Here is a 52,139-nt window from a genome sequence, read left to right as displayed (position 1 = left end):
GGTCCAGGCCCCTCGCCCTTCCCGATACCCATAGTGTTGCAACATCGCGATGCAACGTCAAGTTGCAAAGGGGGGGTGCGGGACCTTTCACCCGGTCGGGTCATCCGGCCCAAGGGCGGGCTACGTGTTCCCCGTGTTCACCGGTGTTCAACGGGCGGCGCTGAACACCCCTGAACGGCCGGGCGCCCCGTCCTCGGCGGGCGAGGCGGGGCGTCCAGGGCGGGGCGGTCGAGGGTGGATCAGGCGGTCGGGGCGACCCAGTACTTCGTAGCCGTGCCCCACAGGTGGCACTTGCGGCCGGTCGCGTCCTCGGCGTAGCGGGTGCCGGTCTCCGTCCAGGAGCGGGTGATGAGCAGCGGCTCGCCGGTGCACTGCTTGCGGTTGTTGGCGGGGGCGAACCCGTCGGCGGTGTCCTCGCCGTACAGGAGGAACGGGGCCTCCATGCCCTTGAGGGTGCGCCACTCCGGGCCGGCGGCCGGGGTCGGCTCCTCGACCACGGGCGCCGGGGCCTCCTCGACCGGGACCGGGATCTCCTCGACCGTGGGCGCCGGCTCCTCGACCACGGGGGCCGGGGCCTCCTGGACCACGGGGGCGGGGGCGGTCTCCTCGACCGTCGCCGCGGCCGGGGTGTTCCAGTTGCGGGCGGCGGTGCGGTTGTCGATCACCCGCTGGACCTCCTTGCGGCGGCGCAGGACCCGCGTGGCGGCCAGTACGGCGGCCATGTCCACGGCGCCGGCCTCGGCGGGGGCGTCCTCCTGGATGGGGGTGCCGGTGAAGTCCACGCGGATCGGGGCGGCTTCCCCTCGGACCCACACCCGCTCGCCCGCGCTGTCCCGGGCGACGATCACGGCCACCTTGTTGACCGTGAACCGGGCCTGGGCCGCGTTCCAGCGAGGCATGCGGCGCATCTTGGTCACGGTCTCCAGGACGGCGCCGGCGTCCAGGGTCAGGACCCGGTCGTCGTTGTCTTGGCCGTTGGCGTGGAGTGCCTCCACGGCGGCGGTGTACGCGGTCACCCGGACCGGCTCCCCGTCTGCGGGCCGGACGTCGTCCACCTCCGGGGCGTCCTCCACCTGGGCCGGCTCCTCGGCCTGGACGACCTCGGCGGCGGCGGGCTGGTTGTCGTCCACCTGCGGGGCGTCCTCCTCGACGGCCGGCTCCTCGACCTGCGGGGCCTCCTCGACGACCGGCTCCTCGGTCACCTGGGCGGCGGGGGCCTCCTCGACGGGGGCCGGTGCCTCGGGGGTCTCCGCGTCCACGGTCACGGCCAGGGTCTTGACGCACCTCTTGCATTCCTTGGCCATCTTGAGGGCCTCGGCGCCGGTCAGGGTGCGCTCCACCTCAAGGCCACACAGGGTGTCCATGTTGTATTCCTCTACGTTGACGTAGTGGACGGTGCGGCCCTTGCCGACCTGGGCCGGGGCGACGGTGCCGGTGGTGATGGCGGCGGCGGTGGCGGTGTTGGTCATGGTGTCCTCCGTGGTCCGGGGGGCTTCCCGCCCCTCTCGATATGCATAGTGTTGCAACATGAGGTTGCAAAGTCAAGTGGCAATGGACCCGCCCGTCCACGATCACCCGGTCGGGTCATCGGGCCCCTGGCCGCAACGACCGGACGCCCCGGTCCTCGTGCGAGGCGGGGCGTCCTGGGCCTGTAGGGGCAGGGGTCAGCGCGTGGCGGCCGGTGCCGGCGCGGCGTCGTGGACGTGTTCCGCGCCCAGGCCGTACGTCTCGGCGTGGCGCATGGCGCGCTCCAGGTGGTGGAACCGGGGGCACGTGTCGGCGTCCCGTCCGATGGCCACGGCGTACCGGGCGGACGGCGCCCCCAGCGTCTCCCGTACGGCGGCGGCGGCCTCGAAGGTCACCCGGGCCAGCGGGCCACGGACCCCGGTGCGGTAGACGCGCGTACCGGTGGCCTGTCCCTCCTCGGCCAGCCGGTCGGCGGCGGCCTCCACCTCTTCCCGGGTGGCGCCGGTCTCCTCGGCCAGGTCGGCCACGCTCGGGGGCCAGGCCTCCACGATGGCGTCCAGGGCCGGGGCGGGGGCGGTGAAGAACCCGGGGGTGGGCTGGAACGGGGACCACGTGGCGTACCGGCCCCGGCTCATCTTCGGGCCCTCGTCCCAGATCACGCCCAGCGTGTCCGCGCCGCGCTCGACCGTCCACTTCCCGCGCCCGTCCCGGCGGACCTTGACCTGGTCGTGGCGTACGACGTCGGCCGGGCTGGTGGCAGCGGCGGGCGGCGCCTCGCCGGCGGCGTGGTGGACGCCCTCCTCGGCCCAGGAGCGGGCCGGGAGCGTCGCGGTCGGGGCCATGGCGTGCGTGGTGGTGATCCATCCGTACAGGGCGGTGGGGCGGTCCGTGCGGCGGTAGGTCCAGCCGGTCACGATGTCCGTTCCGTGGGCGGTCACGGGCTGGAAGTCGCAGGCGCCGGGGTGGACGCGGCGGGTCGCCGCCTCGGCGGCGGCCTGCTCGATGGCCGGCGCCTCGGTGTCCTCGCCGTGGGCCTCGGTCAGGGCCTCCGCGAGGGGCAGGCGGCCGGCGTCGGTGGGGCGGGGGCGGCCGGTGAGGTGGGTGTAGAGGGCCCACCCGAGGGGGCTGAGGAAGTAGGCGGCGCGGCCGCGCTCGTCGCGCCCCTCGGCGATCAGGCCGCGGCGGTGGATGGCTCCGTGGGTGCCGCCACCCTGGCCCAGGTTCACGCGGGCCGCGCTGCCCTGGGGGTTGCGGTCGCCGAAGAAGATGAGGGCCTCGGTCATGCGGGGGGTCATGCCTTGTGCGATCCGGTCGAGCGTGGACATGGGTCCTCCGTGGTGTCGGGGGGCGGGGTGCACCCCCGTCCCGATACCCATAATGTTGCAACATTAGGATGCAATGTCAAGTTGCGTCACGCGGGGAAGCCGGCCCCCGTGGGGGCCGGCGGGTTCGAAGGTCGAGCGGGCGAGGATCAGCCCTGACGCTGGTCCTGGGGGACGTGGGCGAACAGGCAGTGAGCGGACCGGCCCATGCGCTCCGTCTCCCAGCCGCGCGTCTTCATCCGGTACTCCAGGCAGTCCAGGGCCGCGCCGTCCAGGGGGGTGTCCCGGCGGATCGCCTTGCCCCGCTCCAGCCAGTACACGGTCACCCGTCCGTCACCGCGCGGCTTGACCACGTAGCCGCGCGTCTGCTGCTCCTCCTCGGTCGGTGCGCTGATGTCGTGGCGGTCGGTGAGGCGGGCGAAGGCCATGCCGTCCAGCGCGCCGCGCGCGGCGAGGACGTCCGGGTGCTGGACGTGCTTGGGGAAGCATCCGTCCGTGGCTCCGTCGTGCTGGACGACCACCCCCTCCAGGACGCGGGGGGCCGGGAGCTGCTGCGCGGGCGCCTCGCCGGCGGCGGGGAGGGCCAGGGGGGCGGCCTCGCGGGCGGCGATGCGCGCGGCGACGAGCGGGGGCACCGGCGCTCCGTAGCGGCGTGCCTCCTCGGCGGTCCGGTCGTCCATCCTGGCCCGGTACTCGGCGGTACGGGCCACGGCCTCGGTGGCTCGCCGTGCCAGGCGAGAGCCTTCGCTCTCCTGCGCGAGGGCGCGGCGCCGGGCCTGCCGCTCGTCGTCCATCACGGCCATGGGGAGCAGGGCCTCCGCGCCCGAGCGGTACGCCTCCAGGCCCCGGGCGAACGTGCCGGACGGGGTGATCCACCCGAACCGCGCGGTGCTCTGGGGGGTGGACTGCCAGGTGTACCCGAGGAACTCGCCGGCCTCGGTGTAGGCGGGCTGGAAGTCCTGGGCCTCGGGGAACGTGCCGTTCACGATGCCGCGTGCCTGGTCGGGCATGAGGCGGGGGAGGGGGGAGGGGGTGACCCAGGCGCGGAACATGCTCGGTCCGCCGTAGGTCTCCATGCCTGTGATCGTCCAGCCCAGGGCCTCCAGCGTGCGGGCGGCGTTGCGGCCGGGCCCGTACGGCAGCTCCTTGTCGAGCACGGGCACGGGGTCGCCTTCCATGGTCACCGTGATGCGCTGGACGGGCTCCTCACCGCTGGTGTCGGTCACGTAGTCCGCGAGGAAGCGGAGCGCGACCGGCGGGGCGATGCGGTCCAGGGCCGGGGCCGGGTCCGTCGGCTCCGGGGCGTCCTCCAGGTCCATGTGGATCCGGAGGCCGGTCAGGGTGGTGTGCGTGGTGCCGGCGCTGCCGCTGAACAGCTCCCGGATCTCTCCCCGCTTGTACGCCTCTCGGAGTTGCTCGATCTCCGCCTCCCCCTCGGCCTGGGTCAGGTAGGTGGTGGTGCCGTTCTCGGTGCGCCGGTACCGCTTGGTGGTGGCCGGCGCCTTGACGGCGCGCTCGGGGGCGCGGCCGACCCAGTCCGCGCGCCGGATGCGGGCGGTGGCGCCGAGCTGGTTGCCGTCGCAGGTCACCGTGACCGTCTTGTCCGTGACCTGGGTGACGGTGCCGGTTCGCCAGAACAGGCCCGCGCCGGTGCGGCCGGTGTCGCGGGTCAGGAAGCGGATGCCGTCGCCCTTGGCGAAGTCCTTGAAGTCGGCGGGCCGGTAGTCGGTGGTCTCGGTCATGGATGCCTCCGTGGTGCGGGGTGGGCTGTGCGCCCTTCCAATACGCACAGTGTTGCACCTCTCAGTTGCAACGTCAAGTTGCAACTCGGTGGGGATGTTGGGGCGCGATCGGCGGTACCGCGTTGCAACCTGATGTGGCACACTGCCCCCATGGCGACCCACACCCCCGAACAAAGCGCGCTGGCAGAGCTTGACCGGCTGACTCGCACATTCACCCAGGCCACCACTCGCCTGGACGAGGCGCGCGAGGCCCTCCACGAAGGCATCGTGCGCCATCTCAGGGCGCGCAGCGCACCCCCCGGCAAGCTGGCCGACCACACCCCCTACGACCGAAACCACGTCGGACGCCTCGCGAAGGGCGCCGGAATCCCCCCGCTCCGGGGCCCGAACGCGGGACCGGCGCCGGAGTACGACGAACAGGTCGAGGCGGCGGCTCTGGCCGAGCTGGACAAGCTCACGGCCGCGTTCACACGCGCGGAGGCCAAGGTCGAGGCCGCGCGCGCGCCGCTCCAGGAGGCCATCGTCCGGCACTACGCGGAGCGCACCCTCACCCCCGGCGTGATCTCCGCTCACGTCCCCTACGACCGGAACCATGTCGGACGCCTCGTGCGCGCCGCCGGTGTGCCGCCCGTGCGGGGCGGCTGACCACCGGACGGAGGTACGCGAAGGGGCCGCGCGGTGGAATGCGCGGCCCCTTCGGCGTGTCTCGGGTCAAGGTCGCCGCGGCTGCTCCGGGGTGCCGGAGTGCGCCCGGATGCGGGCGATGTCCACCTTTGCTCGCGCGATGACGGTGACGACCGCCACCCCGCACCCGCCGAGGAGTACCGCCACGAACGCGCTCGTACCCGCCATGTCTCCGCCTCTCGGTCCCGCACAGTGCGCCGGGGAGCGTACCCCTACGGGAACGCGGCGAGGGCCGCACGCGGGGAGACGTGCGGCCCTCGGGGGAGTGTCCGGCCCGGCTCGGGGGCGGGTCGGAGGTCTACCCGTGCCGGTACAGGATCAGGATGAAGATCACGGCGAACATGATTCCCCCGCCGACCCACTGGTTGCGCGGGATGTCGGCGAGGTCGGCGAGGCGGAACGGGGCCGGCTCCGGCTCGGCGTTCGCCCGCGCGCAGCAGCAGCACTGCCCCGGGTGCGCGTCCTTGTCGTGGCTCATGTCCCCTCCCGTGAATCAGATCACCCCCATCATGGCGTACCTCCGTGATCCACTGCTACACCCCGGGGCCGGGCGGGCACCCTGTGTCAAGGGCCGGTCCACTGTTCGATCTTCGACGCGGACGGTCCACGGGTGGGATCCGGGACGCACCGGAATCCCCGCTGGATCTCCTCCGGGGTCCATGTCCCGCTCTCTTCGTCCGCTCTCCGGGGGGCGGGGAGAGGAGTGGAGAGTGCGGAGATCTTCGCAGGTGGGGAGGGGTGGAGAGTGGGCGGAGAGTGGTCCGGAGAGTCCTCCTGGGCGGCCCCCGGGGAGGGGGTCAGTGCGGGGTCTGTTCGGTGCACTCCGGACCGCCCCGCGACACCCCGCGCGCGGAAGGTACGGGTGGGGTCGAAGCCCGCTGCGAGGAGGTGCTCGCGGAGCTCTTTGTCGGTGGCCTGGGAGAGGGCGGGGAGGCCCTCCCGCATGAGGGGCCGGAGGACCGCCAGGTGCACCCCGTTCTCACCCCCGATCGCCTTCCGGATGAGGGCGGTCAGGGGGTCCTCGCGGGGGGCCTCGGGGGCCTCCTCCTCGACCGGTTCGGGGAGCTGTTCGGGGGTGTCCTCGGGGGGGTCGGCGGGAGCCGCGGCCGGGAGGTTGGCGGGGGCGCCGACGGGGGTGCCGGTGGGGGTGTCGGTGGAGGATGCCTGGCGGCGGAACAGGCGGGCGGCCCAGCGGGGGGTGTCGGGGGTCGGGTCCTTGGACACCTCGGGGGCCGGCTGGGCGGGTGTCGTGGGGGTCTTGTCGGCCGCGGCGGCCTTGCCCTGGGCGGGGACCTTGGCGTCCTTCTCCTTGACTCCCTTGCCCTTCTCCTCGCCCTTCTTCGCGGGGTTGCTATCCGGAACCTGGATGTGCCCGCCGGCGGCCATGGCGAAGATCAGGATCGTGATCGCGATGGTGACGTAGGGGGCCGCCGGGAACTGCTGGCAGAGCTTGGCCACGCAGAACACGCAGAACGCGGCGCCGATGAACCGGACGCCCAGACCCCCCTTCCCGAAGCGCCCGCACAGCCATCCGGTGATCAGGACGAGGATCACGCCGATGCCCCGGCAGTACCAGGCGATCATGCGGCCGGCCTTCCTGATGCCCTGGCCGAGGGCGCGGAACAGCGGGGGGCCGGCGGTCTTTCCGGCCTGGACGGCAAGGGGGCCCAGGGTCCGGCCGGCTTCCACGGCGAGAGGGCCGAGGGCGGCCAGGGGGCGAGGGTCGACGTACGGGAGGAGGTTGGGGAGGGTCATGCAGCGGCCGGCCGCGGCGTCCTCGAACTCCCCCGCCTCCTCGTCCAGGCCCTCGTCCTCGTCGTCCTCCTCCCCCGGCTCCTCGTCGTCGGGATCGTGGTCCTGGACGTCGTTGTCGTCGGACTCTCCGGGCTTGTGGCCTGGGGGTTCTGCGGGGAACAGGTCGGCGAGGGTGGGGACCAGGACGGGCCGGTCCCCCGGCGCCGGTGCCTCGTCGGGCTCGGGCTCGGGGTCGGGGACGGCGCGGAGGTGGGCGGCGGGGCTCATCCGGCGAGGCCGTTCATGAGGTTGGCGATCCTGTCGGCGAGGACCGAGAACGCGCCTCCGGAGCCCTGCGCCACGTAGAAGTACACGATGCCGACAACGGCGACCTCTCGTGTCGACAGCTTCTTGTACAGGATGTAGCCGGTCAGGAACAGGCCGATGCCCGCCATGGTGGTCTTCGCGACGACTTCGCCGAAGAGGCCCAGGAGCATCTGGATGAAGTCCGACACGTAGGTGAACGGGACGCCGGCGGCGTTGTAGGCGGCTCCGGCGACGAGGGCCAACAGGAGGGTCCACCACCACCCGAGGGGCTTGACCTTTCCGCCGGTCTCGGTGCCGAAGTAGAGGAAGCCGGTCAGGCCGATGGCGAGCCCGGGTGCGCCGAATGTGGGGAGGAGGTCCATGCTGCTCTGCTGCTTCCGGTCGAGGAGGAGGGTGGTCAGGTGCCCGGGGTGCCGTAGTAGAGGACGCCGATGATCATGGAGACGAGCGGTACGCGCGCGGCCCAGGCGAACAGGGGGAACCAGTGGCGCGCCTTGTAGTCGAAGACGAAGCACCCGAGGGCGACGCCGTACCAGATGACGACGTAGGACGTCGTCCAGGAGTGGTAGGTGTCGACCAGGAAGGCGACCTCGGCGGTCCAGAACTGGGGGACGCCGATGTAGAGGCCGGCGCCGAGGGCGCTGCCGTTGTAGAGCAGGTGCCGCGTCTTGGGCGGCATGCCCTTGATCGAGTCGTACAGGGACTGCTTCGGGGTGTCCGAGTCCCGGGCGTAGACGGGGCGCCGGTAGTTCTTCTCACCGTTGCCTCGCAGGCCCCAGCGGCGGCGGACGGCGGCCGGGACCTGGCCGGCGGGCTGGCCGTCCTTGCCGTCCTCTCCCCCGTCGGCCTCCTCGGCGACGTCGTCCAGCTCGTCATAGTCGTCGGGGACCGGGAGCTGGGTCTGGCAGTCCGCGCACCAGAAAGCGACGAGCTGGTTGGTGGGCTGTGCCCGGACCTCGTGCGGGGTGCGGTGCAGGCACCCGGAGCCGGCCGGAGGGGGCGTGCCCTGGGGGCTGTGGTTCCAGGGGGGCGCGGGGGTGGGGGCAGGCTCCGGGGTGGGGAACAGGTCGGTCTTGCAGTCCGGGCACCAGTGGGGGACGACCTCGCCGGTCTCCTGAATCTTGAAGGTGTACGGCCTCGGGTGCCGGCATGAGGGGGAGGCCACGGCGGTGAGGGCGTCGAGGTCGAGAGGCCCCTCCCACCAGTTCGGGACGCGGTGCCCGTCCGGCCGGGCGTCCCGGCCCACGAGGGGGGCCGGGACGGGGGCCTGGGCGGGGATGAGCGGGGGGGCCTCGGGCATGGGAGGGGTCTCCGGCTCGTCGTGTTCCGGCTCCTCCTCGTCCCCGTCCTCGTCCTCGTGCTCGGCCGGGTCGGGTTCGGGGCGACGGAACTGGAAGACGTCGCGGATGCGGAACGGCTCCTCGGTGGTCTCCTCCTCGGTGTCGCTCACCAGGACCCCCAGTCCCAGAGGGCGGCGACGAGGGCGAGGGCGGCGATGAGGCCGCCCAGGAAGCGGATGTGTTCCGTGCGGGCGCACAGTGCGGCCATGAGGCCGACGAGGCCGGCGGCGAGGTTGAGGTAGGGGTAGATGATCATGACGCCTTCTTGTCGCGGAGCTTGGCCTCGATCCGCCGGCGGGTCCGGGGGACGGTCGTCTTGTTCGCCGGGTCCTCGCCGTGCGCGGCGACCACGAGCTGGATCAGGGCCTCATCGGTGATGTCGGGTTGCGCGGCCAGGGCGGCGCGGATGGTGTCGGACTTGAAGGGGCCGCCCACGGCGTGGAGCGCGGGGCTCTGGGGGGCGGTCGCCGGCGGAACGGGAGCGGTGGCCGCGGCGGGCGTGGCGGCCGGAGCCGGGGCGGCGGGGACGGGCTGCTCGAAGGTCTGGACGGTCACGGCAGGGACCGGAGGGACCGGCGTCGCCAACACCTGCGCGGGCGCCGGGGTATGGACCACGGGAGCCGGGGCCGGGACAGCCGGCGCCGCGGCCGGGGCCGACACCTGGACGACGGGCGCGGCCGCGACCGGGGCGACGGGGGCCGCGGCCGGGGTGGTCGAGGTCTGAACGACCGGCGCCGCGGCCTGGGTGGGCAGGCTGTGTCGCGCGGCTTCCGTGCCCGACAGGATCGCGTCGGCTGCCTGGTACTCCGCTCCCCCGACCGCCCGCTGGTACGCGGCACGGCGGTTCAGGCGCCGGACCCGGGCGGAGAGGAGCGCACGCCCGGCAAGCTTCTGTTCCTGCTCCTGCACCCAGTGGGCGACGCCCGCGTCGAGCGGGACGGCGTACTCGCGCAGGAGCAGCCACCACGAACCCTTGGCGATGAGGTCGATGCTCGCGCCGAAGCCTCCCGCCCATGGCTGCTTGAGCGTGTGCCCGTACGCGAGGACGGCCGCCATGCTGAGGAGCAGGAAGAACCAGCCGGCGAACTTCGCGGGGCGGCCCCGCTCGGGCACGGTGCGGTTGCGCCACTCGATGGCCGTGCAGAACAGCCAGGCGACGGCGAAGCAGGAGCCCATGCCATAGGCGAAGACGGCGGGAACCATCGGCTTGAGGAGGCCCCCGATGCTGGCCGTTCCGCCGCCCATGGCCACGACGGTGAAGCCGACCGCGACCCAGGTGACGCCGCGAAGGGCCACCTCGTCCCAGTCACGCGGCGGGACCGGCTCCCAACCGACGTACTCCACAACGCGGGTGGAGGGGACGCCGTCGATCTCGGTCGTCTCCAGGCGCTGCAAGGTGACCCTGCGGAACTCCACGCCGTCAACGCGCGGCTTCTGGTCGGGCTGGTCCATGGGGGTGGTGCCTCTCTCATCGCGAGACGGGGATGGGCCGGCCCACCCCCCGGGGAAGTAGGGGGCGGGCCGGCCTGAGGGCCGCCGCTATCGGGTGCGGCGGCGCTCCTCGACCTCCCACGCCTCACCGGCGCGGGCGGCCTCGGCGACGCCTTGGGCGCGCCGCTTGCGGGTCTTCGCCTGCTCCTTGCGCGCCTTGCGCTCGGTCGCAGACTCCTGGCCGCTGTAGGTGGTGGATGCGGTCTGGCGGTCGTTGCCGCCTCGAAGCCACTTCATCGGATCGGGTTCCCGCCGTTGGCGGGGGTGGTCGAGGCGCCCAGACCCGGGCGGTCGGCCGCCCAGTCCTGCCGGTCGGCCTGCGCGCGCTCCAAGACCTCGGCCGCCGTTGCGGTCGCGTCCTGGTCCACGGGGGTCTTATCGGTCATCAGACCCTCGCCTTCCGCGCGTCGACGGCGGCCTTCGCGGCCTTCGCCTCGGCGGCGGCGATGGCCTGCGGGTCCCGCTGGGGCGCGCCGGCCGCGTACGTCTTCCGGGCCTCGGCGAGGAGCTGCGCGGCGGTCTCGGATGCCATCAGACCGTCACCTCCCCGGCCGCGGCGGGCACGAGCGCGGCACGGGCGGTCTGGTTGTAGCCCTTGCACTTCCCGCACACCCACTGGCCGCCGTCGCGGCGCATGGCGCGCCCGCAACAGGTCGGCGCCGCCGACTTGTCCGGCCCCGGCTGGGTCGGGATGGACGGCCTCTTACCGGGCGTCGGCTCCGTACGAGGACCCGGGATCCCGGTGATGCGGGGGATGGCCGGGTCGTTCGGGCCACTCGGCCAGTCGTGGCCGGCCTCCACGACGACGTTCCGGATGTGGAGCACGTACTCACCCCGCGAGATACCGGCGTACGCCGCCGGCATGACGGCCATCGCCACCCGCGCGAGGGCCGGAGCGTCCCGCGCCTCCCGCCGCTCCACCAGGTGGTACGCCTCGGCGGTCACGCGAACCAGAAGGTTCGCGGTCGCCACGGCGTCGGCCGGGTTCACCGTGCGGAAGTGCTCCCCCACGGCGACCAGGACGGCGGCTACGAACGCGTCCGGGCGGGCCGGGGGCGTCGCGGGAATCTGATCAGTACAGTTCATGCGTCAGCTCCTGTTAGTGGCAGGTCTGGCGGCCCGGTACGTGTGCGACCACGTCCGGGGTTGAAGGCGGTGCCCGGAGTGCGACCTCCGGGCACCGCCCGTTTCAGCAGCCCCGGCTTACTGTGTGCGACCACATCAGCCGGGGCTTTCTGCTGATGTTGAGAGACTAGCGACTAATTTGCGTGAACGCAAATAAGTTGGAAGGATGGGTGTCATGTCCGACTCCCCCGAGGGGGCTCCACGCGTTGAGGAGCAGCCGACATTGGTGTCCATCCCGGAGATGCCCGCCCACCTGAAAGCGGCCGGGCTCAAGAGCGTTGGCGCGGCCCGGATCAGACAGCTCGCCAAGGAGGCTGGGTTCCCGGGCCCGGTGTACGAGCGCGGCCGGCTTCGGCTCTGGGACCTGGCCGCCGTGCTTCGGTTCTTCGAAGACCGGACGCTGCGTCAAGGGGAGCGGACAGACCTCAAGGCCAAGACGTCTCAGGAGGATCTGCCCCGTGACCACAGAGATTCAGGACGGCCCGCCGGCGCGTAGCGAGGAGCGGCGCGCGGCGGTCTACCGGCTGTACGGCGCCGACGGCGCGCTGCTCTACATCGGTTCGGCGTACGTCCCGGCCGAACGCTGCAAGCGCCATCGAGATGCCTCGTGGCGGCCCCAGGCCGTACGGCGGGTTGAATGTGTCTGTAAGCACTTGAGCCGGCACCGGGATACGGAGTTCTTTTGGGGTCTGGCCCAAGTTGTGTGAGACGGCTACCCGTTGTAGTCGTTGATCTTGCTTGGGATGGCGTGAAGGTCGCCCGGATTTCGCTCCTCGTATGGCCGACGTGCTCGACATTCGGTCGCCGTGAGCGAAGATCTCTCTGCGGTGCAAGAGCTGCTGTTTCCCTCGAACGCGATGATCGTGATCACGTCCGTCGAGACAGACGGCGAGGAGATACGTGTCGAGGCACGGTGCACCGCGAGCGGTGCCTGCTGCCCGACGTGCGGGGACTGGTCGGCTCAGATCCACGCTGCCTACCAGCGTTTCCCCACGGATCTGGCCTGTGGTGGGCGGCCGTGTGTGGTGGTGCTGAGAGTCCGCCGGTTCGTCTGCGCGACCTCGACCTGTCCGCGGCGTACGTTCGTCGAGCAGGTACCGGGGCTGACCAGGCGCCATGGCCGGACCACCGAGCGTCTGCGCTCCACGATGAGCAAGGTCGGGCTCGCGCTCGCCGGGCGGGCAGGTGCACGCCTCGCCGCGCATCTGGGCATCGTGACCAGCCGCAATACGCTGTTACGGCGGGTGATGGACTTGCCCGACCCGGCACCGACCAAGCCCCGCGCCGTCGGCGTCGATGACTTCGCCCTGCGACGCGGCCACGTCTACGGAACGGTCGTGATCGACGCCGAGACCCACCAGGTCCTCGACCTCCTGCCCGAACGCGACGCCGCTACCCTCGCCCCCTGGCTCGCAGCCCACCCCGGGATCGAAGTCATCTGCCGCGACCGGGCCGGCGCCTACGCCGAGGCGGCCAGCACCGCCGCACCGCAGGCCCTCCAGGTCGCCGACCGGTTCCACCTCTGGCAGAACCTTGCCTCCGCTGTCGAGAAGACGGTGGCTGCCCACCGTGCCGGCCTGCGTGACCTGCCACAGCCTGCCCCCGAGCCGGAACCGGTCTGGGAAACACCGAGCGGAGAAACTGCTGTTCAGAACGGTGAAATGGACGCGCCGACCGGCAAGTTCGCCGAGCGGGCCCGCATGCACCACGCTCTCGTCCACGAACTCCTTGCCCAGGGCATGAGCCTGCGGGCCGTTGCCGAGCATCTGGGCTGGGGCCGGCACACCGTCCAGCGATACGCCCGCGCCGCGTCCTGGCAGAACATGGTCAAGGGTCGCAAGCGGCAGCTTCCCAGCAAGCTCGATCCGTTCAAGCCCTACCTGGCCGCACGCTGGGCCGAGACCGGTGGACGAGTGACCGTCCTCGCTCTCTTCCGGGAGATCCGCGCCCGGGGATTCCGTGGCCACTACTCCATCGTCTGCGACTGGATCCGCCGCGACCTTCCCCAGCGGGGAGGCTTCACCCCGGCTCCGCCACCACCATCGGTACGGCAGGTCACCGGCTGGCTCACCCGGCACCCGGCTACCCTGACCGAGGAGGACAAACTCCATCGCAAGGCAGTCCTCGACCGCATCCCGGAACTGGCCTCCGCCGCCGAGCTGACCAGCTCGTTCGCGGAGATGCTCACGACGCTCGACGGCTTGCGCCTGCCCGAGTGGATCACTGCGGCGACGACGTCGGGCCTGCCCGGGATCAGCACCTTCGCAGCCGGTCTGGAGGGCGACTTCGACGCGGTGACCGCCGGGCTGACCACTGACTGGAATTCCGGCCCGGTCGAAGGAACAGTCAACCGGATCAAGATGCTCAAACGGCAGATGTTCGGCCGCGCTGGGTTCCCGCTTCTCCGGAAACGAGTCCTCCTCGCGTGACTCAGCGTCACCGTCTCACACAACTTGGGCCAGACCCCCAAACAAGTGCTTACAAACAGGTTGATGAATGGCAGGGCTCGCGAGCTCACGCCTACCACGCCGAGATGGCGGCGATCGAGGACGAGGCTCCGCTTCACAACGCCCTTGGAACCCCGGCCTATCGGGACGAGTGCCGTCGCCGGGCCCGTGAAGAACCGATGCACCGCGCGCGCATCATGGCCGGCGTAGCAGCGGCCAACGGCGCGCCGAGGAGCGTGGTCGACGCCGTCCTACGGGGCGAGGTGAAGTCCTACGGGCGGCGGTCGGGCGTAGTCCTGTTCGACTGACTTGACGGTGGCCACGGCCGGGGGGCGTGGACGTCCCCCCGGCCGCTACGGGCCCAACCGTGCGCGGGAGAGTACAGCACCAGCCCTCCACCGGGATGTCGGTGGAGGGCTGGTGTGCGTTCCGGGGTGGGTGGGTCAGTCGCGGCCGGGGGCGGCGATGGCCGCGGCGAGGGTGATGCAGCCCTTGTGCCACGCCTGGTCGAGGAGGGCGCCGGCGCGGTGGTCGTTGGTGAGCCATCCGGTTTTACCGATGCGGTGGGCGGCGCGGACGAGGGTGGGGGCCTGGTCGGTGGTGTTGGTCCAGTGGCCGGCGCAGCGATCTGCGGCGTAGTGGGTGGCGGCTGAGAGGGCGAGTGCGGCGGCGGCGCGGGCGGGGTGGAGGCGTAGGTCGAGGTAGCGGTTCGCGGTGTAGAGGGCCGCGGCCTGGGTGAGCGTGTAGGTGGAGACGTGGCGGAGGCAGGCGGTGGCGCCTTCGCGGCCGGGCTTGCCCTTGGTCTGGGCGTCGGTGTCGCTCTGGATGATGTAGTCGGCGACCTCGTGGGCGCCGGTGAGCAGGGCGTATGTGGCGGCGAAGCGGGCAGCGCGGGACATGGCTTCTCCTGGTGGGGTGGGCCGGCGGGGCGCCGGCCGACTCAAGGGTGGCGGGGTGCCGGGCGGTGAAGTGTCCGGTACTGGGCGGTACGCGTGTGCGGTGCGTCACAGGGTGTGCGCGGAGCGTGTCCGGATATGGGTGTGCCCCGCCCGGGGGGCCGGGCGGGGCACTGGGGCGCTGTCCCACGGTGGGGAGCGTAGCCCGTGGTGGTGATCAGTTGTGGCGTTTGGGGGGTGGTCCGTAGGGGCTGGCCCAGGCGGGGCGGTCGCAGGGGTTGCCGGTGGTGAGGCGGTGGGCGGCGTGGGCGAGGGCGCGGGTGAGGTCGGCCATGGTGCGGGCGGCGGTTTCGATGATGGGGCGTAGGGCCTCGATCACGGCGCGGGCGGGGGTGAGGGTCTCGGTGAGGAGGTGGGCGACTTCGAGGGTGACGAGGTGGGTGTGGGGGCCGACTTCGCCTCGGAGGGCCTGGTCGACGGCGCGGGCGGCTTCATGGGCGGTGAGGTCGCGGTGCGTGACGAGGCGAACGAGGAGGACGCGCATGGCGAGGGCCTCGGTGTGGGCGGGGGTGTCGGTGATGGGGGTCATGCGGGGTCCGTTCGTTGGGGGACGTCGAAGGCGCCGGCGATGGCGGCGGCGCTCTGGGCGCGGCGGGTGGCGGGGGTGCGGGCAGGGGGCGGGGTGTCCGCCTGGGGTGTCCGGCCGGTGTCCGGGCTGTGCTGCCTGGTCTCGCGGGCGATGTGGGCGAAGGCTTCCGCGACGGCGGCGCCGAGCTGGTGGCGGGGGACGCGTGCCCGGTACTCGATGCGGACACCCTGTCCGGTGTCCGTGTCCGCCCTTGCCCGGGAGGTGTCCGGTGTCCGGGGGGTGTCCGTGTCCGGGGGTGTCCGGCCGGTGTCCGGGGTGTCCGGGGTCCGGGGTGTCCGCCGGACAGGGGAGGGCAGGGCGCCGGGGGGTGTCCGCCTGGTGTCCGCGCTGGTGGGAGGCTGGGGCTTGGGGTGGAGCCTCATTGGGGGGTCCCTTCGTGGAGGATGCGGGGGGTGGGGTGGTCCGTGGTTTTCGCGTCCTCGAGGTGGTCGTCCGCCGGGGGTGCGTCGTGGCGGTGGCGGATGTTGAGTACGGCCAGGAGGGCGCCGGCCATGTGCTCGGCGCATGCGGGGGACAGGTCCAGGGCCCACCCGGCGTGGGATGCCTCCAGGAGGCGGGCCAGGGTGTCGGGGGTGACGTCGTGCGGGGCCGGGCCGGTGGGCGGGGCGACCGCTTCGTCCCAGCAGTAGTCACAGCGCCAGCACTGCCGCTCCAGCCGCTCCCCCTTGACGGACGGCATGAACGTCTGGCGGTCCTGGGTGCTGTGCTCGCCGCGCCGGCGGTAGCGGGTGATCGCCGTGTCGTGGGCGCACTTCGGGCAGGGGGTCTCCTCGCCGGTGTACGAGGGGAACCGGTCGTCCGCGCGGGGCGGGGTGGGCGGGAGGAGGCCGAGGACAGCCGCGGCGAGGGCGGCGCAGTGGCCGGCGGGGTCGGTGTTGATGTTCTGCTCGACGCGCTCGTGCCAGGTGGTGAGCAGGGCTTCGGTCAGGCGGTCCAGGAGGGCGGTTTCGTGGTCCGTCATGTGGGGGTGTCCGTTTCTCGGGTGGGCCGGTGCGGGTCACGGGCCGGGGTCGGGGGTGGGGGGTGTTCCTCGTGCCAGGAGCGGCGGTTGGCGGCGGAGCGGCGCGGGTGGAGCGTCCACACGGTGATCCAGGCCAGGAGGATGACGGGGGCGGCGGCCCAGAAGGCGGGGGAGGTGCCGGCCTCTTTGGTGACGGTGTCCTGGGCGCAGGACAGGAGCCGGGCGGCGGGCCTGGTCCGTCCGGCCGCGTAGCCGGTGAGGGCGGCGGCGGACAGGGCGAGGGCGGGCAGGATCGGGAAGTTCACCGGGGGTTGTCTTTCTCGCTCCACCCGAACGGGCTCTCGCCCTGGTCGGTGTCCACGACGACGGCGGCCAGGGCCTGGAGGCGGGTCGTGTCTGCCGCGGCCGGGTTGGTGATGCCGTGGCGGGCGAAGGCCCGGACGGTGGGCGGGTCGGTGAGGAAGTGGTCGAGGGAGTCCAGTTCGGTGTCCCAGTCCTCTTCCTGGAGGGTGGCGATCAGGTCGGCGAGGATGTCCTCGCGCTGGTCTGCGGGGGTGCCGGCCGCGATGAGTGCGCGGGCGACGGGGTCGAAGATGCGGTGTCCGGCGGAGCCCCAGCCCATGTCAGCTCTCCTCGTGGTCGTGGACGGGGCCGGCGGTGAGGCAGGCCCAGGTGTGGAAGTTGCCGAGGGTGGTCCACCACAGGTGGCAGTCACACATGGAGTCCAGCTCGGCGCGCATGATCGCTTCGGTGTCGCTGGGGAAGGTGTGGGGGCGGGGTCGGCGGTCGCGCATGGCGGTGGCCTGGGCGCGGGCGTTGTGGAGGATCTCCCGGCCGGCCGCGGCGAGGAGGAGCAGGGCGGCGGCGTAGAGCGCGAGGGCCTGGCCGGGGGTGTTGTGGTCGAGGGCGCGGGCGGCCAGGTACGTGACCCATCCGAAGGCGGTGATGTAGAGCGCGGTGAGGCAGAGCGCGGGGCGGGTCACCTGGACCGTCCCCCGTTGCCGTGCTTGGCGAGTTCCAGGGTGGAGATGACGGCCATGTCGTACAGGGCGGCGGTGGCCGCGCCGAGGTCGTCGTTCTCCTCGCGGAGGCAGCGTTCCGCGAACGCGTCGAACAGGGCGTAGGCGGCGGGCCGGTCGCCGTTGGCCTGGGCGGCGAGGAACTGGGCGGCGAACCGGATCGGGGGCGGCAGGTCGTCGGCGGACCCCTGCTTTCCGGTGTGGATGTCGGAGACGGACAGGCCGAAGAAGTGGCGTTCCGGGTGGTGTTCGCGGGAGGGCAGGGACGCGACCTCGGCGAGCACCGACAGGACGGCGACCATCATGAGGGGGGACTCGCAGATGAGCGGCTGGAGGTCGGTGAGGCCGCCCTCCCGGTCGCCCCTGACGCCCTTGGCGATGGCCTGGGTGGTGGTGGTGTAGGGGGCGGTCATGGGGTGGGGGGCTCCTTGCCGGTGTCGGTGATCCAGGTGCCGAGGGCTTCGGCGTAGGCGGTCTGTGCGGCGGTGGCGGCCGTCTTGAGGCGGTCGGCTTCCGCGCGGAGGTCGGCGAGGTGCGGGGCGTGGGTGTCGACCTGGCCCTGGAGCCACGGCGGCATGATGGCGACCAGCTCGGGCAGGGTCCGGCCAGCGCGGCCGGATCCGGGGTCCAGGCACAGGGCGAGGAACGCGCGGGCCTGGGCGGCGGTGTCGAGTCGGAGCATCAACGGGTCCTCCGGTAGGGGCCGCCCCGCACGGGGGGCGGGGCGGCCGGGGGGTGGTCAGGCGTGGTGTCGGGGGTTGAGGTCCAGGGACACGGTGGTGATGGCCATGCCGGTGCTCGGGTCGATCAGGGGGAGGAGGCCGGCGGCGACCGCCGCGCGGAGCCAGTCCCGGCCCTCGCGGATGCGGGCGTCCGGGTGGTCCTTGCCCAGGACCAGCCAGTCGGTGCGGGTCTTGCCGGTCGCGAGGCGCCAGTAGGCCTCTGCCATGCGGCGGGCGCGGTTGTCGGTGTAGTGGACCTGGGCGGCGTCGAGGTCGCGGAACGGGCGGGCGGCGTCGGCGTCCTGGCGGGGCGGCCGGATGTACTCGGTGGCAGCGTTCGCGGCCGGGTCGATGAGGTCGATGAAGTCCCGGGCCAGACAGGCCGAGCAGCCGTCACAGGCGCAGTCGAAGCCGTAGCCCTCGGACAGCAGGTGCGCGCGCTGCTGTGCGGCGAGTTCGCGGGCGTGCTTGGTCAGCAGGTCGGCGGCCCACTGGCGGGCGGCGCTGGTGCGGCACCCTGCGTCCTCGTAGACCTCGGTCAGCTCCTGGAAGGCACTCTGTCCGGCGGCGTCGTGGACGGCCGGCTCGTGGACCCGCCACCGCTGGGTGACCACGGGCACGGACACGACGCGGGTCGCGGTGACGGTGTCGCCGTCCCAGCCGTGGGCGTGGGGGCCGGGGCCGGTCTCGTAGTTTCCGGCGTCCACGGGGGCCTCGTACAGGACGGAGTACGTCAGCCCGTCGTCGGCGAGGAAGACGGCCCGCCGCTGCTGGCTGTACTTGAGGGTCTGCACGTGCTCGTCGGCCAGCAGGGTCTCGGACCCTTGGACGTCCTGGGGGCTGTCCGGGGGCACCTGGTAGGCGGCGAGTTCGGCGGGGGTGAACGTACGGGTGGTGGGCACGGTGGGCCTTCCGGGTCAGAGGGTGAGGAGGTCGACGGCGGCGAGGGCGAGGGACTGGCCCTCGGGGCACATGTCCGGCACCTGGGCGGCCGGGGTGCAGCGGCTGCAGCCCGTGCTGATGTGGGCGTTGGCGGCCCGGAGCGCGGTGAGCGCGGCGTCCAGGGCGGCCGGGGCCGGCACGGTGAGCGTCAGGTCCAAGGGGGTGGGGTCCTTTACGCGAGGGGTGCGGGGGCGGCCCGCCCGGGAGCGGGGCGGGCCGCCGGGAGGTCAGGTGCGGTTGTGGATCTCGCGGGCGACGTCGACGCCGGGCCAGTTGTCCAGGCCGGCGGCCTCCAGAGAGGCCAGCCAGGCGGCCCGCTCTTCCAGGTCGGTGACGTGGGCGGGGTCGAGCTGCCCTGCCGCGGCCAGGCACGCGGCGATCACCACCGGGTTCGGGACCCTGCTGGAGAAGGTGACGGTGGCGGCGTCGGGCACGTCCAGGTCACAGCCGCCGGCCTCCGTGGTGATCTCCCACACGGCGCCGGACGGGTGCTTGAGCAGGTGGCCGAGGCGTCCGGCGGTGCCGGTCCAGCCGGCGGCTTCCAGGGCTTCGGTGACGGCGCGGCGGTGTTCGAGGGTCATCGCGTACTCCAGGTCTGCGGGCGCGGGGCCCGCTGTGGGTGGGGTTGTGGCAGGGTTCCGGGTGCGGCCCGCCCACCTCTTATGGGCGGGCCGCGTCCGGGTCAGAAGCAGCCGTCACAGGTGCAGTGGGTGCGGAACAGGCGCTCGGTGCCCTGCTCGTCCCGGCGGAACGAGGAGCCGCAGCGCGGCGAGGGCCAGTGGTCGACGGGGGTGCCCCGGACGCAGGACGGGCAGGCAGCCGGCCGCGGCTGGACCCGGTCCTGTTCGCCGACCTCGGCGCGGGTGAGGGCCGGGACCTCGTACGTGTCGCTCATTCGGTGATCTCCAGTTCTGCGAGCGGGAGTCCGCTGTCGATGTGGGAGTGGAGTTGGCGGAGTCGGGCCAGGGCGTGGCTGTCCACGCGGTTGAGGGCGCGGGCCGCTGCCGGGGTGAGCTGGGCCCAGCAGGCGGGGCACAGGTACATGCGGGAGGGCTTCGGGGTGCGGCAGGCGCGGCACGGGGTGGCCGTGTACGCGCCGCGCGGGAGGGACCTGCCGGTCATCGGGGGCCGTCCTCGGTCGTGGCGAGCTGGGCAACGTGGGCGCGTCCGACTGCCGGAGTGCAGAACCGGGCCAGGACTGCCGGGTCCATGCCGGCCCTGCACTCCGGGCCGATCCCGTACGTCTTCGACGTCTCGTCGCGGAGCGCCCGGCCGCAGGACCAGCAGCGGATGGAGAAGGTCGAGAAGCGGCGGCGGGCGTCGTCCAGCTCGGCGAGGATCGCGTCGATGATCTTCGTCATGTAGACGCGGCGGCTCTCGGACCAGGCCGCGACAAAGCGGTCGCGTTCCGCCCGGTCCTCGGGGGCATCGGCGCGGAGGGGGATCGCGGGGCCGAACCACGCCTTCGCGGGCCACGCCTTGAGGCCGTTGGTCTTCGGGGTGATCGCGCGGCGCCAGTACGTCATCGTTGTGGAGTCGTCCGGGTCCGGGATGGCGTAGTAGCCCTCCGGGATCGGGTTCATGTCGGGCCAGATGGTCATCAGGTGGTCTCCAGGGTCGGGGGTCAGCCGGTGGCTCGTGCAGCGCGCTTCTGGTCGCGCTTGCAGGCCAGGCAGTACGGGGCGCCGGCGGTCTCGTACCGGCCGTGGACGGCCTGGTCGTGGCCCTGCTGGCAGTGGGCGGGCGGGGCGGGCAGGCCGCGCAGGGCGCGGATCTGGGAGCGGATGAGCATGCGTCCGGGCGCGTCGTCCACGTGGGCCGGGGCCATGCACCCGGGGTAATCGCATTCGGCGCGGACCGCGCCGACTGGTGCCCGGCCCGTGCGCTGGGTGAAGGCGATCCCGGCCGGGGTGACGGACCGTTCGCGGAACCGCATGACCGGCGTCCTGGAGGGTCCGCCGCGCTCCCCCAGCCATTCCAGGTGGCCGCCGTCGACCTCGCGGACGAGGGACTTCCACTTGTCCAGCGCGGTGGCGAACACCGGGGCCACGTAGGTGATGCCGGCCTCGGCGCGGATCCGGCGGACGGCGGCCGGGTCGGCGTGGAGGAGCCGGGCGATCTCCTCGCTGGAGTGGTCCGCGAGCAGGGCCCGGATCGCCGCGTCCTTCGGGTGACCGCCCTTCCAACGGGTCGTGGTCGCCGGGATGGTGGACGGGCCGATGCCTCGTTCCTCGCGGACCCGGGCCACGGTGGCGACGTCGGCGCCGGTACGCCGGGCGATCTCCGCGTTGCCGTACCCCTCGTGCAGCAGCACCCGAATGGTGTGCGCCTTCGGGTGGGCGGGGTACGCCCAGTTGGCGCGCGGCACCGGCGGGATACCGGCCGCGGCACGGATACGGGCAACGGAGCTGGCCCCGACGTTCAGGCGCCGGTGGATCTCGGCGTTGGTCAGGCCCTGGCCCAGGAGCTGCCGGATCTCGGCGTCCTTCGGGTGGGGGCGGAAGTTGGTCACGGTCGTCTCCTCCTAGAACGGGGCGGGGGTCTTCGCGGCCTTGGCCGCGCGGGCGGCCCGGTACGCGCTGCTGGGGCCGGCCTTGCAGTGCTCGGGCTCCGGCTCGGCCGGGGCCTCGGGCTCGGGGGTGCCGTTGATGTGGGCGGCGCCCCGGTCCAGCTCGACCTGGCAGTCGGAACACACCCGCGTGTCGGGGACGTCGTCGGGGAACGGGTGGTCACACACCACGCACTCCTCGACGTCGCGGTACAGCCGCGGCGGGCGATGCCGGGGTACCGGCTTGCCGGCGATCCGGTCCGCGCGCCGCTGCTCGACGCGGGTCACGCACGCCTCACAGACGGCGCCGGTGTGGATGTTGGTCCCGTCCTCGCACCAGTCCTCGGGGCAGTACGGGGTCCGGCGTAGCAGCTCCTCGACCACGCCCAGCGGCGAGCGGAGGCCACCGTCGTGGTGGTCGCGGTCGTACCCGTACGAGATCCAGCGGCGGGCGGCACGCTCCCCCAACTGCGCCGGCGACCGGAGCATCAGCGACTCCGCGATCACCTGCCGGTTCGCGTTCGGGAGGTGCCCGTACGGGAACTTCACGGCCAGGACGGCGCGCAGCTCGGGCGGCAACAGGCGCTCGGTGGCGTAGATCGCTTCCCGGAGCTCCGGCGGGAACGGGCTCGGCTTCCGGGCACCCGTGCCCCCTGCCGGCGCCTGCTTCCCGCCTGCCGGTCGCTGCGCCGGAATCGAGGCTCCCACCCCACCCGACCGCTGCCGACCCCGCACGCCCCCGCCTGCCGGTTCCTCACCAACCACATCAGCAACAGGACCAGTCGGGTCCGACGCGGCGTAGCCGCTGCTCGACTCGTCGCGCGCGCTACTACCTGCACTAGTCCTACGGACGTCACCAGCGCTACGCGCCGAAGGCGCTGGGGTTTGTTGTTCCTTGTTCTTGTTAGGAGTTGTTGTTGTTACTGACCCGGATTCGGGTTCCACGCCTACCCCCGATTGAGGGCACACGGCGCCACCTGCGATAACGCCGGCAGCGGCCTCCGTCAGCCCCTCCGCCGTGGAGTAGATCTGCGACATGAGGAGGTGCCCCGTGAATCCTGGAGGCGGGTTGCGCCGGAGCCGGTAGACGTTCCGCTGCTCGGGACCGGTCCCGTTGGGGACCTTGATCACGACCAGCGCCTCCACCTCGATCAACAGGTTCGCGAACGGGCTGATCTTGTCGGCGCGGGAGTACCCCATGAGCGCGGCCAGGGTGTCTCTCGTCGGCCAGACGTACCGGTCGTCACGGCTCATGGACAGGTGCATGGCCAGGAAGTTGTAGAGCGCGATGGCGCTGGCCTTCGTTGCTGGCCGGGGTCCATCGAGGGCTGCAATAGCCAGGGGGACCCAGTGGGGGATCTGGACGAACGGCAGCTCGTCCAGGGCCTCCAGCTCGAACGGGTCGTCCGGGTTGGGGTCGGCAGCGCGGGCAGCGGCGACCACGGCGGCGATGCCACGGGCCCGGTCGTACGCCTTCAACGGGACCCCCCGACGGTGAGGCGTGAGTGCGTGTGCGTCACGGGCGCCTCGTCTCTCTACTGGGGCATGGGTGGGGGGAGAGTCAGGAGCCGGTGGACTGAGGCATGCGCCGCCGTTGGCGATCTTGACTCTCGGCTCGAACTGTACAACACGACGCAATGCCATGTGCGCGTTCCCGTCGGACATGCACGTTCGGCGGGTCGTCATGTACGCTCGATCTATGAGTCAGTCGCAGGAAGTCCAAGTTGGCGTTTCCGACGCCCGTGCGAATCTCACTGAGGTCATTGCTCGCGTCCGCCTTGTCGGGGAACGCATCCTGCTCACGCGCCGCGAGAAGACGCAGGCCGTCCTTGTGTCTGAGGGCTTCTACCGCCAAGCCCTGGAAGACCGGCGCACCGTGGCCGCCCTTCGCGGACGGACGCCGGTCGAGGAGCAGCAGGCCAGCTGATCCACGGCTCACGCGAGGCCGTCCCCACCCGGGGCGGTCTCTTCGGCGTGCGCGATCATCGCGGCGTAGGCCTCGGCCTGCCGGTCCCGGTAGACGGCCTCCTCCAGCAACCTCCACCGTTGGTCCAGGCGTGCCCGTTCCTCCGGGGAGCGCACCACGGCCCGGGTGAAGACGGACGTGACCCGGGCCGCCGGCGCGCACCAGGTCGGGAAGTAGTCCTCGGTGGACCGCTCGACGTCGCCGACGAGCTCCACGACGTACAGGTCCCCGGCGGCGAGGGACGAGTAGAAGCGGGCGTACCCCCGGTCCGAGGTGACGTACACGCGGTCCGGCCGGCCGGTCGGCGGCTCCAGGCTGCTCTGCCCGGAGGCCAGATGGCGCTTGCCCTGCTCGCGCGCGGCGCATGTCGGGCACCCGTCCACGGTCCGGTTGTGGCCGGGCTCGATGAGGTCGCCCAACTGGAGGCCGGCGGCGCCCCCGTGGAAGAGGCGCGGCAGGGTGGCGGGGTCGATGGGCACGAGGGCTCCGTACGGTCGGGCGCGGGCGAGGGCGCGGGCGTGGGGGGTGGGGCCCGGGGCTGGTGGGCCCCGGGCCGGAGGTGGGTCAGTCGTCGCAGAGGTCGAAGTCGCGGTGCCCGGTCTTCTTGCTCTTGCTGGGGGTGGGGGTGTGGGGCTGTTGCACGGCCGGCGCTTCGAGGACCGGGGCGGCGGCGGTGGGGCCTGCCGCGGCCGGTGCCTTGACGGCCGGGACCTTCGGGAGGGTCGGCGCCTTGTCCAGGGACGGGGCCTTGACGGCCGGCGCCGCCGGACGCGGCGGTGAGGCCGGGCGGGCGGCGGCGGACAGCGCGGACAGTCCGCACGGTCCGTCCTCGTCCTCGTCGCCGGCGGCCGTGCAGGCGTCCAGGACGAGGAAGAGCAGCGCGACCGTGACGGCCACGATGATCGCGCCGGTGACGGCCTGGACGATCCGCTCTCGTCCCGCGTTCACTGGCCCGCCACGGTGGCAGCGCGGGCGGCGGAACGCGCCCCGCCCCGGCCCCGGAGCTTGACGTCCGCCTCCAGGAGCATCTTCCGGGCGGTGCCGTACGACAGGTCCCCCGCGAGAGCCACCGCCCGGATCGAGGCGCCGTCCCGGTAGGCCTGGGCAATGTCCGCCCGCAGTTCGGCGCGCTTCTCCCCGGACAGTCGAGACCGGTACCGGCTCAACGGGCGGGCGGCGGAGATGGTGCTCATGGGTGTTCCTCTCGATCGGTGAGTCGTTCGTTCTCGTACGCCTCGGCCTGGTCGGCGATCTGCTGCCGGATCGCCGCCTCGGCGCACAACTTGTGCGCGGGGTGACGGGCGGAGTCCCGGAGGTTGGTCGGCCGGCCGCAGTACCGGCACGGCAATTCGCGCTCGGACCAGTGCCGGCCGTCCCTCCAGTTCAGGACCCCGGTCGGGGGGCGGGTCAAGCTGCTGCTGCGGCCGGCGCCCCGACATCGGCCGCCTCCTCGACGTCCGTCGACTCCTGGGCCCGACGACGCAGGAGCAGCCGCTCCCGCTCCCCCTCGTCCAGACCGCCCCACACCCCCCACTGCTCGCCGCGCTCCAGCGCCTCGACCAGGCACGGATGGATGACCGGGCAGGTACGGCAGATCCGCTTGGCCTCGGCGGTGTCCTCCAGGACGGCGTCCTTCTCGCCCTCGGGGAAGAACACCAACGGGTTGCCGAGGCGGCATGCCGCGTCTTGATCCCAGTGCGGCGGGCGGGGGTTGGGCGCGTGGCGGGTGTCGGGCCAGTAGCGACCGGGACGGGGCATCAGCGGGCTCCTCTCTCCTCGTGTCCGGACAGCCCCGGACAGGTGTCCTCGGACCTGTCCGGGCACGTGTCCGCGCAGGTCAGGTGTGATGGCGTGTCCAGGGGCGGACAGGTGCCCGCCCCCCGGCGGGCAGCGGTGAGGACACCTGTCCGCCGTGTCCGCCGGACTGTCCGCCGGGGTGTCCGCCCTTGTGTCCGGGGCGGGGCGGGGGGCCGGAGGTGCCGCCACAGGGCGACCGCCCCGACGGCGGCGAGGACCGGGCCCCACCAGGGGGCCGAGACCAGGAGGGCCTCCACCACGGCCGCGACGCCCACCAGCAGCTCAAGCAGCCACATCGCAGGGCCCGGCCTCCTGCCGCTGCTCCGGCACGGGCTCGACGCGCCACAGGCGGATCAGGCAGCCGGGGGAGTCCAGGACGTCCGGCACCCGACCGTGATCGCTCGTGTACCACTTCCCGACCCGACCGAAGTCCACGATCAGCGCGTCATCCCCGTACACACCGGCGGTCGTCAGGGCGTCCTCGGTCGCCCGGACCAACTTCGACAGGTCCGGCTTGACGTGCGGGCGCAGGGGCGCCGAAGGGCGGACGAGGCCGGCGTTCCGGCCGGTCCCCATGTGCCCCTTCGGCCGGTCCAGGCAGAACACCATGTCCACGCGCAACGGCCCGTCCAGCTTGATGAAGCCGGCGACCGCCTCACGTGCCTCGACCGCCGCCGCCACCACGTCCGCGCGCCACGGCTTGACCTTCTTCGAGGACTCGATCATCCGACCGTTGCCGACGTGGCGCTTACTGCCCTGGGGGCCGGGCAGCCCGCGAACGGCGAACACGAGCACGGGAGTCGACGCGGCCGCCTGCTCCTCGAAGGGGACGGCCTCCAGGACCGCGACGGCGGCCGGGACCACCTCCACGCCGGACAGGTCGAAGAGAGGGACGTCGCCCATCACGCGTCACCGCCGGTCGGGGCGTCGTCCACGCGCCCCGCCTCGACGGCGGGCACGGACTGGTCCTCGACCCCGGCGGCCGGCGTCTGGAACACCATGGCGCCCAGCGGGACCACCAGCGGCACCGCCGTCTCGACCACCAGGGCCGGCGCCTCCACCACGGGGGCGGGGACCTGAACCCACACGATCGGGGCCGGCTCCTCGACCGCAGGGGCCGGGACGGGCGCCGGCTCCTCGACGGCCGGGACCCGGTAGACGGCCTGGACCGGGACAACGGGCGGGGCCTGGTCGACGGCCGGCACCTGGTCGACGGCCGGGGCCGGGGCGGCTTCCTCGACCACGGGGACCGGTTCCTCGACCGGACCGGCCGCGGCGGGAGCGACCCACTGGGGCGGCAGCGGCGGCGCCACCGTGACCCGCGTAAGCACCAGGTCAGCAGCGGCACGGGCAACAGCACAGTTCGCCTCGGCCTCCAGGTGCCGGCCCACGAGTTCAGCCGGCTGGAGACCGGTCTCCACGACAAGCTGATCCAGGAGGACGTCCACCCCGTCCGTGAGACTCCAGGCGACCACGATTACCCGCGCGGACCGGGCTGCGGCGTCCACCATCTCCACGTGCACCGGCGTCCGGTAGCGAGGCTGGTCCCGCCCCTCCAGGTACCAGGCCCCCGGACGGGTCAGCCGCGGCCGGGACTCCTGGAACACCACGTACCGGAAGTCCATCAACTGGTGGACCTGCTCGGCCATGTCGTGCGACGCCGTACCGGCCGCGACGGCGCGGAGCACCGCCTCCACCCGAGGGGCGAGGGGCTCGGTGGTGGCGTGCATCGTCGCCCAGTACCGGGCCGCCTGCCAGGACCCCGTGCACGGGCACTTCGCCACGAGCCCCCGGGACGTCTTCGGGGTGTGGTCCTCGCACCGCTGGAGGGTGGCACGCCCCCTCTCACACAAGGCCATGGAGCAGCACGAGCACTCCGGGCACAGCCGCGGTTCCGGTTTCACGCACTCCGGGGTGAGGGTCTCAGTCATGATCGGTCGTCTCCAACAGTCGTGGTGTGCCCGCAGGTCCAGCAGTCCCGGGACCCGTCCGCGTGGACCGCGTGAGGTCGGGGCCGCCGCTCGGCGGGACAGGGGAAGAAGTCACAGGCGTCGGCCTGGTCGAGGAGGTGGGCCGCGAGTGCCGGCGTCAGGGCCAGAGACCCGACCCGACCGACCACGGCGAGGCGAGGGCCGACAAGGCGCCGCCACCAGCGGACGAGGGGCCGCCTCACGACGCGGTCCACGCGGGAATCAGGGGCCACTCCAGGCGCACCCCGGCAGCCCACGCCTCCTTGCCCTCCGTCCGGGCGAAGTAGTCCCGAAGGCCAGCGTTCTGCTCGCGCGCCCACTCGATCTGTGCGCCGTGCAGCTCACCCAACTCCGACCGCTGCAACGCCCGGTACCGGTTGGCGATCTTCCACGTCACGGCGCATGCGGCGATGGCGTCGGCCTGGGCGTCGTGCGCGTTGTCGAGCTGGACCACGTAGTGCCCACACAGGTCCGTCAAGGTCCGCCCGCCCTTGCGGTACCTGTCCACCTTCCTGTCCAGGACACGAGGGTCCAGCACGTAGGGCGACACCCGGTCCATCAACGGGACGACGCCGTGACGGCGCGCCTCACGGTCCAACATCGTCAGGTCGAACTGCGCGTTCATAGCCACGATCGGAAGGCCGCCGGTCACCGCGTCGGCGAGCGCCGTGGTCACCTCCTCGACCACCGCCGCGGCCGGCCGGCCAACCTCCCGGGCGTGGGCCGTCGTCACGCCGTGAATGCCCGTCGCCCCCTCCGGGATCTCCACCCCGGGGTCAGCCAGCCAGGACCGGCCGACAGTGACCGCCCCGCCGCCGTAGCGCACGACGCACACCGTCACGATCCGGTCCGTCTCCGGGTCCACGCCCGTACTCTCGATGTCGAAGCCACACAGGGGCTTCCGGTGCCAAGTCATGCCGTACTCACCTTCCGGTGGGGGGATGAGACCGGCGCCGCCCCGACGACCCGCAAAGGGGACCGCCGAGGCGACGCCGTACCCCCGCCCCCAGCGGGGGCGGGGAGGGTCAATCAGCGAGGTCCGCCGCGCCGCCTCTTCGGCTTCGACCGGCCGGACCGGCCCTTGACGGGCAGGGCCACCGACCCCGGCCGGGCCGGGTCCTGGGTGGCCTCGGCCGCACGGTGCGCCCGCTCGGCGTCCGTCACGAGGCCGGCGTCCTCCGGGCCGGGGGCCAGGAGGATCTGAACCTGCCCGGCCTCCCCGGCGTCCTCGACCTCATCCAGCGCACGCGCCCCCGGCGTCGTCTTCACGTACTTCGCCAGACGCCGGATCGAGGACTTGAGCCACATGTCCAGAAAGTGCGTGTGCCAGAAGCTGTCACGCTTCCCGGACTCCTCGGCACGCTGGTACGCGACGCTGTACTGATCGCGGATCTCCTCGGCGTCCTCCCGGTTGAGGAGGATCACCGTGGACCGGCTACCGCCCCGCTTACGGGCGAAGGCGTACGCGAGGATCGGCGCCCCCCGCTGCTCCTCCGACAGGTCCGGCCGCGCCTTGTGCGTGAAATCCAGCGGGAACGGCGCGGACGGCTCGTAGGACCATTCCTCGTTGGCGTAGATGAAGCCCACGATCACGTCGACATCGGGCCGGTCCATCTGGTGGATGTAGCCCCGGTAGGTCGGGATGAACGTGGCCTGCGGGCCGTCACCCCGGAATACGGCCAGCTTGCCGTCCGGCGCCAGACCGAACCGGGCCGCCGTCAGGATGGCCTGGAGCTTGCTGGCTGGCGAGCACCGCGCGACCGACGGCAACGCCGACCGGACGGCGCCCAGGAAAGGGGCCAGCTCCATGTGCGCGGGCAGGGCCTCCCGGATGTGCTCCTCGTACCGGCGGAGCCACTTCATGTCACCCTCGGAGGTGTCCGGCTCGTGCCCGGCCGGGGTCTCCTCCTGGCCGTCCGCCGCCCGGTCGTGCCGGACGTCCTCCAGGGCCGGGCCGCTCACGCTGGTGCCCCGGTCCGTGGCCGCCTTCACGCGGTCCTTGAGACTTGTCATGGTCACAGCTCCTTCGTGGGCACGCGCAGCACGCGGGCCCGGAACGAGGCGTACAGGTCGGGGTGCTTCTCCTTGAGCTGGTCGACGTCCAGCTCCTCGACCAGCCGGGTCAGCTCGGCGGCCAGTTCGGGGTGTGCCTCCCGGAAGCGCTTCGCCGGGAAAGTCCCGTTCTGCTTCCAGGACCAGGCCACCGAGTTCCCGCACTTCGCGACCTCAGCAGGCCCGTTGACCAAGCGCATCTCGTTCTCGACCTCGGTGAGCGCGGTCTCAAGGGCCTTGATCTGGGCCCTGAGGTCGCCACGCCGGGCGCGCAGGTCGCGGGCCAGGTCGGGATCGACGCTCACGATGTCGTCGGCCTTCGCGGTCCACAGGCGGCCGAGGAGTTCCTTCGTGGCCTCCAGGCCATCAGCCGGCGGCGGGAACCCCTCCACGATGTGCCTCTGATACCAGGAGCCGCAGTGCTCCGTCAGGTAGCCGATCAGCTCCTCATCCCGCTCCAGCCGGTGGTACTTCAACCGGTTACCGCCGATGAGCGCGACGACCCAGGCGTAGTCCCACCCGCCCACGGCCATGTACCAATGGGCCTGGATCGCCGGGGAGTCGGGTACGCCGTCCTCCCAGTCGTCCGCCTGATATTCGCTGCGGTTCTTGCACTCGACCGGGGCGACGACGGCACCGCCGGCGTCCAGCGCGTACCGGTCGACGTTGGCGAGCATCCACGCCCGCTCGGTGTGAACGAGGGTGCCGGGCGGGGTGCTGATCGCGATGCCGGAGCGACGGGAGAAGGTCCGCGCGATGACGTCCTCCAGCTCCCGGCCGAACTCCATCGCCTCGTTGTCGCCGTCGGTGTCCCGGCCGTGCTTGGCCTCGAAGACGTGCCGCGGCCCCCTGTACTTGTCCAAGCCGAGGATCGCCGCGACGTCGGACCCGCCGATCCCGGACCGGCGTACCGCGTGCCACTCCTCCTCGGTCGCGGAGGACGGGAGCAGCAGGCGGGCGGTCGGAGCGTCGGTACGAGGCTGGATCGGCATGGCCAGATCGAACAGCGGGGGCGTGATCATGACGGTCATCGAGAGTCCTTCCGGACGGCACGGTGGACGGCGGCCTTGCATGCGTCACACCGGCAGGAACTGGGGTGGTGCAGAGCGCGGAGGCGGCGCACGCCGGCCAGGAGTACCGGGTCGGCGGCCGTCCATCCGGCGGTGGCCCGGTCGTTCAGGCCGTGACGGGTGATGTCGTCCACCAGGCCCCCGACCAGCCGGAGGAAACGCGCCGGCTGGTCGGAGGAGGCCACACGCTCCCGAGCGACGTCGGTAACGGCGTTGCTGCTACTCACCGGGCACCCCCGGCGTGGAGGTAGTGAGCGGCGGCCTTCGCGGACATGTGGCCCTTGCGCGCCGCCATCTCCGTACGGATCACCTCGGCCGCCTCGGGCATCCCGAGGTCGTGCAGGAGGCGGGCGGCCTGGGCGGCGTGCATCCCCCGCCGCTCCTCGGCCGCGGCCAGGACAATCCCGGCCGGACTGCCCGGGGCCGGCGGTGCCGCGATCGGCAGGGCCGCCGGGGGCCGCTCCGCGACCGGCTGAGGCACCGGACGAGTCCGGGCCTCCCGCAGCACGGACGCGTAAAGGTCCATGTGGCCGCAGGGGTTGGTCCACTTATCGGCCGTGTACCACTCCCCGTCCTCGGGGAAGCGGATCGGGGCCACGGTGTCCCAGCCCCGGGGCCCGCCACACTGCGGGCAGCGGGCGGCCACGGTCACCGTGATGATGCCGACCCCGGAGTAACCCGGGCCGTCGCCACGGGAGGTGACCCGCACCGTCATGGCGTCGGGGAGGGCGGGCACCGGCTCGTCGCCGGCGACCCACCGCACCCACAGCGCCCACCCGTCCGCGTGGGAGGCGACGTAGGCCTCGAACGCGCCGGCAGGGCCGTACGCCCGGAGTCCCTCGGCGCGACGCACGCGCTTCGCGGCGCCGGCAGCGGACTCCCGGGCCGGGTACAGGGCGGCAGGGACCCACACACCCCGCTGCGCGCGCGCCTCGGCGGCAGCGGCGACGTGATCCGGCTTCGACCTGTAGATGCTGCGCGACTTCACGCCTGCTCACCCCGCTGCCGGGGCACGTACACACGACCGACAAGGCCGGGCGGGATGGCGAGATCGGCGCAGTGACGGCAGTTGAAGCCCTCGTGCTCGGTGCTCTCCGTGCGCTCGTGACGCTCGGGGCTCCCCGCGCCCTCGGCTTCCAGGTCCGCCGCGTCGACACGCGCCAGGATCACGGACACCGGCACGGTCATGCCGAGGGTGATCATCAGGGCCAGTACGAAGTTGCTCATGCGCTCGCCTCGTTGTCCGTCGACGTGCGCGGACGGATCAGGGCAGAGGCCAGGGCCCGGCGGACCTTGAGGTTCGACGGGTGGCGCAGGGGCGCACACCTGGGGCACTTACGCGGGTTGTGCGTGGCACTAGGCTTCGTGCTCACGGTTCCTCGATTCGCTAGGGGTTGAGGTTCCGGCGACGCTGGGGGCGGCGATCAAGGCCGGGCATGGCCCGTCGTCCCCCGGCGGCGTCGATCAGGAGGCGCGCTGCTGGACCGTCTCGGCCAGCGGGCGTACGGCCGTCATGAGGCTGATCTCGCAGATGTCCCGGCCGGTGTAGGTCACCCGGGCCCCGCCTTCGTTGAAAGGGATCTCCCTCGCGTACGCCTTGCGCTTGAGCTGGAGCGCGGACCACGGCAGGAACCAGCTCGCTTCCTCCGGGGTGTAGTGGAAGAAGGCGCCTTCCGGGGTGCCGGGGTACGGCACCCTCCGCCGCGTCACGGTCCTGGACCGCGTCAGCGGCTCGGTGGTGGCCACGCCCGGGGGCACCTCTTCCCCGGCCGCCCAGGTCGGAGGCTCCACAAGGGACGGCGGATCGTCGTCCTCGTCGGGCCGGACGGGGACCACTTCCTTGGTCGACATGGCATCTCCTCGCTTGATGTCGTCCACGGACACGCCAAGGGCCTCCGCAAGGCGATGGAGCAGCTCCTCGCCCGCGCCGGCTTTCCCCGTTTCGATGCGGGAGAGCTGTCCGGCGGAGGTTTGCGCCATATGCGCCAGGCCTCGCAGGCTCAGAGAACGGACCTGCCGCAGGGCCTTGATTGCCGTGCCGTTCGGTGTCACGTTCAGAGACTAGACATGCACTGGGCACGCTTGCAAGACGTCTCAGGTACTTCTGCGTGCGATTAATGAACATTCACCCATCTGGCCGCGCCCGCTGGATGCACACTTTTGAGACACCGCCCCCAACGTGTGCGCCCATTTGCGCTGCTCGCGCGCCCCCGCTGTTGCATGGATGTGCGGCATCATTGGGTCCATGAGCAGAGACTGGGTCCGCCTCGGCGACACGCTGAGGGCGGCGCGGGCCGCATGTGGCCTGGAGCAGCAAGACGTCGCGGAGTCGATCGGAGTGAAGCGCGGTGCGCTCCACAACATCGAGCGGGGTGCCATCGCGAGAGTGACCCCCACGGTCATCGCGTACGCGCGCCTCGTCGGCTGGACGGATCAGTCCATCGAGCTGGTGCTCAACGGCGACAGCCCCGCCCTCCGCGACGAGCGGGCACACCCGGCCGCGGCCGAGAGGCCCCCGGAGCCGCCGGCCTCGGACCTGTCGGTGCTCGTGCAGCAGTCACTACGGGAGGGCCCACTCCTGGACTCGCGCATCGCCGAAGTGACGACACCGACCGGCAAGGTGCGGGCGACCATCGTCATCCGGGGCGAGGACGGTACGTCCGATGAGGACCTGCTCGCCGCCCTCCGGTCACTCAAGATCGACGTCACGACCGAGGGCTGAGGGCTGAGGGCTAATCAAACACGCAAGCGGACTGGCCCACTGGCGGGTGTTTTTGCCTTACTTGTGAGGAACTCCTGACTTCCCTTTGTTGCGCGGGGGTTAAATGTGCCGATGGGGTGACGACCCACCCGTTTTCGGCTGGGAGTACGAATGGCGTCAGAGCCTTGCCGTCGCGCGCGCCGCGTATCAGGAGCCCCTCAGGGCGTCGTTGCCTGGATCGACCACGATCAACACGACACCCTGCTCCTCCTGAACGCCGACCGCTTCACGGCCCAGGAAGAAGAGGCGATCACCGAGGCCCTCAGGCAGGGGAGTTACTCCGCCCGCGAGGTAATCGACGCCTTCGTGAGAAGAGGCTGAAAGTGGCGTACGCAGAGAAACGTCTCGCCCGAGGCAAGACCTACTACCGGGCCTGCTACCAGCGCCCGGACCGCAAGGCACAAGGCTACGTCGTGGACCAGGACGGCCGGGCCGTCCGCTACCCCACGAAGACCACGGCACAGAAAGCCGCCGAGAAGGCCGAGGTGGAGGCGTTCGAGGCCGCGAAGAAGGGCCGTTGGGTCGCCCCGGAGCAGGCCGCCGCCTCCGCCCAGGTGACTTTCGCGAAGTTCGCCCAGGAGCAGATGGACGCCCTCGCCCTTGCGGACTCCACCATGCAGAACTACCCCCGGTCCCTGGCCCACCTGTTACCGGCGTTCGGCGACAAGCCGATCCGGGAGATCACCGAGGCCATGGTCAACGAGTGGGAGAAGGAGCAGCTCCAGCAGTTCGCCGCGAGCAGTGTTCGCACCTACCGCTCCCTCCTTCACCGACTCCTCGCCGATGCCGTGGACGCAGGGCACGCCGAGAAGAACACGGCAGAGCGCCGGCGCGGCCGAGGTCGCCGGCACGGCCGCGGCCGGAGCCGCGGCCCGGAGAAGCAGATCACCACCATGCTCGGCTCCCTGCTCATCGCAGAACGCGCCTCCCTGCTGTCCGGCCGGGACGACGAGTTCGTGGCCCACATCCACAAGACGTACACCGGCATGCGCTGGGGTGAGCTGGTCGGGCTGGAGACGCAGTTCGCCCGCGCCGACGCCCGCTCCTTCGCCGTGGAGTGGCAGCTGTACGAGCTGGACACGGGGGAGCTGTCGCGCTGCCCGCCCAAGGACGACAGCTACCGCGTCATCGACTCCCCGGCGTTCCTGTCCCGCCTGGTCGGCGACCACGTCGCCCGCACACAGCCCACCCCATGCACCTGCCACGGCTTCACGTACGTCTACAGCGGCCGGGGCACCGGAGGCACCCGCGCCCCGGGGCCCACCCTGCGACAGGTCGCCGAGCTTGCCGGGGTGTCCACCGGCACTGTGTCCAACGTCCTCAACCGCCCGGACATGGTGAAGCCGGCGACCCGGGCCCGGGTGGAGAAGGCGGTCGCCGAGGTCGGATTCGTTCGGCAGGCCGGCCCGTCCAGGGAGGCCGCACACTGGAGGCGGTCCGGCCACGCGCAATGGATCTTCACCCCGGCCGCCACCGGCTGGTACCCGCCCAAGGCGCCGGCCCCCACGCACCCCGTCCCGGTCACGGGCGAACCCTGGCCAGGCGTCCCTGTGCGGGGGCGGGGCGCGTCCGGGCGGGCCGAAGCGTGCTGGGTGCCCATCAAGGACCGCCTGACCCGGCACGGGCTCAGGCACGGGCACCGCACGCTCATGGAGGAACTCGGTACCCCCAAGGTCCTGATGGACGAGCGGATGGGCCACGAGGACGGATCGATGGGCGCGCGGTACAGCCACGTCACGGACACCATGCGGGCCACGCTCATGGACCAGCTCACCGAGGTATGGGAGGAAGCGCTGGACGCGCGGCTCCTGCTCGCCCCGCGCTCCTCGGTGCCCGTCCTGGACCGGCTGTTGCAGCAGCGCGCCGCCACCGCGTGAAACACCGGATCAAGATCACACCCAGCTGACACCCCACACCCGGATACAACGCAGTCAGGGCCGGTCTCCCACGAGGGGAAACCGGCCCTGACCTGGTACTACAGCGTCGGGGTGGCGGGATTTGAACCCACGACCTCTTCGTCCCGAACGAAGCGCGCTGCCAAGCTGCGCTACACCCCGATGCCGCCTTGCAGGCTTGCTGCCTGGCGACATCGATTACTTTAGCGGACCGTCGGCCGGAGACGAAATCCGGTTTTCGCGGGAGGCCCGGCCCCTACCGGGCCCGGGCGCGACCCCCACCGTCGCGGCCAGGGCGATCAGGGCGCGGAACGCGACGGTGACGAGGATGCCGGGTGCGGCGCGGCTCACGCCTTGGGGGTCAGCGTCAACAGGGTGGCCTCGGGCGGGCAGGCGAAGCGCACGGGCGTGAACTTGTTGGTTCCGCAGCCCGCCGAGACGTGCAGGTACGCGCGGTTCCCGCCGGTCTCGTGCGTGGACAGGCCCTTCACCCGCTTCGTGTCGAGGTCGCAGTTGGTGACCAGTGCCCCGTAGAAGGGGACGCACAGCTGCCCGCCGTGCGTGTGACCGGCCAGGATCAGCGGGTAGCCGTCGGTGGTGAAGGACTCCAGGGTGCGCAGGTACGGGGCGTGCACCACGGCCATCGAGAAGTCCGCGTCCGCCTCGGGGCCGCCCGCGACCATCTCGTACCTGTCCCGCTTGATGTGCGGGTCGTCCAGTCCGGTGAAGGCCAGCTCCAGGCCGTCCAGCTTCAGCCGGCCCCGCGTGTTGGTGAGGTTCTGCCAGCCCGCCGCGTCGAAGGCGTCCCGCAGTTCCTCCCACGGGTTGTGGACGGCGCCGACGACCGGCTTGTTGCCGTTCAGCCCGTGCCGGCCCTGGAGCTTCTCGATCAGGTAGAGCCCGGGGTTGCGCAGCCGGGGCCCGTAGTAGTCGTTCGACCCGAAGACGTACACGCCGGGGAAGTCCATCAGCGGGCCGAGCGCGTCCAGCACCTCGGGGATGCCCTCCGTGTCGGAGAGGTTGTCGCCGGTGTTCACGACGAAGTCGGGGCGCAGACCCGCGAGGGACTGCAGCCAGGCACGCTTCTTGCGCTGCCCGCCGACCATGTGGATGTCCGACACCTGTAGGACGCGCAGGGGCCGCATCCCGCGGGGCAGGACGGGGACCGTCACCCGACGCAGGCGGAACGACCTCGCCTCGAAGCCGGCGGCATAAGCCACACCCGCGGCCCCCACGGCCGCGACTGCGGCCGTGACCTTCAGTGGTACTCCGTAACGCGCACGCATGCCCCCATCGTCGCACCCTCGACGCCTCCCGAGGAAAACCGGCGGGCGCCGACGCCCCCACACCTGGCAGACTCATGTGCATGACCACGCTCAAGGCCAAGCTCCAGGAAGACCTCACCGCAGCCATCAGGGCGCGCGACGAACTCGCTTCGTCCACGCTGCGCCTGACCCTCTCCGCCATCACCAACGCGGAGGTCGCGGGCAAGGAAGCACGCGTGCTCTCCGACGACGAGGTCCTCAAGGTGATCGCCAAGGAGGCGAAGAAGCGCCGCGAGGCCGCGGAGGCGTTCGCCGCGGGCGGTCGTGCCGAGTCGGCCGCGCGGGAGACGCTGGAGGGCGAGTTCCTCGACAAGTACCTGCCCAAGCAGCTCTCCGACGACGAGCTGACCGCGATCGTGTCGCAGGCGGTCGAGGAGGCCAAGGCGGCGGGCGCCGAGGGGCCGCGGGCCATGGGCGCGGTCATGAAGATCGTGAACCCGAAGGTCGCGGGCCTGGCGGAGGGCGGCCGCGTCGCCGCCACCGTGAAGAAGCTCCTCTCCTAGTAGACGGACGCCCGGTACACGGACGACCGGTACACGTAAGGACAAGAAGGACAAGAGGGAGGGCCCCCAGCCGCATCCGGCCGGGGGCCCTCCCTCTTGTCCGTACGGTGCCGCGCGGGCGGTCAGCGGGGTTCGGGTCCGCCGATCAGACCGGGGGGAAAGCTGAACCCGCCGGTCCTGCCGCCGTTGTCGCCCCCGTTGGTGCCGCCCTGGTTGCCGCCGGTGGCGCCGGCGGCCGTCTGTCCGCCGGGCCGACCGTCGCCGGGCTTGTTGTCACCGCCGGGCCGGTTCGGCTTGCCGGGTCGGTTCGGCGTGGCGGGCGGGTTCGGCTTGTTGCCGCGCGGTCCGCCGGCCGGGGAGGAGGTCTCCGGGATGGACACCGTGGAGAAGCTCAGCGACTCGCGGCCCGAGAGGGCGCCGGAGACCGCCTGCTTCCAGATCGGGCCGGGCAGGCCACCGCCGTAGACCTTGTCGTAGTACTCGCCGCCGATGGAGATGTTCTCCATCTGCACCTGCTTGGCCCCGCCCGATCCGACCCAGGTGGCGCCGGACATGTTGGGGGTGTAGCCGACGAACCAGGCGTTCCAGCGGTTCTCGGTGGTACCGGTCTTGCCCGCGCTCTGCCGGTCGGTCAGACCGGCCGCGGCACCGGTACCGCCGGTGTCGACCACGCCGAGCAGCAGCGTGTTGATGGTGTCGGCGGTCTTCTCCGACATCACGCGCTCGCACTTCGACTTCGGCACCGCGAGCGCCTTGCCGTGCGAGTCGGTGATCGACTCGATGGCGACCGAGGTGCAGTGGACGCCCCGGTTGGCGAAGGTGGCGTACGCGTTGGCCATGGTCAGCGGCGACATGCCCTCGGTACCGAGCGCGATGGCCGGGACCTCGGGAAGCTTGGTGCCGTCGGCCGGCTTCACGCCGAGCTTGCCGGTCATCTCGGTGATCGGGCAGAGCCCGGCCTCCGAGATCATCTCCACGAAGTAGGTGTTGATGGACTTGGCCATCGCCTCCTTCATGGCGTAGGGGCCTACCTCGCTCTCCGACTCGTTCTCCACCCTGGCCTTCTCGGTGTTGACCCAGGGCTTGTCGCCGCAGGTCTGCACCGGGCTCGGGTACTCCATCTCGTAGGGGGAGGCGTAGGTCTTGGTCGGCGGGACGCCGCCCTCGATGGCCGCCGCCGCCACGAACGGCTTGAACGTCGAGCCGGTCGGGAAGCCGAAGTTGGAGCCGCCCAGCCGCTTGTCGACCGAGAAGTTGATCTGGGTCTCGTTCTTGCCGAAGCCGTACGGCTTCGACTGGCCCATGCCGAGGACCCGACCCGTGCCGGGCTGTACCAGCGTCACGGCCGTCGCGACCTTGTCCTCCTGGTCGACGTGGTCCTTGATCGACTCGTTGACCGAGTCCTGCGACTGCGGGTCCAGCGTCGTACGGACCGTCAGGCCGCCCTGGTTCCAGACCTTCGCCCGCTCCGCGCGCGTCTTGCCGAAGACCGGGTCGGTCAGGAAGCTGTTGCGGACGTAGTCACAGAAGAAGCCCGCGCCCTTGACGGCCGTGATGCAGCCGTTCTTGGGCCGGGTCACCTTCAGCGTGACGGGCTTCAGCTTCGCCTGGTCCGCCTCCGCCTGCGAGACGTCCTTCATGTCGGCCATCCGCTGGAGGACGATGTTGCGGCGCTTCATCGCCTCCGTCGAGTCGTTCACCGGGTCGAACCGGGTCGGCGACTGCACGACGCCGGCCAGCAGCGCGGACTGCTCCAGGGTGAGGTCCTTGGCCGGCTTGCTGAAGTACCGCTGGGCGGCCGACTCGATTCCGTAGGCCTGCTGCCCGAAGTACGTGATGTTCAGGTAGTTCTCGAGGATCTTCTTCTTGCCCAGTTCCTCTTCGACCTGGATCGCGTACTTCAGCTCGCGGATCTTGCGCCCGAGGCTCTTCTCCTGCGCCTCGCGCACCTTCGTCTCGTCGTCGCCGGCCTCCTCGACGAACACGTTCTTCACGTACTGCTGGGTAAGGGTGGAGGCGCCCTGTGCGGCGCCGCCTTCCTGTGCGTTGCGGTTGACCGCGCGCAGGATGCCCTTGAGGTCGACCGCGCCGTGTTCGTAGAAACGCGAGTCCTCGATCGCGACGATCGCCTTCTGCATGTACGGCGAGATGGCCGTCAGGGGTACCACCTGACGGTCGCGTGAATAGACGGTGGCGATCAGGCCACCCTCAGCGTCCAAAATCGTGGTGCGCTGGCTCAACGGAGGTGTCTTGAGATTGGCCGGGATCTCATCGAAACCCTCGACCGTTCCCTTGGCCGCGAGACCCAGGGCGCCGGCGCCCGGGATCGCGATTCCGGCCAGTACGACTCCGGAGAGGACAGACACACCGAGGAACTTGGCGGCCTGCTGTGGCCCCGTGAGCCCGCCGCCCGAGCGCTTCTTTCCCATGGAGGGCAGCCTACGTTCTCATTCGCCGGACACGCGCGAATGCCTTGGCCTAAGCTGTCCCCAACTGTCACAGCAGTGCGGCACGACATCAACCCTTCGGCTTGAATTTCACCCTTCCCGAATGGGGTGGACAGATGTCCGAATCCCGCCGTTCGCTCTGATGGTCCGCCGCCGATTTCACCCAGATCGCCGGAATGGTCGGGCATGTCGTGCGATCACTCCGTCGGGTGATCTGCCGCTTACCCATAGTCCGTTCGGACCATTCAAGATTGGGCCCGACGGGGGTGTTGCACTGTGCCCGCCTTCCGTAACGTCCTCAACTGGCAGCGGTGAATATGCCGCTACCGCCGTGGGGGAGCCTCGATTCGGGAGAGGACGGCGCCGGGATGGGCTGGGTTACCGACTGGAGTGCGCAGGCAGCCTGCCGCACTACCGATCCGGATGAACTGTTCGTTCAAGGAGCGGCACAGAACAGGGCCAAGGCGGTGTGCACCGGATGTCCGGTGCGGACCGAGTGCCTGGCCGACGCGCTCGACAATCGTGTCGAGTTCGGAGTATGGGGCGGAATGACCGAGCGGGAACGACGCGCACTGTTGCGCCGGCGTCCCACCGTCACCTCGTGGCGACGGCTGCTCGAAACCGCTCGGACGGAATACGAGCGCAGTACGGGCATCCTCACCATGGATGTGGACGCGGAGATCGACGTTCCGTACGAGACGTACGCGGCTGCCGGGTAGATCACCCGGGCGGTCCCGCGCACGGGCTCCCCTCGGGGAGTCGCGTACGAGACGCCTACGCTCCGGCCGGCACCCCGGCCGCGAGCCGCTCTCCGATGGCCCGCAGCCCGGCGAGGTCGTGTACATCGCCGGGCAGGGCGGCCACTTCGGCCACCGCCACCTCGGGGTGGAGTGAGGTGAAACGATCGTGCGTGCGTCGTTCGCGCGCGATCACCTGCATGCGTTCGGCGTGCAGGCGCAACAGACCCGCGGTGATCGCGTCCACGTCGGCGTCGTCATCGCCGTTACCGTCATCGTCCTTGCCGTCGCCATCGGCGTCGGGTGTGACAGCGGCGTCCCGGTCGATGCCGTGCCGGTTCGGATCATGTCGGTCCGTGCCGTCCTGGTGCGTCGTGGGTCGGTCCGTGCCGTGCTCGTCGGTCGTGTGCCGGTCCGTGCCGTGCTCGGTCGTGCCGGCGCTGGGGGAGCCGGTTTCGGGAGCCCCCGAGTCGGGGGCGGCGGCCTCCGCGGCCGCGTCACGAAGTCCAGCTTTCCCGGACTCCTGATCGACAATGCCACCGTCTTCAAGATTCTCTGCGGCGGCCAACGCCCGCTCCGCGGACAGCCGGTCGGCTCCGCTCACGTGCACCCGGTTCAGTACCAGGCCGGCCAGCGGCATGCGGTCCGCGGCCAGCCGCTCCACGAAGTAGGCGGCCTCGCGCAGGGCGTCCGGTTCGGGTGCGGCGACCACGAGGAAGGCCGTACCGGGAGCCTGGAGCAGCCGGAAGGTGGCGTCCGCGCGGGTGCGGAAACCGCCGAACATCGTGTCCATCGCGGCCACGAAGGTCTGTACGTCCTTGAGGAGCGAGGCACCCATCAGCTTGCTCAGCGTGCCCGTCATCATCGACATGCCGACATTCAGGAACTTCATCCCGGCTCGGCCGCCGACCTTCGCCGGGGCCATCAGGACCCGGATGAACCTCCCGTCCAGGAAGGACCCCAGACGCTTCGGCGCGTCCAGGAAGTCCAACGCGGACCGGCTCGGCGGGGTGTCGACGACGATCAGGTCCCAGTCGTCCTTGGCCCGCAGCTGGCCCAGCTTCTCCATCGCCATGTACTCCTGCGTGCCGGCGAAGCCGGCCGACAGGGACTGGTAGAACGGGTTCGCCAGGATGGCCTGGGCCCGCTCGCCGTCCGCGTGCGCCTCGACGATCTCGTCGAAGGTCCGCTTCATGTCCAGCATCATGGCGTGCAGTTCGCCGCCGTCCCCGTCCCCGTCACCGCCCTCGTCGCCGGAGCCCACGCCCTTGACGCGGCGCGGGGTGTTGTCCAGCGAGTCGATGCCCATCGACTGGGCCAGCCTGCGCGCCGGGTCGATGGTGAGCACGACGACCTTCCGGCCGCGCTCCGCCGCCCGCACGCCCAGCGCCGCGGCCGTGGTGGTCTTGCCGACCCCGCCCGCGCCGCAGCACACGATGATCCGGGTCTTCGGATCGTCCAACAGCGCGTCGACCGCCAGTCGCGGCGGCGTGTTCATGCCCGTGCTCGCGCCCATGGCCTCGCTCATTCGTCGCCCGCCTGCTTCCGCAGCTCCGTCGCCAGCTCGTAGAGCCCGGCCAGGTCCATCCCCCCGCCGAGCAGCGGGAGTTCGTACGTCGGCACGGGCAGCCCCTCCAACACGGTGCGCTGCTCGCGCTCCAGCTCCACCCTGCTCGCGTGCTCGGCGGCCTGCGTGAGCAGCGGGTCCACCAGCCGCTCGGCCAGTCCGCCGCGCCGCGCGCCGCCCAGACCGGCCCGGGACAGCGCCTTCGCCACGTCGGCGCGGTGCTCGCCGGCCGCCGCGCGCAGGGTGTCCTCGTCCAGGTGGTGCGGCCGGACCATGTTCACGACGACCCGGCCGACCGGGAGACCCGCCGCGACCAGCTCCGCGATCCCGTCCGCGGTCTCCTGGACGGGCATCTCCTCCAGGAGGGTGACCAGGTGGACCGCCGTGTCCGGTGACTTGAGCACCTTCATGACGGCCTGAGCCTGGTTGTGGATCGGCCCGAACCGGGCCAGCCCCGCCACCTCGTCGTTGACGTTCAGGAAGCGGGTGATGCGCCCGGTCGGCGGCGCGTCCATGATCACGTGGTCGTAGACGAACCGGCCGGCCTTGTCCTTGCGCCGGACCGCCTCGCAGGCCTTGCCCGTCAGCAGGACGTCCCGCAGGCCCGGCGCGATGGTCGTCGCGAAGTCGATCGCGCCCAGCTTCTTCAGGGCGCGGCCGGCCGAACCGAGCTTGTAGAACATCTGGAGGTAGTCCAGCAGCGCGCGTTCGGCGTCGATGGCGAGCGCGTACACCTCGCCACCCCCCCTGCCGGGTGCGACCGCGATCTTCCGCTCCTCGTACGGGAGCGCCTCCGCGCCGAAGAGCTGCGCGATGCCTTGCCTGCCCTCGACCTCCACGAGAAGAGTCCGCCTGCCCTCGCGTGCGAGGGCGAGCGCGAGTGCCGCGGCGACCGTGGTCTTGCCGGTGCCGCCCTTGCCGCTGACCACCTGGAGCCTGCTCACAGCGCCCGAGCCTAATTCCTTCGGCCCGCGTGCGGGGGTGCCGGGTGGCCTCGTGGACGCGTTCGCGCCGTGAGGTCCGTTACGGTCGGGCGCCGAGCCGGGCCGGCGGGGCCCGCGGCGGGGCCGCGCGGACCGGCCCGTTCGACCGCGGTGGCGGCGGCTCGACGGGGACCGGACGCGGGACCCGGAGTTCCCGGTCGGGCATCGCAACGGAGCGGCGGTCCCGGGCGTCCTCCTGGACGTCACCACCACACACCTTGATCACTCGTTGGAGTGGTGACGCGAGCCCGCCCGCACGGTGGTCCCTCGATGCGCCCGAGCCCTCCGGGTTCCGTGCACCGACGTCCGGAGTGAGCGTGCCGCGCGGCCCGCACCTGCTCGTGACCAGCGCGAACACCCGTGACCCCGGGGAGGGAACACCTTGATCTACTGCGGAATCGACTGGGCGGACAAGACCCACGACGTCGCCCTCGTCGATGCCGGCGGCCGGCTCCTGGCCGCACGCCGCATCACCGACGACGCGGCCGGTTACCAGCGCCTGCTCCACCTGCTCGCCGAGTACGGAGACACCCGGGACGCCCCGATCCCGGTCGCCATCGAGACCTCCCGGGGCCTGCTCGTCGCCGTCCTGCGCACCGGCGTGCGGCAGGTCTTCGCCGTCGACCCGACGGCCGCGGCCCGCCACCGCCACCGGCACGGGGTCGACGAGAAGACCGACCACGGTGACGCTCTCGTCCTGGCGCACATCCTGCGCACCGACATGCACGCCCTGCGGCCGCTGTCGACGGACTCCGACGAGGCCCGCGCCGTCGCCGTCCTCGCCCGCGCACAGCAGGACGCCACCTGGCACCGCCAGCAGATCTCCCATCAGCTCCGGTCCTTGCTGCGCGAGTACTACCCCGCCGCCCTGGCCGCCGCCGCGTACGGCCCGAACGGCATCTTCCGGCCCGAGGCGCGCGAACTCCTCAAGGCGGCCCCGACCCCGGCCAAGGCCGCCCGGCTGACCCGGACCCAGATCACCGCCGCGCTCAAACGGGCCGGTCGCAGGCGGGGGATCGAAGCCGAGGTGGAACGGCTCCGCGCTGTCTTCCGCGTCGAGCGGGCCCACCAGCCACCGCCGGTCGAAGAGGCCCTCGGTCGGCAGACGCTCGCCCTCCTGCTCCAACTGGCGGCCGCGTGCACGGCCGCCGACGACCTCGCCCAAGCCCTGGCCAAAGCCGTCGCCCAGCAGGCGGACGCCCCGGCCGACCCCGGCGGGGCGGTCGTGGCGGGCGGCCCGTCGGCGCCCGCGCCCCGGGCGGCGGGCCGCTAGGTCCTGTCGGGCACGGACGGGAGGAGGGGGCGGGACCACGCGCGATCCGGGGCGCGCGTGAGTCCCGCGCGACAGGCACTACGCTCGCTCCCATGACCAAGAAGTTCGAATACGCGACCGTCCCGCTGCTGGTCCACGCCACCAAGCAGATCCTGGACACCTGGGGCGAGGACGGCTGGGAGCTCGTCCAGGTCGTGCCCGGGCCGAACAACCCCGAGCAGCTCGTGGCCTACCTGAAGCGGGAGAAGTCGGCATGAGCGGGATCGTCGACGCGAGGCTGGCCGAGCTGGGCCTGACCCTGCCCGAGGTGGTTCCGCCGCTGGCCACGTACCAGCCGGCCGTCCGGTCGGGCGTGTACGTGTACACCGCGGGCCAGCTCCCGATGGTCAAGGGCAGCCTGCCGGTCACCGGCAAGGTCGGCGCCGAGGTCTCGGCGGAGCAGGCCAAGGAACTGGCCGCCACGTGCGCGCTGAACGCCCTGGCCGCCGTCAAGTCGGTGGTCGGCGACCTCGACAAGATCGCGCGCGTCGTCAAGGTCGTCGGGTTCATCGCCTCGGCGCCCGACTTCACCGCCCAGCCGGGCGTGCTGAACGGTGCGAGCGAGCTGCTGGGCGCCGTCCTCGGCGACAAGGGCGTGCACGCCCGCAGCGCCGTCGGTGTGGCGGTCCTGCCGCTGGACGCGCCGGTCGAGGTCGAGATCCAGGTCGAGCTCACCCCCGACGCCTGATCCCTCCGGGTGGCGGGGCCCCGCGACGGAGCCCCGCCCCACCCGCCGGCCGACCCCGGGGTTCCCGGGCGCGGGCGGCGGCTCTCGAACATCGGGCCGGATCCCCGTAGCATCCCGCCATGCCGAACGGTGAGCACGGACAGCAGACCACCCCCACCGGCCCCACCCCCGCCGGAGGCCAGTGGTACCCGCCCGAGTGGCCCGACCGCATCCGCGCGCTCGCGGACGGCGCCCTCACGCCCGTGGCGCCCAAACGCGCGGCCACGGTCATGCTGCTGCGGGACACCGACGGCGGCCCCGCCGTGCACATGCTCCGCCGCCGCACCTCGATGGCCTTCGCGGGCGGGGCGTACGCCTACCCCGGCGGGGGAGTGGACCCCCGCGACGAGGAGCACCTCGTCGGCTGGGCCGGGCCGAGCCTCGCGGACTGGTCGGCGCGGCTGGGCACCGACCCCCGTACCGCCCAGGCGATCGTCTGCGGAGCGGTGCGCGAGACGTTCGAGGAGGCCGGCGTCCTGCTGGCGGGCGAGACCTCGGACAGCGTCGTCGGCGACACCACGGCCGACGACTGGGAGGCCGACCGGCTGGCCCTGGTCGCCCGCGAGCTGTCCTTCGCCGAGTTCCTGGACCGCCGGGGCCTCCTCCTGCGGTCCGACCTGCTCGGCGCGTGGGCCCGCTGGATCACCCCGGAGTTCGAGCCCCGCCGCTACGACACCTGGTTCTTCGTCGCGGCTCTCCCCGAGGGCCAGCGCACCCGCAACGCCTCGACCGAGGCCGACCGGACCGTGTGGATCCGGCCCGCCGACGCCGCCGCCGGCTACGACAAGGGCGAGCTGCTCATGATGCCGCCGACGATCTCCACCCTGCGCTCCCTGGAGCCGTACGACAGCCCCGCGCACGCCCTCGCGGCCGCCGCGGGCCAGGACCTGGCCCCGGTGCTCGCGCAGGCCACCCTGGAGAACGGCGAGCTGGTGCTCAGCTGGCCCGGCCACGACGAGTTCACCAAGCGCGTCCGACCCGGAAACCCCGGAGGAGCCACCGCATGACCGACGCCGCCGCACTGCCCGGCCAGCCCCGCGGAATGGTCGTCTCCGGCCCCGCGACCGCCCGGGCGGTCAACATCCTGGCCCCCAACCCGTCCGCCATGACCCTGGACGGCACCAACACCTGGCTCGTCTCCGAACCGGACTCCGACCTCGCCGTCGTCATCGACCCCGGCCCGCTGGACGAGGCTCACCTGAAGGCCGTCGTCGACGTCGCCGAGAAGGCCGGCAAGCGGGTCGCGCTGACCCTGCTCACCCACGGCCACCCCGACCACGCCGAGGGCGCGGGCCGGTTCGCGGAGCTGACCGGCACGAAGGTGCGGGCGCTCGACCCCGCGCTGCGGCTGGGCGACGAGGGGCTCGCCGCCGGGGACGTGATCCGGGTCGGCGGCCTGGAGCTGCGGGTGGTCCCGACCCCGGGCCACACTTCGGACTCGCTCTGCTTCCACCTTCCCGCCGATCGCGCCGTCCTGACCGGCGACACCATCCTGGGCCGGGGCACGACCGTCGTCGCGCATCCCGACGGCCGGCTCGGCGACTACCTGGACTCCCTGCGCCGGCTGCGTTCCCTCACCGTCGACGAAGGGGTCCACACGGTGCTCCCCGGCCACGGTCCGGTGCTGGACGACGCGCAGGGCGCGGTGGAGTTCTACCTGGCGCACCGGGCGCATCGTCTCGCGCAGGTCGAGACGGCCGTGGAGAACGGTTTCCGCACTCCCGAGGCGGTCGTGGCCCGGGTCTACGCGGATGTGGACCCGTCCCTGTGGCCCGCCGCGGAATGGTCCGTTCGAGCGCAGCTGGAGTACCTTCAAGATCACGGACTGATCTCTGGGGGACCCGAATGAACACGCTGTTCCTGCTGCTCGCGCTGATCGTCGCGGCCGCGTGGATCACCTCGACGGTCACACTGCGGATGAAGGCCCTCGAACGCCGGGCAGACGGCCTGGAACGCCGCCTGGGCCTGGTCCTGGACCACTTCGGGATCGAGGAGCCGGAGCCGGCCGGGCTGGACGAGGTACGGGCGTTGGTCCGCGAGGGCCGCATGGTCGAGGCGATCCGCGTCTACCGGCGCATCACCGGCGCCGACCTGTTGACGGCCAAGCAGGCGGTCGAGTCCCTCACCGACCGGCAGGCCTGAGCCACGCGCGGATCGGCACGCCGCCGCCCGCCCGAGCCGCGCGGATCAGCCGATCGAGTCCGCCGACGTCCGCGGATGCCCACCGGTCAGCCGGTCGGGCGCGGCGTCCTCGTCCCGTGCCGGGCGGTGTACTCTGCGGCGAGCCACGGTCCGAGGTCGTCGACGTACGCCGTCAGGACCGCCGGATCCCCGACCGGTTCCAGCGCCACCGCCGCCGCGGCTTTCATCTGCGCCGCCCGCTCCGGGTAGTAGCGGCCGAAGATCTCCGCGGACTCGGCGAGGTCGCTGGTCCAGCCGCCCCAGCGGGGCATGACCAGCATGAGACCGGTCCGCACCAGATGACGGGCGAAGGACCGGCTCAGCCTCCGGTACTCCTGCGGGGTCGAGGCCGCCCGGATCCTGGAGCGCCAGCCGGGGAGCAGGTCGGCCAGCCCGCCGTTGGTCTCCCGGGCGAGGACCCCGTCGGGCCGGTAGCGGGGCAGGTGCTCGGCCAGGTCGGCGCCCAGCAGCGGGGTGCACAGGCAGGCGAGGAACCAGCCCAGGTCGTGCCGTTCCGGCTCGCTGAGCAGGGTGTCCTTGCCGTACAGCAGGACACCGACCCCGTCGATCTGCGGGAAGTCCTCGTCGAGCCCCCGACCGAGCACCTCGGCGATGTCCCGGTCCTCGTCGCCGGGCTCCCGGTGCAGGGCGAGCAGCAGGTCCAGGTCCGACCGTCCGGGGCGGGCCGTGCCGCGCGGCACTGACCCGTACAGGTAGGCGCTGTGCAGCCGCCCGCCGTACGCCTCGGGGATCCGCTCGCGCGCGGCCGCGACGACCGGCGCGAACGCCGCCGGGACGCGGCTGAGCGAGCCCTCGCGCACGAAGCAGCCGTACGGGTCGAGCCCTCTGTGTTCCCCGCCTTCGTGCTCCATGTGATCCACTCTGCCTCCACGGGCGCCGCAAAGGCGAGGAGGGGCCCCGCCCGACCGGGCAGGACCCCTCCATCGAGGAAACCGTGTGCGTCAGCGCGAGCGCTTGGCCAGTCGCTCCACGTCGAGCAGGATCACCGCGCGTGCCTCCAGGCGCAGCCACCCGCGGCCCGCGAAGTCGGCCAGCGCCTTGTTCACGGTCTCGCGCGACGCGCCGACGAGCTGGGCCAGCTCCTCCTGCGTGAGGTCGTGCACGACGTGGATGCCCTCCTCGGACTGCACGCCGAAGCGGCGCGACAGGTCGAGGAGCGCCCGGGCGACACGCCCCGGCACGTCGGAGAAGACCAGGTCGGACATCTGGTCGTTGGTCTTGCGCAGGCGCCGGGCGACGGCGCGCAGCAGGGCCGTGGCCACCTCGGGCCGGGCGTTCAGCCACGGCTGGAGGTCACCGTGCCCCAGACCCAGCAGCTTGACCTCGGTCAGGGCGGTGGCGGTGGCGGTGCGCGGGCCCGGGTCGAACAGCGACAGCTCGCCGATCAGCTCACCGGGGCCGAGGACGGCCAGCATGTTCTCGCGGCCGTCAGGGGAGGTGCGGTGCAGCTTCACCTTGCCCTCGGTGACGACATAGAGCCGATCACCGGGGTCGCCCTCGTGGAACAGGGCGTCACCGCGCGCGAGGGTCACCTCGCCCATGGAGGCGCGGAGCTCCGCGGCCTGCTCGTCATCGAGCGCCGCGAAGAGCGGGGCACGCCGCAGTACGTCGTCCACGAGTCTCTCTCCTATGTCGACCGGCTCAGGGGACCGTCTTCCCCCCATTTTGCCGGACGGCTCAAACAGTGCGATCAATCACGTTCCTCACAAGGATGCCGGACGTACGGGTGTGCTGTGCGGCGAGAAACCAATCAGGGTGGTGTTACCTGAGGTCCGGACGGGTGTCGGCGGTCGGCCTTAGGCTGGCCGGGTGTCCAATAAGCCGGTGAGAGCACAGGCCAAGGGGTCCGCGGCAGTGACCGAGACCCAGAATTCAGCCGTGGGCGAACATGCCCCCATGAAGGTGCCCCCGAAGGCCCCGCCGCGCCCCCAGGGCAAAGCTTCGGTCAAGAAACCGGAGGCCCCGAAGAAGGCGCCGAAGGCTCCGCGACCGGAATCGCACCTCGCCATGGTCCGCCGGGCCCGGCGCATCAACCGGGAACTGGCCGAGGTCTACCCGTACGCCCATCCGGAGCTCGACTTCCGCAACCCGTTCGAGCTGCTGGTCGCCACCGTCCTGTCCGCGCAGACCACCGACCTGCGCGTGAACCAGACGACCCCGGCCCTCTTCGCCGCCTACCCGACCCCCGAGGACATGGCCGCGGCGGCCCCCGAGGATCTGGAGGAGCTGATCCGGCCGACCGGGTTCTTCCGGGCGAAGTCACGCTCGCTCCTCGGCCTCTCGCAGGCCCTGCGCGACAACTTCGGCGGCGAGGTCCCGTCCCGGATCGAGGACCTCGTGACGCTGCCCGGCGTGGGCCGCAAGACGGCCAACGTGGTCCTCGGCAACGTCTTCGGCGTCCCCGGGATCACCGTCGACACCCACTTCGGCCGGCTCGTCCGCCGCTGGAAGTGGACCGAACAGGAGGACCCGGAGAAGGTCGAGGCGGAGATCTGCGCGATCTTCCCCAAGAGCGAGTGGACGATGCTGTCCCACCGCGTCGTCTTCCACGGGCGCCGGATCTGCCACTCCCGCAAGCCCGCCTGCGGCGCCTGCCCCATCGCGCCCCTCTGCCCGGCGTACGGGGAGGGCGAGACCGACCCGGAGAAGGCGAAGAAGCTGCTGAAGTACGAGAAGGGCGGCCAACCGGGGCAGCGGCTGAGCCCGCCGCCGGACTACCCGGGCCTCCCGGCACCTCCCCTGGGCGTCGCCGCGCCCTGAGGACACGGCAGTGCGGCAGTAGGGCCCGGGCCCCGCACGGCGGCCCGCGGTGGAACCAATCCGGCCTCGGGGCGCGTTGTGTCGAGTATCGCCGGGGCCGGCAACGGCAGGGAGCAGGGTCGCCTATGACGCGGGGTACGAAGGACGAGAGCGTGACGGGCCTGCCGGCCGGTACGCCCCAGGCCGGGCCCGTGGAGCCGTACGCCGACCCGCGCGGCGACGTCACCGTCAGCACCCGGGGCCTGCCCGCGTGGCTGGACCCGGTGGTCGAGGCCGTGCGCACGGTCCGCCCCGAGCAGTGGAGCCGCTTCCTGCCCCCCGAGGACGGGCGGGGTCGCCAGTCGGCGGTGCTGATCCTCTTCGGCGAGGGGCCGCGCGGCCCGGAACTGCTGCTCCAGGAACGCGCGAGCAGCCTCCGTTCGCACGCGGGCCAGCCGTCCTTCCCGGGCGGCGCCCTCGACCCCGAGGACGGCGATCCGCACACCACCGGTCCACTGCGCGCGGCCCTGCGCGAGGCCGAGGAGGAGACCGGGCTGGATCCCAAGGGGGTCCAGCTCTTCGGCGTGCTGCCACGCCTCTACATTCCCGTCAGCCAGTTCGTGGTGTCCCCGGTGCTGGGCTGGTGGCGCGATCCCAGCCCGATCCGCGTGGTCGACCCGGCGGAGACGGCTCGGGTGTTCACGGTTCCCGTGGCGGATCTCACGGATCCCGATCACCGGGTGACCGTGGTCCACGCCCGCGGCTTCAAAGGCCCCGCTTTCACCGTCGAATCGGCTCTGGTCTGGGGTTTTACCGCCGGGGTGATCGACCGGATCCTGCATTTCGCGGGGTGGGAGCGGCCGTGGGACCGGTCACGCCAGGTCCCGCTCGACTGGCGCGCGTGAGACGGTGACCCACGTGAACGTGCTGGACATCCTGTTGTTGGTCGCCGCCGTGTGGTTCGCGATCGTCGGCTACCGCCAAGGCTTCGTCGTCGGCATCCTGTCGGTGATCGGCTTCCTCGGCGGCGGTCTCATCGCCGTGTCCCTGTTGCCGCTGGTCTGGGACCAGGTCACCGACAACGGCAGCCAGGTGTCCACCACCGTCGTGGTCGTCGCCGTCGTCGTCATCATCGTCTTCGCCTCGATCGGGCAGGCCTTCACCACCCATCTGGGCAACAAACTGAGACGCCACATCACGTGGTCGCCGGCCCGCGCGCTCGACGCGACGGGCGGCGCGCTGGTCAACGTCGTCGCGATGCTGTTGGTGGCCTGGTTGATCGGCTCCCTGCTCGCCCAGGCGGCGCTGCCCTCGGTGGGCAAGGAGGTCCGCAACTCCAAGGTCCTCATCGGCGTGTCCCAGGTGCTGCCCGCGCAGGCGAACACCTTGTTCTCGGACTTCAGTTCCACCCTGGCCCGCAACGGCTTCCCGCAGGTGTTCAGCCCGTTCTCCAGCGAACCCATCACCGAGGTGAAGCCGCCGGATCCGGCGCTGTCCAACAGCGCGGTCTCCGAGCGGGCCAAGCGCTCGATAGTGAAGGTCGTCGGGACCGCGCCCAGTTGCAGCAAGGTCCTGGAGGGCACCGGCTTCGTCTTCGCGCCGGGCAAGGTCATGACCAACGCGCACGTCGTCGGCGGCGTCCGCGAGCCGACCGTGCAGATCGGCGGCGAGGGCAAGCTGTACGACGGCAAGGTCGTGCTCTACGACTGGGAACGCGACATCGCGGTGCTCGATGTGCCCAAGCTGAAGGCGCCGGTGTTGGAGTTCATCGAGAAGGACGCGACGAGCGGCAGTGACGCGATCGTCGCCGGCTTCCCGGAGAACGGCGCGTACGACGTCCGTCCGGCGCGCGTCCGCGGCCGCATCAACGCCAACGGCCCGGACATCTACCACCGGGGCACCGTGCGACGCGACGTGTACTCGCTGTACGCGACCGTCCGCCAGGGCAACTCCGGCGGCCCGCTCCTGACGCCCGACGGCAGGGTGTACGGGGTCGTCTTCGCGAAGTCGCTGGACGACCCGAACACCGGCTACGCCCTGACCGCGGACGAGGTCCGCGACGACGTCAGGATCGGCAGGAACTCCGTGCGAGAGGTCGACAGCCAGGGCTGCGCCCTCTGAGCGGAGCCGACGACGCGCGACGCGCGTGCCCGTACGTCCGAATCCGGGGGTACGGGCACCCGTACGTCGGGGTCCGGATGAAGGGGGCCCGCATGCACGGGACCCCGCATGCCGGGACTCCTACATCCGAGGATGCCGCAGGCGTGCCGACACCCAGCGGGCGCGGCGACGCAGGATGCGCGGAATACCGAGTCGGGGGTCGTGGCCGTCCCGGCCCGCCCTCTCGTGGGTGCCCGGCTCATCGGCCGAGCGGCGTTCGTGTGCGGTGTCACCGTAGTCGTGCGTCCAGCTCATACTTCGAGCTGTGCCCGGGCCCCAAGGTCGGTAATCCCGTCCGGAGCGGCCAATTGGCCTATGCGCGCGGCAATTGAATGTTTGTCATACAAGCGTGCGGTTGATGTATCCGGCCGTCAGGCGCCCGCTCAGCCTGGATCCACCGCGTAGTGGTCGGGCTGTGGATGGAGAAATCAGAAGAGGTGCCCGCTGACCTGGGATGATGGGAGTTTCTACGCTTCCATCAGACCCGAGCAAGAGGGCACCTCGTAAGTG

General features: G+C 71.9%; 69 protein-coding genes, 1 tRNA gene and 2 pseudogenes. 19 read left to right on the top strand and 53 right to left on the bottom strand.

The annotated features are described in order from the left end of the window. Positions 1-239: 239 nt before the first annotated feature. The 3 genes from OTB19_RS12265 to OTB19_RS12255 form a co-directional block, all read right to left on the bottom strand. Positions 240-1,469, bottom strand: a complete 1,230-nt coding sequence (locus tag OTB19_RS12265) for a hypothetical protein (protein WP_267798098.1) — start codon at positions 1,467-1,469, stop codon at positions 240-242. 195 nt (positions 1,470-1,664) lie between these two features. Then, the gene (locus OTB19_RS12260; RefSeq protein ID WP_267798097.1) at positions 1,665-2,792 is read right to left on the bottom strand and encodes a hypothetical protein; all 1,128 of its coding nucleotides are present in this window, start codon (positions 2,790-2,792) and stop codon (positions 1,665-1,667) included. 146 nt (positions 2,793-2,938) lie between these two features. Next, the gene (locus OTB19_RS12255; RefSeq protein WP_267798096.1) at positions 2,939-4,531 is read right to left on the bottom strand and encodes a hypothetical protein; all 1,593 of its coding nucleotides are present in this window, start codon (positions 4,529-4,531) and stop codon (positions 2,939-2,941) included. Positions 4,532-4,681: 150 nt separating this feature from the next. Here OTB19_RS12255 and OTB19_RS12250 point away from each other — a divergent pair, with 150 nt between their 5' ends. After that, positions 4,682-5,176, top strand: coding sequence for a hypothetical protein (locus OTB19_RS12250; protein ID WP_267798095.1), 495 nt, complete (start codon positions 4,682-4,684; stop codon positions 5,174-5,176). A 66-nt stretch (positions 5,177-5,242) separates the two neighbouring features. On the opposite strand, the gene OTB19_RS12245 is transcribed toward OTB19_RS12250, so the two are convergent. The 11 genes from OTB19_RS12245 to OTB19_RS12195 form a co-directional block, all read right to left on the bottom strand. Continuing rightward, positions 5,243-5,383, bottom strand: coding sequence for a hypothetical protein (locus OTB19_RS12245; RefSeq protein ID WP_267798094.1), 141 nt, complete (start codon positions 5,381-5,383; stop codon positions 5,243-5,245). Positions 5,384-5,513: 130 nt separating this feature from the next. Continuing rightward, complete coding sequence (locus OTB19_RS12240; RefSeq protein ID WP_267798093.1) at positions 5,514-5,693, bottom strand: hypothetical protein; 180 nt, start codon at positions 5,691-5,693, stop codon at positions 5,514-5,516. 86 nt (positions 5,694-5,779) lie between these two features. Further along, positions 5,780-7,237: a hypothetical protein gene (locus tag OTB19_RS12235; protein ID WP_267798092.1), complete on the bottom strand. Its 1,458-nt coding sequence runs from the start codon at positions 7,235-7,237 to the stop codon at positions 5,780-5,782. Next, positions 7,234-7,638: a hypothetical protein gene (locus tag OTB19_RS12230; protein ID WP_267798091.1), complete on the bottom strand. Its 405-nt coding sequence runs from the start codon at positions 7,636-7,638 to the stop codon at positions 7,234-7,236. Before OTB19_RS12230 ends, OTB19_RS12235 begins: the two co-directional genes overlap by 4 nt. A 35-nt stretch (positions 7,639-7,673) precedes the next feature. Continuing rightward, the gene (locus tag OTB19_RS12225; protein ID WP_267798090.1) at positions 7,674-8,726 is read right to left on the bottom strand and encodes a hypothetical protein; all 1,053 of its coding nucleotides are present in this window, start codon (positions 8,724-8,726) and stop codon (positions 7,674-7,676) included. Next, positions 8,723-8,872, bottom strand: coding sequence for a hypothetical protein (locus OTB19_RS12220; RefSeq protein WP_267798089.1), 150 nt, complete (start codon positions 8,870-8,872; stop codon positions 8,723-8,725). The genes OTB19_RS12225 and OTB19_RS12220 overlap by 4 nt, the downstream gene beginning before the upstream one ends. After that, positions 8,869-10,068, bottom strand: coding sequence for a hypothetical protein (locus OTB19_RS12215; RefSeq protein ID WP_267798088.1), 1,200 nt, complete (start codon positions 10,066-10,068; stop codon positions 8,869-8,871). The genes OTB19_RS12220 and OTB19_RS12215 overlap by 4 nt, the downstream gene beginning before the upstream one ends. A gap of 87 nt (positions 10,069-10,155) precedes the next feature. After that, on the bottom strand, positions 10,156-10,344 hold the full coding sequence (locus tag OTB19_RS12210; protein ID WP_267798087.1) for a hypothetical protein: 189 nt from the start codon (positions 10,342-10,344) through the stop codon (positions 10,156-10,158). Next, positions 10,341-10,493: a hypothetical protein gene (locus OTB19_RS12205; RefSeq protein ID WP_267798086.1), complete on the bottom strand. Its 153-nt coding sequence runs from the start codon at positions 10,491-10,493 to the stop codon at positions 10,341-10,343. Before OTB19_RS12205 ends, OTB19_RS12210 begins: the two co-directional genes overlap by 4 nt. Continuing rightward, positions 10,493-10,639 (bottom strand): hypothetical protein, encoded by a 147-nt coding sequence (locus OTB19_RS12200; RefSeq protein ID WP_267798085.1) that lies wholly within the window; start codon positions 10,637-10,639, stop codon positions 10,493-10,495. The genes OTB19_RS12205 and OTB19_RS12200 overlap by 1 nt, the downstream gene beginning before the upstream one ends. Next, positions 10,639-11,193, bottom strand: a complete 555-nt coding sequence (locus OTB19_RS12195; protein ID WP_267798084.1) for a hypothetical protein — start codon at positions 11,191-11,193, stop codon at positions 10,639-10,641. The genes OTB19_RS12200 and OTB19_RS12195 overlap by 1 nt, the downstream gene beginning before the upstream one ends. A 214-nt stretch (positions 11,194-11,407) precedes the next feature. Between OTB19_RS12195 and OTB19_RS12190 the strand changes: the two genes are divergently transcribed. The 3 genes from OTB19_RS12190 to OTB19_RS12180 all read left to right on the top strand — a co-directional run bounded on the left by OTB19_RS12190 (position 11,408) and on the right by OTB19_RS12180 (position 13,987). Further along, complete coding sequence (locus OTB19_RS12190) at positions 11,408-11,728, top strand: hypothetical protein (protein WP_267798083.1); 321 nt, start codon at positions 11,408-11,410, stop codon at positions 11,726-11,728. 361 nt (positions 11,729-12,089) lie between these two features. Continuing rightward, entirely contained in the window at positions 12,090-13,661 is a 1,572-nt protein-coding gene (locus OTB19_RS12185) for an ISL3 family transposase (RefSeq protein ID WP_420716830.1), read from the top strand. A 104-nt stretch (positions 13,662-13,765) separates the two neighbouring features. Then, complete coding sequence (locus OTB19_RS12180) at positions 13,766-13,987, top strand: hypothetical protein (RefSeq protein WP_267798081.1); 222 nt, start codon at positions 13,766-13,768, stop codon at positions 13,985-13,987. A gap of 135 nt (positions 13,988-14,122) precedes the next feature. Here the strand turns inward: OTB19_RS12180 and OTB19_RS12175 are convergent, their stop codons facing one another. The 17 genes from OTB19_RS12175 to OTB19_RS12095 all read right to left on the bottom strand — a co-directional run bounded on the left by OTB19_RS12175 (position 14,123) and on the right by OTB19_RS12095 (position 22,895). After that, positions 14,123-14,578: a hypothetical protein gene (locus OTB19_RS12175; RefSeq protein ID WP_267798080.1), complete on the bottom strand. Its 456-nt coding sequence runs from the start codon at positions 14,576-14,578 to the stop codon at positions 14,123-14,125. Positions 14,579-14,792: 214 nt separating this feature from the next. Then, complete coding sequence (locus tag OTB19_RS12170; RefSeq protein ID WP_267798079.1) at positions 14,793-15,164, bottom strand: hypothetical protein; 372 nt, start codon at positions 15,162-15,164, stop codon at positions 14,793-14,795. Next, positions 15,161-15,586 (bottom strand): hypothetical protein, encoded by a 426-nt coding sequence (locus tag OTB19_RS12165; RefSeq protein WP_267798078.1) that lies wholly within the window; start codon positions 15,584-15,586, stop codon positions 15,161-15,163. Before OTB19_RS12165 ends, OTB19_RS12170 begins: the two co-directional genes overlap by 4 nt. Continuing rightward, positions 15,583-16,185, bottom strand: a complete 603-nt coding sequence (locus OTB19_RS12160) for a hypothetical protein (RefSeq protein ID WP_267798077.1) — start codon at positions 16,183-16,185, stop codon at positions 15,583-15,585. The genes OTB19_RS12165 and OTB19_RS12160 overlap by 4 nt, the downstream gene beginning before the upstream one ends. Further along, positions 16,182-16,490 carry a hypothetical protein gene (locus tag OTB19_RS12155; protein WP_267798076.1) on the bottom strand — a complete coding sequence of 103 codons (309 nt, stop codon included), beginning with the start codon at positions 16,488-16,490 and terminating at the stop codon, positions 16,182-16,184. The genes OTB19_RS12160 and OTB19_RS12155 overlap by 4 nt, the downstream gene beginning before the upstream one ends. Then, positions 16,487-16,807: a hypothetical protein gene (locus tag OTB19_RS12150; RefSeq protein WP_267798075.1), complete on the bottom strand. Its 321-nt coding sequence runs from the start codon at positions 16,805-16,807 to the stop codon at positions 16,487-16,489. The genes OTB19_RS12155 and OTB19_RS12150 overlap by 4 nt, the downstream gene beginning before the upstream one ends. A 1-nt stretch (position 16,808) precedes the next feature. Further along, on the bottom strand, positions 16,809-17,168 hold the full coding sequence (locus OTB19_RS12145) for a hypothetical protein (protein ID WP_267798074.1): 360 nt from the start codon (positions 17,166-17,168) through the stop codon (positions 16,809-16,811). Beyond that, positions 17,165-17,617, bottom strand: coding sequence for a hypothetical protein (locus OTB19_RS12140; protein WP_267798073.1), 453 nt, complete (start codon positions 17,615-17,617; stop codon positions 17,165-17,167). The genes OTB19_RS12145 and OTB19_RS12140 overlap by 4 nt, the downstream gene beginning before the upstream one ends. Beyond that, on the bottom strand, positions 17,614-17,886 hold the full coding sequence (locus OTB19_RS12135) for a hypothetical protein (protein ID WP_267798072.1): 273 nt from the start codon (positions 17,884-17,886) through the stop codon (positions 17,614-17,616). Before OTB19_RS12135 ends, OTB19_RS12140 begins: the two co-directional genes overlap by 4 nt. Before the next feature lie 57 nt (positions 17,887-17,943). Further along, on the bottom strand, positions 17,944-18,828 hold the full coding sequence (locus OTB19_RS12130) for a hypothetical protein (protein WP_267798071.1): 885 nt from the start codon (positions 18,826-18,828) through the stop codon (positions 17,944-17,946). 15 nt (positions 18,829-18,843) lie between these two features. Beyond that, complete coding sequence (locus OTB19_RS12125; protein WP_267798070.1) at positions 18,844-19,026, bottom strand: hypothetical protein; 183 nt, start codon at positions 19,024-19,026, stop codon at positions 18,844-18,846. Positions 19,027-19,095: 69 nt separating this feature from the next. Beyond that, positions 19,096-19,449, bottom strand: a complete 354-nt coding sequence (locus OTB19_RS12120) for a hypothetical protein (protein ID WP_267798069.1) — start codon at positions 19,447-19,449, stop codon at positions 19,096-19,098. A gap of 101 nt (positions 19,450-19,550) precedes the next feature. Next, a complete protein-coding gene (locus tag OTB19_RS12115; protein ID WP_267798068.1) occupies positions 19,551-19,763 on the bottom strand; it encodes a hypothetical protein in 213 nt (70 codons plus the stop codon). Beyond that, a complete protein-coding gene (locus OTB19_RS12110) occupies positions 19,760-19,990 on the bottom strand; it encodes a hypothetical protein (protein WP_267798067.1) in 231 nt (76 codons plus the stop codon). The genes OTB19_RS12115 and OTB19_RS12110 overlap by 4 nt, the downstream gene beginning before the upstream one ends. After that, entirely contained in the window at positions 19,987-20,469 is a 483-nt protein-coding gene (locus OTB19_RS12105) for a DUF6011 domain-containing protein (RefSeq protein WP_267798066.1), read from the bottom strand. Before OTB19_RS12105 ends, OTB19_RS12110 begins: the two co-directional genes overlap by 4 nt. Before the next feature lie 23 nt (positions 20,470-20,492). Then, positions 20,493-21,380, bottom strand: a complete 888-nt coding sequence (locus tag OTB19_RS12100) for a hypothetical protein (RefSeq protein ID WP_267798065.1) — start codon at positions 21,378-21,380, stop codon at positions 20,493-20,495. A gap of 12 nt (positions 21,381-21,392) precedes the next feature. Beyond that, positions 21,393-22,895, bottom strand: a complete 1,503-nt coding sequence (locus tag OTB19_RS12095; protein ID WP_267798064.1) for a hypothetical protein — start codon at positions 22,893-22,895, stop codon at positions 21,393-21,395. A gap of 220 nt (positions 22,896-23,115) precedes the next feature. Here OTB19_RS12095 and OTB19_RS12090 point away from each other — a divergent pair, with 220 nt between their 5' ends. Then, positions 23,116-23,343, top strand: coding sequence for a type II toxin-antitoxin system prevent-host-death family antitoxin (locus tag OTB19_RS12090; protein WP_267798063.1), 228 nt, complete (start codon positions 23,116-23,118; stop codon positions 23,341-23,343). An 8-nt stretch (positions 23,344-23,351) separates the two neighbouring features. Here OTB19_RS12090 and OTB19_RS12085 read toward each other — a convergent pair whose 3' ends face one another. The 15 genes and pseudogenes from OTB19_RS12085 to OTB19_RS43605 form a co-directional block, all read right to left on the bottom strand. After that, positions 23,352-23,861, bottom strand: a complete 510-nt coding sequence (locus tag OTB19_RS12085) for a hypothetical protein (protein WP_267798062.1) — start codon at positions 23,859-23,861, stop codon at positions 23,352-23,354. 85 nt (positions 23,862-23,946) lie between these two features. Continuing rightward, positions 23,947-24,330: a hypothetical protein gene (locus tag OTB19_RS12080; protein WP_267798061.1), complete on the bottom strand. Its 384-nt coding sequence runs from the start codon at positions 24,328-24,330 to the stop codon at positions 23,947-23,949. Beyond that, complete coding sequence (locus OTB19_RS12075; protein ID WP_267798060.1) at positions 24,327-24,575, bottom strand: helix-turn-helix domain-containing protein; 249 nt, start codon at positions 24,573-24,575, stop codon at positions 24,327-24,329. The genes OTB19_RS12080 and OTB19_RS12075 overlap by 4 nt, the downstream gene beginning before the upstream one ends. Next, positions 24,572-24,793: a hypothetical protein gene (locus OTB19_RS12070; RefSeq protein ID WP_267798059.1), complete on the bottom strand. Its 222-nt coding sequence runs from the start codon at positions 24,791-24,793 to the stop codon at positions 24,572-24,574. The genes OTB19_RS12075 and OTB19_RS12070 overlap by 4 nt, the downstream gene beginning before the upstream one ends. Further along, on the bottom strand, positions 24,790-25,140 hold the full coding sequence (locus tag OTB19_RS12065) for a WhiB family transcriptional regulator (RefSeq protein WP_267798058.1): 351 nt from the start codon (positions 25,138-25,140) through the stop codon (positions 24,790-24,792). Before OTB19_RS12065 ends, OTB19_RS12070 begins: the two co-directional genes overlap by 4 nt. A 321-nt stretch (positions 25,141-25,461) precedes the next feature. Continuing rightward, the gene (locus OTB19_RS12060; protein WP_267798057.1) at positions 25,462-26,082 is read right to left on the bottom strand and encodes a RusA family crossover junction endodeoxyribonuclease; all 621 of its coding nucleotides are present in this window, start codon (positions 26,080-26,082) and stop codon (positions 25,462-25,464) included. After that, a complete protein-coding gene (locus OTB19_RS12055) occupies positions 26,082-27,110 on the bottom strand; it encodes a hypothetical protein (RefSeq protein WP_267798056.1) in 1,029 nt (342 codons plus the stop codon). The genes OTB19_RS12060 and OTB19_RS12055 overlap by 1 nt, the downstream gene beginning before the upstream one ends. 238 nt (positions 27,111-27,348) lie before the next feature. Then, complete coding sequence (locus OTB19_RS12050; protein ID WP_267798055.1) at positions 27,349-28,065, bottom strand: exonuclease domain-containing protein; 717 nt, start codon at positions 28,063-28,065, stop codon at positions 27,349-27,351. 113 nt (positions 28,066-28,178) lie between these two features. Beyond that, on the bottom strand, positions 28,179-29,162 hold the full coding sequence (locus tag OTB19_RS12045) for a recombinase RecT (protein WP_267798054.1): 984 nt from the start codon (positions 29,160-29,162) through the stop codon (positions 28,179-28,181). Between the two features lie 2 nt (positions 29,163-29,164). Next, positions 29,165-30,232 (bottom strand): YqaJ viral recombinase family protein, encoded by a 1,068-nt coding sequence (locus tag OTB19_RS12040; protein WP_267798053.1) that lies wholly within the window; start codon positions 30,230-30,232, stop codon positions 29,165-29,167. Next, positions 30,229-30,498: a hypothetical protein gene (locus OTB19_RS12035; RefSeq protein WP_267798052.1), complete on the bottom strand. Its 270-nt coding sequence runs from the start codon at positions 30,496-30,498 to the stop codon at positions 30,229-30,231. The genes OTB19_RS12040 and OTB19_RS12035 overlap by 4 nt, the downstream gene beginning before the upstream one ends. Next, positions 30,495-31,259 (bottom strand): hypothetical protein, encoded by a 765-nt coding sequence (locus tag OTB19_RS12030; protein ID WP_267798051.1) that lies wholly within the window; start codon positions 31,257-31,259, stop codon positions 30,495-30,497. Before OTB19_RS12030 ends, OTB19_RS12035 begins: the two co-directional genes overlap by 4 nt. Next, positions 31,256-31,498: a hypothetical protein gene (locus OTB19_RS12025; RefSeq protein ID WP_267798050.1), complete on the bottom strand. Its 243-nt coding sequence runs from the start codon at positions 31,496-31,498 to the stop codon at positions 31,256-31,258. The genes OTB19_RS12030 and OTB19_RS12025 overlap by 4 nt, the downstream gene beginning before the upstream one ends. Before the next feature lie 237 nt (positions 31,499-31,735). Then, entirely contained in the window at positions 31,736-32,122 is a 387-nt protein-coding gene (locus OTB19_RS12020) for a hypothetical protein (RefSeq protein ID WP_267798049.1), read from the bottom strand. A 27-nt stretch (positions 32,123-32,149) separates the two neighbouring features. Beyond that, positions 32,150-32,323, bottom strand: a pseudogene (locus OTB19_RS43605) (helix-turn-helix domain-containing protein); the annotation flags it as partial. Between the two features lie 193 nt (positions 32,324-32,516). Between OTB19_RS43605 and OTB19_RS12015 the strand changes: the two are divergent. From OTB19_RS12015 to OTB19_RS12005, 3 genes are all read left to right on the top strand, one after another. Further along, positions 32,517-32,993, top strand: coding sequence for a helix-turn-helix domain-containing protein (locus OTB19_RS12015; RefSeq protein WP_267798048.1), 477 nt, complete (start codon positions 32,517-32,519; stop codon positions 32,991-32,993). Positions 32,994-33,143: 150 nt separating this feature from the next. Next, entirely contained in the window at positions 33,144-33,353 is a 210-nt protein-coding gene (locus OTB19_RS12010; protein WP_267798047.1) for a hypothetical protein, read from the top strand. 2 nt (positions 33,354-33,355) lie between these two features. Continuing rightward, positions 33,356-34,909, top strand: coding sequence for a LacI family DNA-binding transcriptional regulator (locus OTB19_RS12005; RefSeq protein ID WP_267798046.1), 1,554 nt, complete (start codon positions 33,356-33,358; stop codon positions 34,907-34,909). A gap of 106 nt (positions 34,910-35,015) precedes the next feature. On the opposite strand, the gene OTB19_RS12000 is transcribed toward OTB19_RS12005, so the two are convergent. After that, positions 35,016-35,089: transfer RNA gene (locus OTB19_RS12000), tRNA-Pro, on the bottom strand. A gap of 185 nt (positions 35,090-35,274) precedes the next feature. Then, positions 35,275-36,213 (bottom strand): metallophosphoesterase, encoded by a 939-nt coding sequence (locus tag OTB19_RS11995; RefSeq protein ID WP_267798045.1) that lies wholly within the window; start codon positions 36,211-36,213, stop codon positions 35,275-35,277. Positions 36,214-36,293: 80 nt separating this feature from the next. Here OTB19_RS11995 and OTB19_RS11990 point away from each other — a divergent pair, with 80 nt between their 5' ends. Next, a complete protein-coding gene (locus OTB19_RS11990) occupies positions 36,294-36,755 on the top strand; it encodes a GatB/YqeY domain-containing protein (RefSeq protein WP_053676913.1) in 462 nt (153 codons plus the stop codon). A gap of 122 nt (positions 36,756-36,877) precedes the next feature. On the opposite strand, the gene OTB19_RS11985 is transcribed toward OTB19_RS11990, so the two are convergent. Then, entirely contained in the window at positions 36,878-39,184 is a 2,307-nt protein-coding gene (locus OTB19_RS11985) for a transglycosylase domain-containing protein (protein ID WP_267798044.1), read from the bottom strand. 386 nt (positions 39,185-39,570) lie between these two features. Between OTB19_RS11985 and OTB19_RS11980 the strand changes: the two genes are divergently transcribed. After that, positions 39,571-39,921 carry a WhiB family transcriptional regulator gene (locus tag OTB19_RS11980; RefSeq protein WP_053676911.1) on the top strand — a complete coding sequence of 117 codons (351 nt, stop codon included), beginning with the start codon at positions 39,571-39,573 and terminating at the stop codon, positions 39,919-39,921. A gap of 55 nt (positions 39,922-39,976) precedes the next feature. On the opposite strand, the gene OTB19_RS11975 is transcribed toward OTB19_RS11980, so the two are convergent. Together OTB19_RS11975 and OTB19_RS11970 are read right to left on the bottom strand one after the other, a co-directional pair. Next, a complete protein-coding gene (locus OTB19_RS11975) occupies positions 39,977-41,467 on the bottom strand; it encodes an ArsA family ATPase (RefSeq protein ID WP_420716829.1) in 1,491 nt (496 codons plus the stop codon). Further along, on the bottom strand, positions 41,464-42,450 hold the full coding sequence (locus OTB19_RS11970) for an ArsA-related P-loop ATPase (protein WP_267798042.1): 987 nt from the start codon (positions 42,448-42,450) through the stop codon (positions 41,464-41,466). The genes OTB19_RS11975 and OTB19_RS11970 overlap by 4 nt, the downstream gene beginning before the upstream one ends. 421 nt (positions 42,451-42,871) lie before the next feature. On the opposite strand from OTB19_RS11970, the pseudogene OTB19_RS11965 reads away from it, so the two are divergent. From OTB19_RS11965 to OTB19_RS11940, 6 genes and pseudogenes are all read left to right on the top strand, one after another. Further along, a pseudogene (locus OTB19_RS11965) lies at positions 42,872-43,690 on the top strand (IS110 family transposase); the annotation flags it as partial. 164 nt (positions 43,691-43,854) lie between these two features. Continuing rightward, positions 43,855-44,019, top strand: coding sequence for a DUF4177 domain-containing protein (locus tag OTB19_RS11960; RefSeq protein WP_107089134.1), 165 nt, complete (start codon positions 43,855-43,857; stop codon positions 44,017-44,019). Further along, complete coding sequence (locus tag OTB19_RS11955) at positions 44,016-44,489, top strand: RidA family protein (RefSeq protein WP_267798041.1); 474 nt, start codon at positions 44,016-44,018, stop codon at positions 44,487-44,489. Before OTB19_RS11960 ends, OTB19_RS11955 begins: the two co-directional genes overlap by 4 nt. Positions 44,490-44,608: 119 nt before the next feature. Continuing rightward, positions 44,609-45,535 carry an NUDIX hydrolase gene (locus tag OTB19_RS11950; protein WP_267798040.1) on the top strand — a complete coding sequence of 309 codons (927 nt, stop codon included), beginning with the start codon at positions 44,609-44,611 and terminating at the stop codon, positions 45,533-45,535. Then, positions 45,532-46,377: an MBL fold metallo-hydrolase gene (locus OTB19_RS11945; RefSeq protein WP_267798039.1), complete on the top strand. Its 846-nt coding sequence runs from the start codon at positions 45,532-45,534 to the stop codon at positions 46,375-46,377. The genes OTB19_RS11950 and OTB19_RS11945 overlap by 4 nt, the downstream gene beginning before the upstream one ends. After that, a complete protein-coding gene (locus OTB19_RS11940; protein WP_267798038.1) occupies positions 46,374-46,670 on the top strand; it encodes a hypothetical protein in 297 nt (98 codons plus the stop codon). The genes OTB19_RS11945 and OTB19_RS11940 overlap by 4 nt, the downstream gene beginning before the upstream one ends. An 86-nt stretch (positions 46,671-46,756) precedes the next feature. Here the strand turns inward: OTB19_RS11940 and OTB19_RS11935 are convergent, their stop codons facing one another. After that, on the bottom strand, positions 46,757-47,581 hold the full coding sequence (locus OTB19_RS11935) for a nucleotidyltransferase domain-containing protein (protein ID WP_267798037.1): 825 nt from the start codon (positions 47,579-47,581) through the stop codon (positions 46,757-46,759). 90 nt (positions 47,582-47,671) lie between these two features. Continuing rightward, entirely contained in the window at positions 47,672-48,346 is a 675-nt protein-coding gene (locus OTB19_RS11930) for a Crp/Fnr family transcriptional regulator (RefSeq protein WP_003981529.1), read from the bottom strand. A gap of 280 nt (positions 48,347-48,626) precedes the next feature. On the opposite strand from OTB19_RS11930, the gene nth reads away from it, so the two are divergent. The 3 genes from nth to OTB19_RS11915 all read left to right on the top strand — a co-directional run bounded on the left by nth (position 48,627) and on the right by OTB19_RS11915 (position 51,590). Next, the gene (gene nth / locus OTB19_RS11925) at positions 48,627-49,490 is read left to right on the top strand and encodes an endonuclease III (protein WP_267798036.1); all 864 of its coding nucleotides are present in this window, start codon (positions 48,627-48,629) and stop codon (positions 49,488-49,490) included. A 125-nt stretch (positions 49,491-49,615) separates the two neighbouring features. Beyond that, a complete protein-coding gene (locus OTB19_RS11920) occupies positions 49,616-50,374 on the top strand; it encodes an NUDIX hydrolase (RefSeq protein ID WP_267798035.1) in 759 nt (252 codons plus the stop codon). 13 nt (positions 50,375-50,387) lie between these two features. Beyond that, a complete protein-coding gene (locus tag OTB19_RS11915) occupies positions 50,388-51,590 on the top strand; it encodes a MarP family serine protease (RefSeq protein WP_267798034.1) in 1,203 nt (400 codons plus the stop codon). The last annotated feature ends 549 nt before the right edge of the window (positions 51,591-52,139 follow it).

Origin of the sequence: Streptomyces sp. H27-H5 (genome assembly GCF_026627505.1) — a bacterium.
Taxonomy (GTDB): domain Bacteria; phylum Actinomycetota; class Actinomycetes; order Streptomycetales; family Streptomycetaceae; genus Streptomyces.
Note: the sequence above shows the minus strand (reverse complement) of the source record. Positions and strands in the feature narration are given on the sequence as shown.

Coding starts and splice junctions, on each gene's coding strand:
- OTB19_RS12115 (WP_267798068.1), bottom strand. CDS start 19,763: ATGAGCGACACGTACGAGGTCCCGGCCCTCACCCGCGCCGAGGTCGGC.
- OTB19_RS12215 (WP_267798088.1), bottom strand. CDS start 10,068: ATGGACCAGCCCGACCAGAAGCCGCGCGTTGACGGCGTGGAGTTCCGC.
- OTB19_RS12045 (WP_267798054.1), bottom strand. CDS start 29,162: ATGACAAGTCTCAAGGACCGCGTGAAGGCGGCCACGGACCGGGGCACC.
- OTB19_RS12210 (WP_267798087.1), bottom strand. CDS start 10,344: ATGAAGTGGCTTCGAGGCGGCAACGACCGCCAGACCGCATCCACCACC.
- OTB19_RS12110 (WP_267798067.1), bottom strand. CDS start 19,990: ATGACCGGCAGGTCCCTCCCGCGCGGCGCGTACACGGCCACCCCGTGC.
- OTB19_RS12105 (WP_267798066.1), bottom strand. CDS start 20,469: ATGACCATCTGGCCCGACATGAACCCGATCCCGGAGGGCTACTACGCC.
- OTB19_RS12185 (WP_420716830.1), top strand. CDS start 12,090: ATGATCGTGATCACGTCCGTCGAGACAGACGGCGAGGAGATACGTGTC.
- OTB19_RS12140 (WP_267798073.1), bottom strand. CDS start 17,617: ATGACCGCCCCCTACACCACCACCACCCAGGCCATCGCCAAGGGCGTC.
- OTB19_RS12260 (WP_267798097.1), bottom strand. CDS start 2,792: ATGTCCACGCTCGACCGGATCGCACAAGGCATGACCCCCCGCATGACC.
- OTB19_RS12200 (WP_267798085.1), bottom strand. CDS start 10,639: ATGGCATCCGAGACCGCCGCGCAGCTCCTCGCCGAGGCCCGGAAGACG.
- OTB19_RS12065 (WP_267798058.1), bottom strand. CDS start 25,140: ATGCCCCGTCCCGGTCGCTACTGGCCCGACACCCGCCACGCGCCCAAC.
- OTB19_RS11955 (WP_267798041.1), top strand. CDS start 44,016: ATGAGCGGGATCGTCGACGCGAGGCTGGCCGAGCTGGGCCTGACCCTG.
- OTB19_RS12230 (WP_267798091.1), bottom strand. CDS start 7,638: ATGGACCTCCTCCCCACATTCGGCGCACCCGGGCTCGCCATCGGCCTG.
- OTB19_RS12220 (WP_267798089.1), bottom strand. CDS start 8,872: ATGATCATCTACCCCTACCTCAACCTCGCCGCCGGCCTCGTCGGCCTC.
- OTB19_RS12040 (WP_267798053.1), bottom strand. CDS start 30,232: ATGACCGTCATGATCACGCCCCCGCTGTTCGATCTGGCCATGCCGATC.
- OTB19_RS12090 (WP_267798063.1), top strand. CDS start 23,116: ATGAGTCAGTCGCAGGAAGTCCAAGTTGGCGTTTCCGACGCCCGTGCG.
- OTB19_RS11950 (WP_267798040.1), top strand. CDS start 44,609: ATGCCGAACGGTGAGCACGGACAGCAGACCACCCCCACCGGCCCCACC.
- OTB19_RS12020 (WP_267798049.1), bottom strand. CDS start 32,122: ATGTCGACCAAGGAAGTGGTCCCCGTCCGGCCCGACGAGGACGACGAT.
- OTB19_RS12245 (WP_267798094.1), bottom strand. CDS start 5,383: ATGGCGGGTACGAGCGCGTTCGTGGCGGTACTCCTCGGCGGGTGCGGG.
- OTB19_RS11980 (WP_053676911.1), top strand. CDS start 39,571: ATGGGCTGGGTTACCGACTGGAGTGCGCAGGCAGCCTGCCGCACTACC.
- OTB19_RS12150 (WP_267798075.1), bottom strand. CDS start 16,807: ATGGGCTGGGGCTCCGCCGGACACCGCATCTTCGACCCCGTCGCCCGC.
- OTB19_RS12240 (WP_267798093.1), bottom strand. CDS start 5,693: ATGAGCCACGACAAGGACGCGCACCCGGGGCAGTGCTGCTGCTGCGCG.
- OTB19_RS11985 (WP_267798044.1), bottom strand. CDS start 39,184: ATGGGAAAGAAGCGCTCGGGCGGCGGGCTCACGGGGCCACAGCAGGCC.
- OTB19_RS12050 (WP_267798055.1), bottom strand. CDS start 28,065: ATGACTTGGCACCGGAAGCCCCTGTGTGGCTTCGACATCGAGAGTACG.
- OTB19_RS11975 (WP_420716829.1), bottom strand. CDS start 41,467: ATGAGCGAGGCCATGGGCGCGAGCACGGGCATGAACACGCCGCCGCGA.
- OTB19_RS12190 (WP_267798083.1), top strand. CDS start 11,408: ATGTCCGACTCCCCCGAGGGGGCTCCACGCGTTGAGGAGCAGCCGACA.
- OTB19_RS12120 (WP_267798069.1), bottom strand. CDS start 19,449: ATGACCCTCGAACACCGCCGCGCCGTCACCGAAGCCCTGGAAGCCGCC.
- OTB19_RS12165 (WP_267798078.1), bottom strand. CDS start 15,586: ATGAGGCTCCACCCCAAGCCCCAGCCTCCCACCAGCGCGGACACCAGG.
- OTB19_RS12180 (WP_267798081.1), top strand. CDS start 13,766: ATGGCGGCGATCGAGGACGAGGCTCCGCTTCACAACGCCCTTGGAACC.
- OTB19_RS11995 (WP_267798045.1), bottom strand. CDS start 36,213: ATGCGTGCGCGTTACGGAGTACCACTGAAGGTCACGGCCGCAGTCGCG.
- OTB19_RS12025 (WP_267798050.1), bottom strand. CDS start 31,498: ATGAGCAACTTCGTACTGGCCCTGATGATCACCCTCGGCATGACCGTG.
- OTB19_RS12265 (WP_267798098.1), bottom strand. CDS start 1,469: ATGACCAACACCGCCACCGCCGCCGCCATCACCACCGGCACCGTCGCC.
- OTB19_RS11990 (WP_053676913.1), top strand. CDS start 36,294: ATGACCACGCTCAAGGCCAAGCTCCAGGAAGACCTCACCGCAGCCATC.
- OTB19_RS12015 (WP_267798048.1), top strand. CDS start 32,517: ATGAGCAGAGACTGGGTCCGCCTCGGCGACACGCTGAGGGCGGCGCGG.
- OTB19_RS12060 (WP_267798057.1), bottom strand. CDS start 26,082: ATGGGCGACGTCCCTCTCTTCGACCTGTCCGGCGTGGAGGTGGTCCCG.
- OTB19_RS12135 (WP_267798072.1), bottom strand. CDS start 17,886: ATGCTCCGACTCGACACCGCCGCCCAGGCCCGCGCGTTCCTCGCCCTG.
- OTB19_RS11935 (WP_267798037.1), bottom strand. CDS start 47,581: ATGGAGCACGAAGGCGGGGAACACAGAGGGCTCGACCCGTACGGCTGC.
- OTB19_RS12235 (WP_267798092.1), bottom strand. CDS start 7,237: ATGAGCCCCGCCGCCCACCTCCGCGCCGTCCCCGACCCCGAGCCCGAG.
- nth (WP_267798036.1), top strand. CDS start 48,627: ATGAAGGTGCCCCCGAAGGCCCCGCCGCGCCCCCAGGGCAAAGCTTCG.
- OTB19_RS12170 (WP_267798079.1), bottom strand. CDS start 15,164: ATGACCCCCATCACCGACACCCCCGCCCACACCGAGGCCCTCGCCATG.
- OTB19_RS12010 (WP_267798047.1), top strand. CDS start 33,144: ATGGCGTCAGAGCCTTGCCGTCGCGCGCGCCGCGTATCAGGAGCCCCT.
- OTB19_RS12055 (WP_267798056.1), bottom strand. CDS start 27,110: ATGACTGAGACCCTCACCCCGGAGTGCGTGAAACCGGAACCGCGGCTG.
- OTB19_RS12195 (WP_267798084.1), bottom strand. CDS start 11,193: ATGAACTGTACTGATCAGATTCCCGCGACGCCCCCGGCCCGCCCGGAC.
- OTB19_RS11960 (WP_107089134.1), top strand. CDS start 43,855: ATGACCAAGAAGTTCGAATACGCGACCGTCCCGCTGCTGGTCCACGCC.
- OTB19_RS12175 (WP_267798080.1), bottom strand. CDS start 14,578: ATGTCCCGCGCTGCCCGCTTCGCCGCCACATACGCCCTGCTCACCGGC.
- OTB19_RS11920 (WP_267798035.1), top strand. CDS start 49,616: ATGACGCGGGGTACGAAGGACGAGAGCGTGACGGGCCTGCCGGCCGGT.
- OTB19_RS12250 (WP_267798095.1), top strand. CDS start 4,682: ATGGCGACCCACACCCCCGAACAAAGCGCGCTGGCAGAGCTTGACCGG.
- OTB19_RS11940 (WP_267798038.1), top strand. CDS start 46,374: ATGAACACGCTGTTCCTGCTGCTCGCGCTGATCGTCGCGGCCGCGTGG.
- OTB19_RS12160 (WP_267798077.1), bottom strand. CDS start 16,185: ATGACGGACCACGAAACCGCCCTCCTGGACCGCCTGACCGAAGCCCTG.
- OTB19_RS11945 (WP_267798039.1), top strand. CDS start 45,532: ATGACCGACGCCGCCGCACTGCCCGGCCAGCCCCGCGGAATGGTCGTC.
- OTB19_RS12205 (WP_267798086.1), bottom strand. CDS start 10,493: ATGACCGATAAGACCCCCGTGGACCAGGACGCGACCGCAACGGCGGCC.
- OTB19_RS12255 (WP_267798096.1), bottom strand. CDS start 4,531: ATGACCGAGACCACCGACTACCGGCCCGCCGACTTCAAGGACTTCGCC.
- OTB19_RS12075 (WP_267798060.1), bottom strand. CDS start 24,575: ATGAGCACCATCTCCGCCGCCCGCCCGTTGAGCCGGTACCGGTCTCGA.